The sequence below is a fragment of the Mesocryomonas lacus genome, assembly GCF_055730135.2.
Genome location: NZ_JBUZWE020000007.1, coordinates 167,219 through 223,751, shown reverse-complemented (window position 1 = coordinate 223,751; position 56,533 = coordinate 167,219). Strand labels below are relative to the sequence as shown.

Sequence of the window (56,533 nt, the reverse complement as noted above, 5' to 3'; positions counted from 1 at the left end):
CGGCACGCTCTACGTCCTCATGCCCATGCGGGTGTGACGGGCACCGCCCTCCCGATCCCGATCGCGGAGACCTCGGTCGCGGTCGCGAAGACCGGTGTCCCAGCTGTGGAGACCGCTATCCCGATCGTCCGCCACGACAATGCCCGCGCGGATGACGACGGCGTCTCGGGGCCGGCCCATGCTCCGCCCGTCCCCACCGGCAAGACCATGTCGCATCTCTCGGCGCTCCGCCTCGTCGACTTCCGCAACTATTCTGCGCTGCAGGTCGATCTCGCCGCGCGCTTCGTGGTGCTGGCCGGCGACAACGGCGCCGGCAAGACCAATCTCATGGAAGCGGTCTCGCTGCTGACCCCCGGTCGCGGCCTTCGCCGGGCGGCCTATGCCGACATGATCCGCGCCGGCGGCAGCGGCGGTTTTTCGGTCCGCGCCGATTTGACCGCCGGCGACGACACGCTGCAGCTCGCCACCCTCGTCCGCCCCGAGGCGGGCAACGGCCTCGCCCGCACCGTGCGCATCGACGAGACGCAGGCGAAATCGGCCGACGAGCTGCTCGACCATCTCCGCATCCTCTGGCTGACGCCGGCCATGGACGGCCTCTTCACCGGTCCCTCCGGCGACCGGCGCCGCTTCCTCGACCGTCTCGTGCTGACCGTCGATCCCGCGCATGGCCGCAGAGCCTTGGACTACGAGCGGGCGATGCGCCAGCGCAACCGTCTGCTCGCGGACGGGCGACAGGATGATGCCTGGCTCGCCGGCCTCGAGGCGCAGCTTGCCGAGCTCGGCATCGCCATCGCCATCGCCCGGCACGAGCTGGTCGGCCTGCTGAGAACGATGATCGGCGCCTCGACGGACGACAGCCCGTTTCCGAAGGCGGACCTGGCGCTGACCAGCGGCTACGGCTTCGACGATCTCGCCCGGCCCGCCGTCGACCTCGAGGACGAGGCCGCCGAGCGGCTCGCCCGGCAACGGCCGCTCGACCGCGCGGCGGGGCGCACGCTCGAGGGCCCGCACCGCGCCGATCTCCTCATCACCCACCGCGCCAAGGCGATGCCGGCGGCCCTTTCCTCCACCGGCGAGCAGAAGGCGCTGCTGATCGGCCTCGTGCTCGCCCATGCCGGCCTCGTCCGGGCGATGAGCGGCATCGGACCCGTGCTGCTCCTTGACGAGGTCGCCGCCCACCTCGATCCCGGCCGCCGCGCCGGCCTCTTCGACATCATCGAGCGCCTCGACGTGCAGGCCTTCATGACCGGCACCGATGCCGCGTTGTTCGACGCGCTCGGCGACCGCGCGCAGCACCTGACGGTCGACCAGGGGACGATCTCATGAGCCAGCGAAATCCTCCGCTTGGGTTCGCCGGCCCAGCTGACCCCGCCGGCCCCGCCGTCCGAGCTAAGACTATCCCCGTCGCCGAGGCCCCGCTGGTTCCGATATCCGGACAACCCTCCGCAGATCCGCCTGCGCCTCTGTCTGCCGACGAACTCTCCCGCTACGCCCGCCACATCGTGCTGCCGGAGGTCGGCGGCCCCGGCCAGCAGCGGCTGAAGCGGGCGAAGATGCTGGTGATCGGCGCCGGCGGGCTCGGCTCGCCGGTGGTGCTGTATCTCGCCGCCGCCGGCGTCGGCACGATCGGCATCGCCGACGACGACACGGTCTCGCTCTCCAACCTGCAGCGCCAGGTGCTGCACGGCACCGCCGACATCGGCCGCTCGAAACTCGACAGCGCCACCACAGCGGTCGCCGCGATCAACCCGCACGTCACCATCGTGCCGCACAAGCTGCGCCTCGACGCCGCCAACGGCGCTGATATCGTCGCCGCCTACGACCTCGTCATCGACGGCTCCGACAATTTTTCCACCCGCTACGCCCTCGCCGACCTCTGCGAAGACGCCGAACGGCCGCTGGTGACGGCGGCGGTCAACCGCTTCTCCGGCTCGCTGACGGTGCTCATGCCCTATGCGACGTCGCTAGCCGGCGTGCGCCATCCCGGCTACCGCGACCTCTTCCCCGAAGCGCCCCCGGCGGGCCTCGTCCCCTCCTGCGCCGAGGCCGGCATCCTCGGCGTCGTCACCGGCATCCTCGGGACCCTTGCCGCCACCGAAGCCATCAAGCTCGCCTGCGGCATCGGCGATCCGCTGGTCGGCCGCCTGCTGATGGTCGACACGCTGGAGATGCGCTTCGAGACGGTGCGGTACCGGCGAAGGGTGGCGAAGGGGTGAGCGTCGTAGGAGAGGGTGCCAAGGTCGAAACTTCGTCATCCCGGACTTGATCTCTGCGAAACCGAGGTTTCGCTGGGATCCATTCCTCCGCGGTTCCGTCATGGTCCGCTTCAGAAGTGAATGTCGCCCCTTTCCCCGTTCGTTCAACGGTTTGGAATGGATCCCGGATCAAGTCCGGGATGACGAGGGAAAGGTGGGTATGCCCTGGCAAACGCTGGAGGCAGGGCAGCTGCTGATGGTCGACGCGCTGGAGATGCGGTTCGAGACAGTGCGGTACCGGCGTCGGGTGGCGAAGGGGTGAGCGTCGTAGGAGAAGGTGCCAAGTTTGAAGTTCGTCATCCCGGACTTGATCCCAGCGAAACCTCGGTTTCGCAGAGATCAAGTCCGGGATGACGAGGGGAAAGCTGGGCATACATTGAAGGAATGGCAGATGCCGCCGGTAGCTTGGGATGGTGAGGGAAGGCAGGTACGCGCCGCATCGGCCGGCGGGTACCATAGCCTGCGCTACATGCCACCCCCCTCACCCCTTATGATGAACCTCCTGCAGCCCGTACACCGGCGTCGCGATCCCCGCCGCCCTCGCCTTCAGCTGCAGCGCCAGGAACTGCGAGTAATGCCGGGACTGGTGCAGATTGCCGCCGTGGAACCAGAGGCCTTCCACTTGCGTCGGCTTCCACATGTTGCGCTGCTCGCCCTCCCAGGGGCCGGGATCCTTCGGCGTGTTCGAGCCGTGGCCCCAGCACTTGCCGACCCGGTCGGCGGTCTCGCGGTCGACGAGGTCGGCGACCCAGCCGTTCATCGAGCCGTAGCCGGTGGCGTAGACGATGAGGTCGGCGGGAAGCTCCGAGCCGTCGGCGAACTTGACGCCGGTCTCGGTGATCTCCTCGACCTCGACGCCGCTCTTCAGCTTGATCTTGCCGTCGATGATCAGCTGGCTGGCGCCGACGTCGATGTAGTAGCCGGAGCCGCGGCGGAGGTACTTCATGAACAGGCCGGACCCGTCGGCGCCGAAGTCGAGCATGAAGCCGGCCTTCTCGAGCGCCGCATAAAACTCGGCGTCGACTTCGCGCATGCGGTTGGCGACCGGGATCTGGAACTCGTGCATGATCCGGTAGGGAAGCGAGGCGAAGATCAGGTCGGCCTTGGCGGTGGTGACGCCGTTGGCGAGCGCCTGCTCGGAGTAGAGCGGGCCGAGGCTCTCGGTCATCAGCGTCTCGGAGCGGGCGATGTGGGTGGTCGAGCGCTGCACCATGGTGACGTCGGCGCCGGCCTCCCAGAGGGCAGCGCAGATGTCGTGCGCGGAATTGTTGGAGCCGATCACCACGGCCTTCTTGCCGGCCCATGCGTCCGGGCCCGGATGCACCGAGGAATGGTGCTGCTCGCCCTTGAAGCGCTCCATGCCCTTGAAGGTCGGCAGGTTCGGTTTCGCCGACATGCCGGTGGCGAAGACCAGCTGCTTCGGGCGAAGCGTGATCTCCTCGCCGCCGCGGACGACGGTGACGTTCCATTCTTTGCTCGCCTCGTCCCAGTGCGCCGTCTTCGCCTCGGTGGAGTTCCAGACGTTGAGCTCCATCACCTTGGCGTACATTTCCAGCCAGTCGCCGATCTTGTCCTTCGGGGCGAAGACCGGCCAGTTCTTCGGGAAATCGATGTAGGGCAGGTGGTCGTACCAGATGGGGTCGTGCAGGCAGAGCGACTTGTAGCGCTTGCGCCAGGCGTCGCCGGGCCGCGGATGCTTGTCGACGATGATGGTGGATACGCCGAGCTGGCGCAGCCGCGCGCCGAGCGCGAGGCCGCCCTGGCCGCCACCGATCACCACCACCTCCGGCTGGGTGGTGCGGCCGAGCGCCTCGGCCTCCGCCTGCCGCTGCTCCAGCCAGGATGTGCGCCCCTTTGCCGATCCGTGCTCGGCGCCCATCGGGCGGCGCTCGCCCATCCTCTCCTCGTGCCCCTTCAGCTCGGTCATGGTCGTGAGGAGGGTCCAGGCCTTGCCGTCCTTCAGCCGGAGATGGCCGCGGCCCCGGGCCACCGCCGTCTCGAAGGTGATCCAGCTCTCGGTGACGCCGCCGGCCTCCGAAGGCTCCTCCTCGATCCGGAAGTGCCGCGGCTTCACGTCGGCAAGGACCGCCGACAGCATGTCCTCGACCCCTTCGGGACCTTCGACGGTCTTGATGTTCCAGGTGAAGCTGACGAGGTCGCGCCAGTAGCTCTCGGCGTTGAACAAAGCAGCGGCCGCCTTCGCGTCCCCCGCAACCAACGCCGCCTCGAACGCCGCCAGCCAAGCCTCGACCGCCCCGCGCGCCGGGCTCGATACCACCGCCGGCCGTTCCATGGTCTCGCTCATGCCGTTCCTCCCCGAATGCTTTTCGGCAAGGATCGACCGTGCGGGCCCGGCTTGTCCATCTTGCGGGTGCGAAGAGCGGGCGGAAAAATGCTGATGCGTTGCAGCAAGTGTCGGAGGATGAGCCGATCTCCCCCCTCGAGGGGGAGATTGCCGGCAGGCCAGAGGGGGGCGCCGTAGGGCGCTGGGGGTCCATCGACGGCGGCAAGTGAAGACGTCGGGCGTGGGCAGCGGTTCACCCCCCTCTGCCTGCCGGCATCTCCCCCTCAAGGGGGGAGATCGGCGCGTCGGGCGGCAGCGCCAGTTTCTAGGCCGTCGCTTGCGCGAAATCTGCCGGCGCTAAATCCGGCCCGGCAGGATCCGGTCGGGCGGGCGGTGGCCGTCCATCATCGCACGGATGTTGATCATCACCTTCTCGCCCATGTCGATGCGGGCCTCGATCGTCGCCGAGCCCATGTGCGGCAGCAGCACCACGCGGTGGTCCTCGGCGAGCCGCATCAGCCGCCGGTCGACCGCCGGCTCGCCCTCGAACACGTCGAGCCCGGCGCCGGCGATGCGGCCCTCCTCGATCAGGCCGATCAGCGCCGGCTGGTCGATGATGTCGCCGCGGGCGATGTTGACGATGAAGGCGTGCGACGGGATCAGCGCCAGCCGCCGCGCCGAGAGAAGATGGAAGGTCGCCGGCGTCGACGGGCAGTTGACGGAGACGATGTCCATCCGCGCCAGCATCTGGTCGAGGCTCGCCCAATAGGTGGCGCCGAGCGCCTCCTCGGTCTTCGGGCTGACGCGGTGGCGGTTGTGGTAGTGAATCTCGAGCCCGAAGGCCTTTGCCCGCCGCGCGACGGCGGTGCCGACGCGGCCCATGCCGACGATGCCGAGCTTCTTGCCGCCGAGGCGGCGGCCGAGCATGGCGGTCGGCGACCAGCCGGCCCAGGGCTCGCCGCTGATGAGGCGCATGCCGCCCTCGACCAGCCGCCGCGGCACCGCCAGGATCAGCGCCATCGTCATGTCGGCGGTGTCCTCGTTGAGAACGTTCGGCGTGTTGGTGACGAAGATGCCGCGCGCATGCGCCGCCTCGACGTCGATATTGTCGACGCCATTGCCGTAATTGGCGATCAGCTTCAGCCGCTCGCCCGCCTGCTCAATCATGGCGCGGTCGATGCGGTCGGTCACCGTCGGCACCAGCACGTCGACGCGGCGGAGCGCAGCGACGAGATCGGGCTGGCTCATCGGCTTGTCGCTGGCGTTGAAGGAGACGTCGAACAGCTCGCCCATGCGGGCCTCGATCGGCTCGGGCAGCCGGCGCGTGATCGCGACGACCGGTCTAGGGCGCTCCGTCATCGTGCCTCCTCCGCTCGCCGCTTCAAGGGCTTGTTAACCTCAACGCGCGATAATCGGACCAGTCGAGAAGTCCCGTCCATAGCAAGCCGTCCTCCCGAAAACAAAGCTTTCCGGCAGAGGTTCGGTGCCCTCGCGATGCTGCATTGCAGCATTCCGGGCGCGTTGGGGATGGTCCTGTCTCGGCAGGCCCTGTCTGGAGTGTTTCCGTTGCGTCTTCGTTCCTTCGTCCTGGCACTGGCCGGCACGGCCGCCCTCCTCGCCTCCGCCGCCATGCCGGCCCCCGCGCTCGCGCAGGAAACCGGCTCGATCACCGGCGCCTATTCCAAGCTCGCCTTGCCGCGCTTCGTCTCGCTGAAATCGGGCCGGGTGAACCTGCGCGTCGGCCCGGGCCGCGACTACGCCGTCTCCTGGCTCTACCTGAAGCCCGGCCTGCCGGTCGAAGTGGTGCAGGAATACGAGCTGTGGCGCCGGGTGCGCGACAGCGAGGGCACCGAGGGCTGGGTCTACCATTCGCTGCTGTCGGGCGAGCGCACCGCCATCGCCGCCCCCTGGCTGAAGGGCAAGAGCACGACCATCGACATGCACAACAGCGCCGGCGAGAGCGCGACGCTCGTCGCCAAGCTCGAGCCCGGCGTCATCACCAGCGTGCGCGAATGCGGCCTCGGCTGGTGCGAGGTCGAGGTCTCCGGCCGCAAGGGCTACGTCCACCAGCACGAGATCTGGGGTGTCTATCCCGACGAGCGGTTCTAGGCCATCAACGATCGGGAACCGGTCCGCACGTAGGGCCGAATGCTGAGAGAATGCTGGAGCCACATCAGCGCGGGATAGGCCGGTTACATCCGAACCCGGACGACGAAGCCCTCCTTCGCCCACTCTGATCAGCGTCCACCAAAAGCCGGAATGTCGTCATCCTCGCGCGAAGCGCGGGGACCCATGCCTCTCCGCGAACTCTGCTATTCGGCGCAGAGTTGAACGCGCTCGACCGCTCTTGGCATCATCCGGCATGACGGCATGGGTCCCCGGGGCTACGGCCCCGAGGATGACGAGGTTCGAACGCTGAGCCTCGCATCCCGTCGATCCGGCACATCACATCACGCAGGCCAACAAAAATCCCGGCTCTCTCGCGAGGACCGGGCTTTCAAAACGTCTTTGCCGCCGCGCCGAAGCGCGGCCAACTTCCAGTCTCAAGACAAGGCGTCGGCCGGACGCGCCACCTTGCGGCGCAGGCGCACGACGACGTCGACATTGACGATCTCCATGCCTTCCGGCGGCTCCGGCAGTTCCGAGAGCTTGATGCCGCCGTTCGGGATGTCGATCATCTCGTTCGCCTCTTCGAGGAAGAAGTGATGGTGATCGGAGGTGTTGGTGTCGAAATAGGTGCGCTGGCCCTCGCCGGTGAGCGGGCGGATGATGCCCACATCAGTGAACTGGTGCAGCGTGTTGTAGACGGTGGCAAGCGAGACCGGCTCGCCGGCGCGGTGCGCCTCCTCGTGCAGTTCCTCGGCCGAGAGGTGCCGGTCGCCCGATCCGAAGATCAGGTTGCACAGCGCCACGCGTTGGCGGGTCGGGCGCAGGCCCGCAGCCCGCAGCCGCTCGAACACACAGAAGAACTGTCCACGGCCCCGATTTTCCATCGTCTTGCCCACCATCTTCACGTCCATCATGCCGCGCGCCCCACCGGAGAGCGCTGATAACACCGAAGATATAGACAATTCGTGGCGAGATCACAAACGCTGCGTCGCGGCAAGATGGAGAGGCCGCCGGGAAAACGCGGTTCTTCGAGACGAGGGTCGCGGTCTGTCGTCCTATCCCCTGCAGCCCGCCTCCAGCGCCGCCAGCGCCTTGCCCGAACCGGTCAGCGGCAAGGTAACCCGGCCGGCTGGCGCCGAGACCTCGACCTTGCGGCCCTTCTTCAGGGCATCGATCATCGGCTGCAGCTCGCCGAGCGAGGCCGTGCGGGCGAGATCATGGCCTCCGTCGCCGCGCGCCACCGGGCGTGTCTCCTGCAGGAAGGCGATGTCGTTCGCCGAGACCACCACGGTATAGCTGCCATCTGTCGGCAGGCCGGCTGCAAAGCCTGAGAATCGCAGCGCGAGGCGCCCCGGCGGCAGGCCGGCGCAGCTCATCCAGATCGTCGTGAAGCCGCGGCCGGCGCCATAGCCGGCCGTCCGCGCACTCGCCCCGGCCGGCTCGGCGTGCCAGCCGCCGGCAGCCGCGGCGGGCGATGCCATGCCGGCGAGGAGAAGGCCGCAGAGGGCCGACAGGCGCAAGGTTTCAACGGGCATTGCCGCCTTTCCAGACAAGAGAAACGCCAAGGAGACTTTCATTCGCCATCCGGTGACCCTAGCTTTGCCAGCAGACATGCACGCCGGCGGCGCTGCCGGGTTTGTGTCCGGACGCACCCGTGCTAAAGGCGACGCCGAAACCGGCGTGGGGCAGCGTCCGGACGGATATGGAAGATCATGGCACCCGGCAAGACGCATTACGATTACGATGAGCTGATCACCTGCGGCCACGGCCAGCTGTTCGGACCCGGCAACGCGCAGCTGCCGCTGCCGCCGATGCTGATGTTCGACCGGATCACCGAGGTGACCACCGATGGTGGCCAGTTCGGCAAGGGTTCGATCAAGGCCGAGTTCGACGTCAATCCCGACCTCTGGTTCTTTAAATGCCATTTCGAGGGCGACCCGGTGATGCCGGGCTGCCTCGGCGTCGATGCGCTCTGGCAGCTGACCGGCTTCTATCTCGGCTGGCTCGGCGAAGAGGGCCGCGGCCGGGCGCTCGGCGTCGGCGAGGTCAAATTCTCGGGCCAGGTGACGCCGAAGGTGAAGCTCGTCGAGTACGGCGTCGAGTTCAAGCGCGTCATGCGCTCGCGTCTGAAGCTTGGCATCGCCGAAGGCTGGGTCAAGGCCGATGGCGTGCTGATCTACAAGGCGAGTGACCTGCGCGTCGGTCTGTTCAAGGACGAAGAGCCCGCCGCGGCCTGACCCCTGCGCCAGCCGCGGCCGACCGGCAAGACCGGCGGCCCGCGGCCCTGCACCACTGGAGGAATATGCGATGAAACGTGTCGTTGTGACCGGAATGGGCATCGTCTCGTCGATCGGCAACGATGTCGAGGCGGTGCTGGACTCCTTGAAGAACGCCCGCTCGGGCGTCAGCTTCGCCGAGGACTATGCGAGCCACGGCTTCCGCTGCCATGTCCAGGGCGAGCCGAACCTCGACCCGTTCGCCGTGCTCGACCGGCGCACCGCGCGCTTCATGAGCAAGGGCACCGCCTGGAACTACATCGCCATGCAGCAGGCGATCGAGGATTCCGGCCTGACGGAAGACGACATCGTCAACCCGCGCACCGGCATCATCATGGGCTCCGGCGGGCCCTCGACGCGCATCATCGTCGAGGCCGCCGAGATCACCGAGACCAAGGGCGGCCCGAAGCGCATCGGCCCGACCGCGGTGCCGAAGGCAATGAGCTCGACGGCGTCCGCCGTGCTCGCCACCCAGTTCAAGATCAAGGGCGTCAACTATTCCATCTCGTCGGCCTGCGCGACGTCCAACCATTGCATCGGCAATGCCTATGAGACGATCCAGGTCGGCAAGCAGGACGTGATCTTCGCCGGCGGCTCGGAAGACCTCGACTGGACCATGTCGAACCTCTTCGACGCGATGGGCGCGATGTCCTCCGACTTCAACGATCGGCCGACGGTGGCATCCCGTGCCTATGACAAGGACCGCGACGGCTTCGTCATCGCCGGCGGCGCGGGTGTGCTGGTGCTGGAAGAATACGAGCACGCGAAAGCGCGCGGCGCGAAGATCATCGCCGAGATCGTCGGCTACGGCGCGACGTCCGACGGACACGACATGGTCGCTCCGTCCGGCGAGGGCGCGGCGCGCTGCATGAAGATGGCGCTGGAGACGGTCGACACGGAGATCGACTATATCAACCCGCACGCCACCTCGACGCCGGTCGGCGACAAGATGGAGATCCAGGCGATCCGGGAAGTCTTCGGCAACAAGATCCCGCCGATCTCGGCGACGAAGTCGCTGACCGGCCATTCGCTGGGTGCGACGGGCGTGCAGGAGGCGATCTACTCGCTCTTGATGCTGCAGAACGACTTCATCGTGCAGTCGGCTCATATCGACGAAATCGATCCGGAGTTTGCCGACCTTCCGATCGTTCGCGAGCGGATGGACAATGTGAAGCTGAACACCGTGCTGTCGAACTCCTTCGGCTTCGGCGGCACCAATGCGACGCTGGTGTTCCGCCGCGTCGCGGACTGAAGCTCTCGCCAAACGATGTGTTGCGGGCGGACATACGACGTGCGCCCGCAACAGTCGGTGGTGTGCTATCGCTCGCGCCAAGAAGTGACCGCGGTTTTCGCGATGCGTAGAATAAGAAGGGGCCGTCCATGGGCGATCTGATGAAGGGCAAGCGCGGCCTCGTGATGGGCGTCGCCAACCACAATTCCATCGCTTGGGGCGCGGCCAAGGCGCTCGCTGCCCAAGGCGCGGAAGTGGCGCTGACCTACCAGGGCGACGCCTTTGGCAAGCGGGTGAAGCCGCTCGCCGCCGAGATCGGCTCGACGCTGCTGCTCGACTGCGACGTTGAGGACATCGCCTCGGTCGACCGGGTGTTCGAGACGCTGAAGGCCGAATGGGGCCAGATCGACTTCCTGGTGCACGCCCTCGCCTTCTCCGACAAGAACGAGCTGAAGGGCCTCTACGCCGACACCACGCGCGACAACTTCACGCGCACCATGCTGATCTCCTGCTTCTCCTTCACCGAGATCACCCGGCGCGCGACCGACATCATGGCACCCGGCGGCTCGCTGCTGACGCTGACCTATGGCGGCGCCACCCGCGTGATGCCGAACTACAACGTCATGGGCGTCGCCAAGGCCGCGCTGGAGGCCTCGGTGCGCTATCTCGCCGCCGATTACGGCCCGCGCAACATCCGCGTCAACGCCGTCTCGGCGGGCCCGGTGCGCACGCTCGCCGGCGCCGGCGTCTCGGATGCGCGGCTGATGTTCAGCTACCAGCGCAAGAACGCACCGCTCCGCCGCAACGTCAGCATCGACGAGGTCGGCGGCGCTATCCTCTACTTGCTTTCGGACCTGGCCGCCGGCGTCACCGGCGAGATCCACTACGTCGATTCCGGCTACAACATCATGTCGATGCCGGCGCTGGACGAGCTGAAGGCGCAGGAGCGCCGTGCCGTCATCGCCGAGGACGTCGACGTCGCCCAGGCCGCGAAGTAAGCATCCGCCACTGGCCTGCCCTCGGCGCCATGCGCCGGGGAGCTTTAAACGTCGGCGCTAAGCCAGCCGCGAACCGCCGGTATTGGGCGCTGCGGCCCGTCGGGCGCGTCGGCGTTTGCGGATGCCGTGGACACCGGCCGCCCCTGCCCCAAGACCCCAGCCACCGGCAAAGCCTGCCACCGCGAGAAACAGCCCGTCGGCGGTAATTGGCAGCGCCGGACGAAAATCGTCGAAGGTGCGAGCAAGGATCGTCCCGTCGGGATCGGCGAGCGCCTCGAAGGGGCGGAGCAGCGGCGCGGTGCCGGTCAGCTTCTGATAGCGCCGCTCCACCTCGTCCTGACGGGCGACCAGGCTGGCCGCATCCTCGCCCTGACGCGCCACGAAGCCATCATCAGCCGAGCGCAGCCGCGCGATCGCCGCATCGCGCTGCAGCCCCTCTAGCCGCGCACTGTCGTCGAAGCGCCGGACGATGGTGCGCAGCTCGTCGGCGGCACCGCCGAGGCGCTGCATGTACTGCTGGGTGAACTCGCTCGCCTGACTGAACAGGAAGCCGCCGAGGAGCGCGCCGACCGCGCGCACGAAAAGCGCGCTCATCGGCTCCTCCCCGCCGAAGCCTCGACAGGGCCGGCGGTCCCGGAGCCTCCGGACAAGATGGAAAGCGGCGTCATCGGACCTCGACGCGATCGGGGAAGATGATCTCGAGCTGCGTCGTCGTGCGGTGCGGAGCCGAGGCCGCGCGCCAAGCGAGGACATGCGGCATCGTGCCGTGGCGGGCGAGCGCCGCCTCGTCCTCCCAGGCCTCGATGAAGGTCAGCAGATCAGGGTCGGTGACGCTTTCGAAGAGGTCGTAGCGCAAGCATCCCGGCTCCTTCCGAGTCGCCTCGATGCAGGGCCGCGCCGCCGCCACCACCGCCGCGCGCTCGCCAGCCACCGTCTTCAGCGTCGCCACCAGATAGAGCATGCCCGTTCCCCCTCGCCTGCAGCAACCGGGCCGCGCCCGGCGCCGCCCTCGCCTCTTCATTTGGCGAAAGGCCAAGCCTTGTCCAGCGACAAAACAAAAGGCGCGCCCGTTTCCGGGCGCGCCTTTCGTCGATTCCAACGGGTGAGGAAGAGGCTTACGCCGCCTCTTCGCCGCCCTTGATCTCTTCGCCGGTCGCCTGGTCGACGACCTTCATCGACAGGCGGACCTTGCCGCGCTCGTCGAAGCCCATCAGCTTGACCCAGACCTTCTGGCCTTCCTTGACGACGTCGCTCGTCTTGGAGACGCGCTCGGCGCCGAGCTGGCTGATGTGGACGAGGCCGTCGCGGGCACCGAAGAAGTTCACGAAGGCGCCGAACTCAACGCACTTCACGACCGTACCCTCGTAGATCGCGCCGACTTCAGGCTCGGCGACGATCGAGTGGATCCACTTCTTGGCGGCCTCGATCTCCTTGGCCGAGGAGGACGCGATCTTCACCGTGCCGTCGTCCTCGATGTTGATCTTGGCGCCGGTCTTCTCGACGATCTCGCGAATCACCTTGCCGCCCGAACCGATGACGTCGCGGATCTTGTCCGTCGGCACCATCATGACCTCGATGCGCGGCGCGAACTCGCCGAGCTCGGCGCGGTTGGTCGAGAGCGCCTTGGCCATCTCGTCGAGGATGGTCAGACGACCACCCTTCGCCTGGTCGAGGGCGATCTTCATGATGTCCTCGGTGATGCCCTGGATCTTGATGTCCATCTGCAGCGAGGTGATGCCCTCGGAGGTGCCAGCCACCTTGAAGTCCATGTCGCCGAGGTGATCCTCGTCACCCAGGATGTCGGAGAGGACCGCGAAGCGCTCGTTCTCCTTGATCAGGCCCATGGCGATGCCGGCCACTGGACGGCCGAGCGGAACGCCGGCGTCCATTAGGGCGAGCGAGGTGCCGCAGACGGTCGCCATCGAGGACGAGCCGTTCGACTCGGTGATCTCGGAGACGGCGCGGATCGTGTAGGGGAAGGCTTCCTTGCCCGGCAGCATCGGACGAATGGCGCGCCAGGCGAGCTTGCCGTGGCCGATTTCGCGACGGCCCGGGGAACCCATGCGGCCGGTCTCGCCGACCGAATAGGGAGGGAAGTTGTAGTGAAGGAGGAAGGTCTCCTTGTAGGTGCCGGTCAGCGCGTCGACGAACTGCTCGTCCTCGCCGGTGCCGAGCGTGGCGACGACCAAAGCCTGGGTCTCGCCGCGGGTGAACAGCGCCGAGCCGTGGGTGCGCGGCAGGATGCCGGCCTGGGCGACGATCTGGCGGACCGTCGACAGGTCACGGCCGTCGATGCGGCTGCCGGTGTCGAGGATGTTCCAGCGGACGATCTTGGCCTGCAGCTCCTTGAAGACGGCGCCGACGACTTCCTTGGACGCCTTCGGCTCCTGGCCCTCGGGCAGGAAGTGGGCCATGACCTTCGCCTTCACCGCGTCGACGGCGGTGTAGCGGGCCATCTTGTCGGTGTTCTTGTAGGCGTCGCGCAGCTCGCCTTCGACCATTCCGAGCATCTCGGCCTCGAGGGCGGAGTTGTCGGCGACGACGTGGGTGCGGGGCTCCTTGGCGGCGAGCTCGGCCAGCTTGATGATCGCGTCGATCACCGGCTGGAAGCCGCGGTGGCCGAACATGACGGCCGAGAGCATGATCTCTTCCGACAGCTCGTGCGCCTCGGATTCCACCATCAGCACGGCCGAGTCGGTGCCGGCGACAACGAGGTCGAGTTCCGACTCCGGCATCTCGTCGACATGCGGGTTCAGCTTGAACTCGCCGTTGATGTAGCCGACGCGGGCGCCGCCGATCGGGCCCATGAAAGGCACGCCCGAGAGCGTGAGCGCAGCGGAGGCGCCGACCATGGCCAGCACGTCCGGATCGTTCTCGAGGTCATGCTGCAGGACGGTGACGACGACCTGGGTGTCGTTCTTGTAGCCTTCGGCGAAGAGCGGGCGGATCGGACGGTCGATCAGGCGGGAGACCAGCGTCTCCTTCTCGGACGGACGGCCCTCGCGCTTGAAGAAGCCACCGGGGATCTTGCCCGCGGCGAAGGTCTTCTCCTGGTAGTTGACGGTCAGCGGGAAGAAGTCGAAGCCGGGCTTCGGCTGCTTCTGCGACACGACGGTCGCGAGCACGACGGTCTCGCCATAGGTGGCGAGGACGGCGCCGTCAGCCTGGCGGGCGATGGTGCCGGTCTCGAGGGTGAGCGTGCGGCCCGCCCATTCGATTTGCACTTTGTGGGCATTGAACATGAAAATTGCCTTTGTGCTGCGACCTGCCGGCCTGGATGGGCGGCACGCTATCGCGGGGCTCTTTTAGAAGAAGCGGGTCATGGGCAAGACGGCGGGAGGCTTCGGGAAGGGCAAAACCCTTCGGCACGATCTCGTCCGGGCGACAATGCCGCGGAGCGTGCCGGGAAGCCCCCGGCAATCCTGCCCCATGACCGTTTCGGTTCGGTCGGTGCCGGCGCCCCTAAGAGGCGGCCGGGGCAGTGGGCGGCGCCCTGTGGCGAAGCCCGGAGGGCACCGCCTTGCGGCGGGGCCCGAATGCAAAACCGGCGGGCTCATCCAGAGGATGCCCGCCGATCCAAGTGCTAGCGGCGCAGGCCGAGCTTTGCGACGATGGCGGTGTAACGCGCCTCTTCCTTGCGCTTGAGGTAGTCAAGCAGGCTGCGGCGGGTAGCGACCATGCGCAGAAGGCCACGACGCGAGTGGTTGTCCTTCTTGTGCGACTTGAAGTGTTCGGTCAGGTTGTTGATGCGCTCGGAAAGCAGCGCGACCTGGACTTCCGGCGAACCGCTGTCGCCTTCGGAGGTGGCGTATTCCTTGATGACTTCGGTCTTGCGCTCAGGCGTGATCGACATCGGGATGCCCTTTCTGATCGGGAGGGTATGGGTCGCCCAGGGCAGGGATGTCGTCCAGCCCGGGCCATGAAAACGCGGGCACCTCACTGCGAGGCGCCGGGCGCTGGCCGCGGTATAGGCCAAATGCCAGGGAAATACCAGAGCCCGGCAAAGGGCAAGGCGGCGGCGCGCGGAAACGGCGCTGCCCGCGAGGCGCTAGCTTAATCCCGATCGACCAATCCCGACGAACTGCAGCAGACCCCTCACGGGTTCTTTAGAGCTTAGCTGCATAACAAGGGCGAGATTTCGAAGCGAGCGACATGGCAGCCCTTCACCGACAGCTTCTTCTACGACTGACCATTCCGGTCGCCGCGCTGGTGTCGCTGTTGCTGGGGGCCATGCTGACGACCATCCTCTGGGTCGCCTCCTACCAGACGGAGGTCGCGCGCGAGATGCAGGTGAAACTTGCCGGCGGAGCAATCTCGGTCCGGGGCCAGCAGCTCGGCAAGTCGGTGCTGGATTACGGCACCTGGAACAGCGTCGTGGACCACGTTATCGACGCGGACGACAAGGCCTGGGCCGACGAGAACATCGGCGAGGTGACGTTCCAGAATTTCGGCTTCGATGTGAGTGCCGTCTACGACGCTTCGGGACGCACGCGGTATGCGGCGATCGGCGGAAAGCGGACGGATCACGCCATCGACACCGTCCTGACCGGCGGCTTCCGGGAACTCGTTGCCCGGCAGCGTGCGGGCAGCCCCATGGCGTCCACGACGGGTCTTGTCCTCGCCGACGGCTTGCCGGCGATCGTGGCCGTCAGCGCCATCCGGCGCTTCGAGACCGCGGTCGTCGAAGGCGGGCCGCAGGATCTCTTGGTCTTCGTCGACCTGATCGATCCGGTGCTGCTGGAAGAACTCAGCCAGATCTACCTTCTGCCGCACCTCCGGCTCGTCCCCGCCGGAGAAAGCATCGACGCAAGCACTCCGCTGCAGACGGCGGACGGCAGGATCGCCGCTCATCTCACATGGGACGAAGCGCGACCGGGCGATACCTTGCTGCGGACGGCCCTGCCGGTCTGGGGAATTCTGGCGCTTTGCTTCGGCGCCCTCACCACCATCGTGCTGCGGCAGACAAAGCGGGCTGCCCGGATGATCGCCGACGGCGAAAGACGGGCGACTCACGATACGCTGACGGGGCTGCCCAACCGCGTGCTGTTCTTCGATCACCTCGACCGGGCGCTGCGGATCGCCATGGCGGGCGGCGCAAGGTTCGCCGTGCTCTACCTCGACCTCGATGGCTTCAAGGCGATCAACGAGGGGCATGGGCACGACGCAGGTGATGCGGTGCTGTGCGCGGTCGCGGCCCGGATCAAAAGCGAGATCGCCGGGCATGATCTCGTCGCCCGGCTGGGCGGCGACGAGTTCGCGCTGATTCTCACGCTCGGCGGTCGGTCCGGCGAGATCGTCGACATCGGCGAGAACATCATCCTGGCGATCTCCGCGCCCGTCGTTCTGCCAACCGGCGAGGCCGTGCGGGTGGCCGCAACGATCGGCGCCACCTTGGCGCCGGAGGATGCGGCCGACCCTCTTCTGCTGCTTCGCTATGCCGACCAGGCCTTGCTGCTTGGCAAGCGAAACGGCAAGGGCCATGTCCGGCTTCACGCCAACTGGCCGTTGCAGCGCGCCAGCTAAGCCGGCGCGGCGGGTATCCCTAACCCCGGCCGCCGAAGACCCGGTGCGGCTTGAACGAGCCCTCTTCCACCGCGCCGAGCGCGATGAGCTTGCCATGGCCGGTGGCATAGGCCTCTTCGCAGAAGGCCGGCGCGTCGCGGCCGCGCAGGAGGACGGGGTTGCCAGAGAGGACGCGGCCGACCTGTTCGTCGGTCAGCGTCACCTCGTAGAGGTCCGTCAGCGCCAGCGCGGCGTCGAGGATGTATTCGTCGAGGCCGTCGAAGACCACGACTCGGGCACTGGCGCCGGCGGCGATTTCCTCCTCGCCGAGGGTCTCGCGGCCCTCGTCGGCGGCAAGCTCGAGATCGGCGAGCGTCACCATGTCCTCTTCGTTGAAGCCACCGACGGAGACGCGCCGTAGATCGGTGACGTGGCCGTAGCAGCCGAGGTCCTGGCCAAGATCGCGGGCGATCGAGCGGACATAGGTGCCTTTGCCGCATTCGGCCTCGAACACGGTCGCATCCGAGCCGATCATCTCGACCAGCTCGAGCCGGTGGACGGTGACGGTGCGCGCCGCGATCTCCACCACCTCGCCCTCGCGCGCGAGATCATAGGCGCGATTGCCGTCGATCTTGATCGCCGAGAACTGCGGCGGGATCTGCTGGATCTCGCCGGTATAGTCGGCCATCGCAGCGCGGATCGCCGCCTCGTCCGGCCGGGCGTCGGAGCTGTGCACTGCCGGCCCCTCGGTGTCGTCGGTCGTGGTCTGGGTGCCCCACTGCACGGTGAAGCGATAGACCTTGCGCCCGTCCATGACGTAGGGAACCGTCTTGGTGGCGTCGCCCAGCGCGATCGGCAGCATGCCGGACGCCAAGGGATCCAGCGTGCCAGCATGGCCGGCCTTCTGGGCGAAATACAGCCACTTGATCTTCGAAACCGCCTCGGTCGACCCCATGCCTTTCGGCTTGTCGAGGATCACCCAGCCGGAAACCGGCCGGCCCTTCGGCTTCTTGCCGCGTCGTGCCATGCTACTGCAGTACCTCTGGTGCCTTGGACATCAGGTCGGCGGTCTTGGCGCGGCACTCGGCCGGCAGCTTCTGCTTCTTGCCGAGCTTCTGGTAGCCGCGCTGCTGCATGCGCTCGGCCGACAGGCGGCCGGCGAAGGTGGTGGTCGCGTTGTGCGAGCCGTAGTCGTCGCCCAGCGCCTGGACCAGCATCGGGTCGAGCGCCGCCATCGGCGGGACGGAATTGCGGATCGCCTCTTCCATCGCCTTGGTGGCTTCGGCGGAGTAGACGATCTCGGCGATCTTCGTCGCGATCGGGTCGGGCGTGCGCAGCGAACGGTCTAGCGAATAGGGCAGGCCCGACTCCTCGATCATCGTCACTAGGGCGCGGGCATCGTCCGAATCCATCGACCGGGCATTCATGTAGAGCTGGTGGCGTTCGCCCGGCGATTTCGCGCCCAGCTTGTCTTCGGTCCATTTCATCAGATCATTCCTTCTCTTCGTCGTCTTCAAGGTCCCTGGCAACTTCCGGCGAGCGGAGCAGCGCATCGATGCGCGCATAGTTGTCGAAGGACGTGTCGGGCCGGAAGCGGACTTCCGGCATGTGTTTCATCTGCCGGAGCGCCGGGCCGAGCTTGCCGCGAAAAAACTTCGCCTGGCGGTTCAGCGCGTCGACATAGGCGTCGATCTCGGTCTGGCCGAGAATGGTGACAAAAGCGGTGCCGAGCTTCAGGTCGGTCGACATGCGGACCTCCGACACCGAGACCAGAACGTTCTTCAGCACCGGGTCGTTCAGCTCCTCGCGGGCGAGGATCTCGGTCAGCGCCTTGCGCACCATCTCACCGATGCTGAGCGCGCGCTGCGTCGGACCTTGGTCCTTCCTGCCTGCCATCAAAACTCTCCTGTTCGGGTCGTGCGACGTCCGGCGGCGGACGCTTATGCCCGCTGGCCAAATACCCGCGCTCGCCCGTCATTGATCCAGCTGCCCGGCGATCTCACCGCGTCGCGCCGGACGGACTGGCATGCCGACCCATCGCCGGCCACCGCACAAAGGGGTTCGGATGAGCGCCCGAACCTTTAAATTCTGCTTTTCAAACAACTGGCAAGGGGCCCGGATCGCGAGATCCCGGCCCCTTTTCCTGTTCGATCGGTGACGGCGCTAGAGCGTGCGCGCGACGTGTTCGACGCGGAAGCACTCGATGACGTCGCCCTGGCGCATGTCTTCGTACTTCTCGAAGGCCATGCCGCACTCCTGGCCCGACGGCACTTCGGACACTTCGTCCTTGAAGCGCTTGAGCGTCGAGAGCTTGCCCTCGTGGATGACGACGCCGTCGCGGATGAGGCGGACGCCCGCACCGCGCTCGACCTTGCCCTCGGTGATCCGGCAACCCGCGACCTTGCCGACCTTGGTGATGTGGAAGACCTCGAGGATCTCCGCATTGCCGAGGAAGGTCTCGCGGCGCTCCGGCGAGAGAAGGCCCGACATCGCCTGCTTCACGTCATCCACGAGGTCGTAGATGATGTTGTAGTAGCGGATCTCGATGCCCTCGCGCTCGGAAGCCGTCCGCGCCTGGGCGTTCGCCCGGACGTTGAAGCCGATGATCGCGGCATTGGAGGCCGAGGCCAGCGTGATGTCGGACTCGGTGATCGCGCCGGCGCCCGAATGGACGATCCGGGCCCGGACCTCGTCGGTGCCGAGACGGTCGAGGGCGGTGATGATCGCCTCGACCGAACCCTGCACGTCGCCCTTGATCAAGAGCGGGAACTCCTTGAGCCCCGTATCCTGCAGCTGCGACATCATCTGCTCGAGCGAGCCGCGCTGGCCGGCGGACTTCGCCACCTGCTTCTCGCGCGTCAGGCGCTGGCGGTACTCGGCGATCTCGCGGGCACGGGCCTCGTCGGCCACCACTGCGAAGCGGTCGCCGGCCTGCGGCGTGCCTTGCATGCCGAGCACCTCGACCGGGGTCGAGGGACCCGCGGCCTTCAGCTGCGCGCTCTTGTCGTCGACAATCGCGCGGACCTTGCCCCAGACGTCGCCGGCGACGACGATGTCGCCGATCTTCAGGGTACCGGACTGGACGAGAACAGTCGCAACCGGGCCACGGCCCTTGTCGAGCTGCGCCTCGATGACCACGCCCTCGGCGGTGCGGTCGGGATCAGCCTTCAGCTCGAGCAGCTCGGACTGCAGCTGGATGGCCTCCAGCAGCTTGTCGAGGTTGAGCCCGGTCTTTGCGGAGACCTCGACGTCGAGGACCTCGCCGCCCATGGATTCGACGAACACCTCGTGCTGAAGGAGCTGCGTGCGAACCTTCTGGGCGTCGGCCGAGGACTTGTCGATCTTGTTGATCGCCACGATGATCGGAACGCCGGCAGCCTTGGCATGGCTGATCGACTCGATCGTCTGCGGCATCACGCTGTCGTCGGCGGCCACCACCAGGATGGCGATATCGGTCGCCTGCGCACCACGGGCGCGCATCTGGGTAAAGGCGGCATGGCCCGGCGTGTCGATGAACGAGATCTTGTAGCCGTCGTGCTCGACCTGGTAGGCGCCGATGTGCTGGGTGATGCCACCGGCCTCGCCCGACACGACGTTGGTCTTGCGAATCGCATCGAGCAGCGAGGTCTTGCCGTGGTCGACATGGCCCATGATGGTCACGACCGGCGGCCGCGGCACGAGGTTCTCGACATTGTCGGCGACGTTGAAGATGCCTTCCTCGATGTCGGCGGCGGCGACGCGCTTGGCGACGTGGCCGAATTCGGCGGCGATGAGCTCAGCAAGATCGGCGTCGATCACGTCGCTCGGCTTCATCATCTGGCCCTGCGCCATCAAGAACTTGATGACGTCGACGGCCCGCTCCGACATGCGGTTGGCGAGTTCCTGGATGGTGATGGTTTCTGGGATGGTAACCTCTCGCGCGATCTTCTCGCGCTGTTGATTCATCTGCGAGCGCTTAAGCTTGTCCTGGCGACGGCGCATCGACGAGAGCGAACGCCCTCGGGCGCCCTCCTCGGACGTCAGCGCCTTGTCGAGGGTCAGCTTGCCCTTGCGGCGATCTTCCTCGGTACGGGCCCGGGTCGGCTTGGCCACCTCGACCTTGACGGGACGGCGCGCGCCGGCCGGACCGCCGCGCGAACGTGAGGCGACCTCTTCCAGCTCGCCATCGGCGCGGCGGGTTCCCTTGACGACTTCGCCACGGGCCGGCCGGACGGCCGGATCCTCGCCGGGAACGTTCGACACCGGCGGCTGCGCGATGTTCGACGGCCGGCGGGCGGCCTCGTCCTCGGCCTTGCGGCGGGCGGCCTGCTCGGCCTCGAGGCGGGCTGCCTCCTCGGCCTGGCGGCGCTCGCTCTCTTCGCGCTCGGCACGGCGACGCTCGTCGTCGGCGATGCGGCGGGCTTCATCGGCCAGGAAAAGGCGACGCTCTTCGGCCTCGCGCTGCTTGGCGAGCTCGAGCGCCCGGCGACGGGCGTCCATCTCACGCGACGACAGATCGTTCAGCACGGCGCCGCGCGGCTGGCGGGCGGCCGGCGCTCCGGAAGCGCCGGGACGCTGCGCCGGAGCACCCGGACGACCCGACTGGGCCGGCTGGCCCGGACGGTTCTGCTGGGGCGACTGACCGGGACGCGACGGCTGCGGCGACGCCGAGCGGTTCGAGGCGGGGTAGCTGCCGGACGGGCGCGGCTGGTTGGCCACGGGCACGGCCGGACGCTGCGGCTCGGTCCGCGCAGTCGGAGCAGGCGTCGGTGCGACCGGCGCCGGGGCAGCAGGCGCTGCCGCGACGGGCGCTGCCGGTGCGACGGCAACTGGGGCAACCGGCGCTGCGGCGGTCGGCGCAGGTGCCGCTTCGGCGACGGGCTCGGCGGGGGCCGGTGCCTTGGCCTCGGGCGCGGCGACGGGCGCCTCGGCCTTCACCGGCTCCGGTGCCTTGGCCTCGGGGGCCTCGACCGGCGCCTTGGCGACGACGGCTTCCGCCGGCGCTGCCGCCACGGGCTCTGCCGCAGCGGGCTGCGGCGCTGCGGGCGCCTCGGCCTTGGCTTCGACGGGCGTCGGCTCGGCTGCCGGCGGCGCCTTGGCGGCCTCCTTCAGCGAAGCGGCCAGCGCGGCGGCGCGGTCCGGCGACAAGGCCGGAACGGGCGCATCCTGGGGACCAAGGATCCGACGCTTCTTCGTCTCGACCACGACGTTGTTCGTCCGGCCGTGCGAGAAGTTCTGGCGCACGGTCGACTGCTGAACACCACTGGGCTTCAGCGTCAGGGTCTTCTTCGGTGTCACGCTCAGCGTCTTGTCGTCGCCGGATTTCGTGTCGTTCATTTACGCTTCCGCTTCCTGCGCGGGATCGATCCCGCACCCACCATCCATGCCGGAGGCCGCCTGCAAAGGTCGCCCCGAATTCGTCTTAGCCGCGACATCCGAGCTTTCCGGCCCATCGGCCTCGCTGGATATCGCCTGGGGGCCGTGACCCCGATATTTCGACAACGCTTCCAAACGTTTCAGAAGCGCCGTACCCGCATCACCGGCAAGGACGGCTGCATGTATCACATTACCCCCGCCAAAGGCCAAACCCATTTCATCCGCCGTGAAGGCATTGAAAACGGGGATGTCTTTCGCGGCACCACTGGCGACCGACGCAAGCCGCGCGCCGGTCAGTTTTCGTATGCCGTCGGCCGCAGCATCATCGGCATGCAACACCGCCAAGGCTTGGCCCGAACGGATCGCGATGTCGACCTTGGTCGCCCCGGTCACCAGCTGCCCTGCCTTGCGGGCGAGGCCCATGAAGCCCAGCGCCGAACGGCGAAACATCTCGTCGACCTCGGCGCCGAGGCTCTCCTTGCTTTTCACTTCACTCTTCAGAGCCCGGCGGAAAAGCTTGCGCTTCACCGCCAGGTCCACCGCCGTCCGGCTCGCCGCGACATGTGCGCCGCGCCCAGGAAGCCGGCGCTTGAAATCGGCAACGACCGAACCGTCGGGCGCTGCCACGAAGCGAATGAGATCGCCGGCCGCATAAGTTTGGCGGGTGACGATGCACATGCGCGGATTCACGGGACCCTCCAGGGTGTCGTCGGGATGACGCCCTTCCAAGGCATCATCGGGATCCACGGCATGCACAGGCACCTCGCTCGGCTGATCGGTCATCGCGCTACGCCCGAAGTTCGTTCGAACCGCCGTCTCAGACCGCCTCGGCCGCCTCTTCCTCTTCCTCGTCGACCACCGGTCCGGCCATGTCGGCCTCGGTGATCCAGCCCGCCTTGAGGCGCGCCTTCATGATCATGCCCTCGGCGTCGACGCGGCTGATCTCGAAGGGCGTGAGCGCCCCCGGGAACCGCTTGGTCTCGCCGTCCTTGCGTTCGGTCCAGCCGACAAGGTCATCAGCGGCGCAGCCGGCGAAATCCTCGATCGTCTTCACGCCGTCTTCGCCCAGCGCCACCAGCATCGGCGTCGTCAGGCCCTCGATCTCGCGCAGCTCGTCCTCGACGCCGAGCGCCTTGCGTTTGTCGTCGAACTCGGTCTCGCGCCGCTCGAGGTATTCCTGGGCGCGGGCCTGGATCTCTTCGGCAGTCTCGGAGTCGAAGCCCTCGATCGCCGCGACTTCCGCGGGGTCGACATAGGCGACTTCCTCGACGGTCGCGAAACCCTCGGAGGCCAGCAGCTGTCCGACGACTTCGTCGACGTTCAGCGCGTTCATGAACAGGTCGGAGCGCTCGGCGAATTCCTTCTGGCGGCGCTCGGATTCTTCCTGCTCGGTCAGGATATCGATGTCCCAGCCGGTCAGCTGCGAGGCGAGGCGGACGTTCTGTCCGCGACGACCGATCGCAAGGGATAGCTGGTCATCCGGGACCACGACTTCAATGCGCTCGGCATCTTCGTCGAGCACGACCTTCGACACTTCCGCCGGCTGAAGGGCGTTGACGAGGAAGGACGCGGCATCCGGCGACCAGGGAATGATGTCGATCTTTTCGCCCTGCAGCTCGGCGACGACCGCCTGAACGCGGGAGCCACGCATGCCGACGCAGGCGCCGACCGGATCGACCGAGGAATCGCGGCTGACCACGGCGATCTTGGCGCGCGAGCCGGGGTCGCGGGCGACCGACTTGATCTCGATGATGCCGTCGTAGATTTCCGGCACTTCCATGGTGAAGAGCTTCGCCATGAACTGCGGATGGGTGCGCGACAGGAAAATCTGCGGGCCGCGCTGCTCGCGGCGGACGTCGTAGACGAAGGCGCGGACGCGGTCGCCATAGCGGAACAGCTCGCGCGGGATCTGCTCGTCGCGGCGGATGATGCCCTCGCCCTTGCCGAGGTCGACGATGACGTTGCCGTATTCGACGCGCTTGACGGTGCCGTTGACGATCTCGCCGATGCGGTCCTTGTATTCCTCGAACTGCTTGTCGCGCTCGGCGTCGCGGACCTTCTGGACGATGACCTGCTTGGCGGACTGGGCGGCGATGCGGCCGAAATCCATCGGCGGCAGCTGCTCGGCGATGAAATCGCCCGGCTCGGCATCGGGGTTCTTGTCGCGGGCGAGATCGAGATAGATCTGCGTCGCGGGATCCTCGACCTCCTCGACCACTTCCAGGAGCCGCTGCAACTTCATCTCACCGGTCTTGGTGTTGATGTCGACGCGGATATTGGTCTCCTGGCCGTACTTCGAGCGCGCGGCCTTCTGGATCGCGTCGGCCATCGCCTCGATCACGATCTCGCGGTCGATCGACTTTTCGCGCGCGACGGCGTCCGCGATCTGCAGAAGCTCGAGCCTGTTCGCACTGACTGCCATCAAATCTCTCCTCAACCAAAGCCGCGATCGGCGACGCCAGCAGCCCATGCGGCCCCGCGCCCTCGCAGTTCGTCACTCCCGCCGCTGGCGGGAGCCTGCCATGCTAGTCGCCCGCGGCCTCGCCGTCGGGGTCGTTATCATTTCCGGCCCGCGCCTTGCGGGCGATCTTGTCGGCCTTCAGCGCTGCGGCGATCAACTCGTCGGTCAGCATCAGCCGCGCGTCGCCGATGGCGTCCATCGGCACCTCGACGATCGTCTCTTCGCCCGCCGGCGTCTCGTCGCGCTCCAGCCGGATCGCGTCGCCGACCACCTCGACGATCTTGCCGCGGAACCGCTTGCGGTTGGCGACGATGCGGGTGGTCTCGAGCTTCAGCGTATGGTGCATCCAGGCCTCGAAGTCGGCGCGGCGGACCAGCGGCCGGTCGATACCGGGGGACGAGACCTCGAGATGATACTCCCGGTCTATCGGATCTTCCAGATCCAGCACCGGCGAGATCGCCCGCGAGATCGCCTCACAATCCTCGACCGAGATTGTACCGTCCGGCCTTTCGGCCATGATCTGCAGCGTCTGCCCGTTCATTTGCGACAACCGCACGCGGACCAGCCGATAGCCGAGCTGCTCGATCACCGGCTCGACGATCGCGGCGACGGTGCCCTCGATCCCGTCTTCGACGATGAGGCGCTTCTCAAGGGCTGGTGCTGGGGTATCGCTCGTCACTCGTGCTCCGGTATTCTTTGACAGGCGTCAATGCCCGCTCAGCCTGCGCTGGCCCTCCGGGGATAGATGGCCTCCGGCGGGCGAACGTCGATCCCGTTCGAAGCGATGGCGGCCAGCCGCGACCGGGAGGCTTCTGCCACCGGACCCCGGTAACAAAAAAGAGCGGGACCGGCAGGACCCACTCTCACGATCGCATCGAAGAGAATTTCTATGCCGTATAGGCCAAATTGCCGGCAGTATCAACCCGACTGGCCGGAAGCTGCGCTCGGATCGGCTCAGCGGCGGCGAAACGTCAGATAGGCAGGCCGGCGACCTTCGCGAAACGCCTTGGCCTCGTAGCGGGTCCCGGGCCAGTTCTCGTAGGGCGTTCCGCGGGCCTCGTCGGCGGTTTCGAGGCTGAACTCGGGATGCTGGGCGCAATGGCGCACGGTCCAGCCGACATAGCCCGGAATATCCGACGCGAAGCGGAAGTGCGCGCCCGGCTGCAGCACGCGGGCGAAGCGGTCGAGGTTGGCGGCGCTGACGAAGCGGCGCTTCCAGTGCTTCGGCTTCTGCCAGGGGTCGGGGTAGAACAGGTCGACGCCGGCGAGCGAGGCGGGCGGCAGCCAGTCCAGCAGCCGCGTCGCATCGTCGTCGTAGAGCCGCAGCGTATCCGGCGAGGTGTCACCGAGGCCGACGAGGAGCTTCGCCATGCCGTTGACGAAGGGCTCGACGCCGATAAAGCCAGTGCCGGGCAGGCGCCGGACCATCGAGAGCAGGTGCTCGCCGCCGCCGAAGCCGATCTCCAGCCGGACGGCGCCGACCTCGACCGGGAACAGCGCGCGCAGGTCCTCCGGCGCGGGCGCGCCGAGGTCGAGCAGCAGGCGCGGCAACAGGCCGTCCAGCAGTTCCTCCTGCCGGGGCTTCAGTGGCTTGCCCTTGACCCGGCCGTAGAAGGCCTCGCGCAGCCGTGTCGGTCTCGTCCCGTCGGCCTCGGCCGTCACGTTGGTTTCCTGCTCCACTGGCGGCCGCTCCTGCCGGTGCCGCCCTCAGGCGGCGACCGCGGCCTTCAGCTGCGCGACAAGGTCCGTCTTCTCCCAGGAGAAGCTGCCGTCGCGGCCCGGCTTGCGGCCGAAATGGCCATAGGCCGAGGTCTGGGCATAGATCGGCCGCGAGAGGTTCAGGTGCTCGCGGATGCCGCGCGGCGTCAGGCTGACGACGGTGCGCAGGATCTTCTCGAGCTTGGCCTCGTCGACCTTTCCGGTGTCGTGCAGGTCGACATAGACCGACAGCGGCTCGGCGACGCCAATGGCATAGGAGAGCTGGATGGTGCAGCGGTCGGCAAGGCCGGCGGCGACGACGTTCTTGGCGAGGTAGCGCGCGGCATAGGCGGCCGAGCGGTCGACCTTGGTCGGATCCTTGCCGGAGAAGGCACCACCGCCGTGCGGCGCGGCACCACCATAGGTGTCGACGATGATCTTGCGGCCAGTGAGGCCGGCATCGCCGTCGGGACCGCCGATGACGAACTTGCCGGTTGGGTTGACGTGCCAGACGCAGTCCTCGGCGATCTTCAGCGTCGACAGCTGCTCGCGGATGAAGGGCTCGACGATGGCGCGCACGTCGGCCGAGCTCAGGCTCTCGTCGAGATGCTGGGTCGACAGAACGATCGACACGACCTCGGTCGGCACGCCATTCTCGTAGCGCACGGTGACCTGGCTCTTGGCGTCGGGGCCGAGCTTGCCGGCATCGCCCTCACCGAGCTTGCGGGCGACCGCGAGGCGCTCGAGGATCTTGTGCGCGTAGTAGATCGGGGCCGGCATCAGGTCGGGCGTCTCGCGGCAGGCATAGCCGAACATGATGCCCTGGTCGCCCGCGCCCTCGTCCTTGTTGCCGCCGGCATCGACGCCCTGGGCAATGTCGGCCGACTGGTTGTGCAGGAGGACGTCGATCTTGGCGTGCTTCCAGTGGAAGCCGTCCTGCTCGTAGCCGATCGCCTTCACCGCCTTGCGCGCGGCGGATTTGACCTTGGCGCGCATCTTCTTCTCGTCGAGCGAGCAGCGAACTTCGCCGGCGATGATGATCCGGTTGGTGGTCGCCAGCGTCTCGCAGGCGACGCGCACCAGCGCCGGATCCATGCCGCTCTTCCTGGCTTCCTTATAGAGGAGGTCGACGATCTCGTCGGAGATGCGGTCGCAGACCTTGTCGGGGTGCCCCTCGGAGACGCTCTCGCTCGTAAAAAGATATGCGCTGCGTGCCATGTTCAACCCCGGTCTGTGTCGCGCTCCCTACCGGACGCAGGGAAGCTGCCGCCGTCAACGCAACTGCCCGAGAAGAACGATAGGCAACTACGCATCCAGCAAACGCCTCGGCCCGGCCGTTGGCAGGGACGCTGCGGTTTGCAGATGCGAGGGGGAAAGGTCAAGGCAAAACTGTCCGGCGCCCTTTCGGATCCCTTACCGGGACGGCTTCAGGCCGGGTCGGGCTCGGGGCTGTCGCCGAGCGAGCGAACGAGATCGATGATGCGGCGGCGGACCTTGGGATCGCCAATCTTGACGAAGGCCCGGTTCAACTGGAGGCCCTCGGACGTCGAGAGGAAGTCGACGACGTAGTCCGGGCCGCTCGGCTCAGACAGGCCGGCCGCGGCCGCGCCGCCCGGCAGGTCCTCGAAGAAGAAGGAGATGGCGACGTTGAGGACCTCGGAGATCCGCTGCAGGCGGCTCGCGCCGATACGGTTCGAGCCCTTCTCGTATTTCTGGATCTGCTGGAAGGTGATGCCGAGCGCCTCGCCCAGCTTCTCCTGGCTCATGCCGAGCATGGTGCGACGAAGCCGAACGCGCGAACCGACATGGGTATCGACCGGGTTGGGCTTCTTCTTGTTCTCCATCATGACGCGACCTTTACATCACTACCGACCTTGCCCCGCACCGTCAGTGATCACTGTGGCAACAACGATACCGGAATGTCGCAAGGGGCAAAAAAACATATGCTGGCATCGGCGTATGCGTTGCATGTCGAGAGTGTCAATCAATCCTCACGGGCATTCCTCACCGCACATGCCCACCCCAGCGCCCATGTCGTTGCAAACAAATACCAAAACAGAACATTGCCTTGACGCGAAAAGATCGTCGGCGGGAGGGCCTGCGGGAGGCCCGAGGCCACCACGCCAGCGGAGCCGAGAGCGAGGCCCTCCACCACCCGGCCATAGCCGTCACTGACCACGGAGATGCCGGTATTGGCGCTGCGCACCAGCGGCAGGCCGAATGCAACGGCGCTGATCTCGGCCTGCCGCAGGTGCTGATAGGGGCCGGGCGTCGCGCCGTACCAGGCATCATTGGTAACGTTGACGATGAACCCCGCGCCGTCGGTCGCCTTGATCTCGTCCTGGAAGATGATCTCGTAGCAGATCAGCGGCAGAAAGGACGGCAGGCCCTCCAGCGGCACGGGATGGCGCTCGGGCCCGGCCGAGAAGCCGCCCGGCAGCTTCGCCAACTGGCGGAAGCCGAGGCCCTCGAGAAAGGCCTGGAACGGCAGGTACTCGCCGAAAGGCACGAGATGCACCTTGTCGCGGGCGTCCCGGATCTCCCCGTTGTCGTCGATGACGTAGACCGAGTTGTAGACCAGCGGCCGACCTGAGGCGACATATTCCACTCGGGCCGCGCCGGCGATCAGCGTCTCGCCGGGCTGCAGCACGTCGGCAAGGCGGGCGATGGCGTCGGGGCGATCGGTGAGGAGGAAAGGGAAGGCCGATTCCGGCCAGATCACCAGCGTGCGCGGCGGCGTTTCGGGCAGCGCCGGGGCAGCGCCAGTCGCGGGCGCCCCCTCGCCTTCCCCGGATGGCTGCTCGACGGCCGGAGTGCCTTCCGCCAGCGTCCCCTCGCCGGCCGCCGGCGCCTCGCCCCGCATTTCGGTCAGCGTGATCAACCGGTCGAAGATGCGGTCGGCCTCGGCCTCGTCCCATTTCTCGGTCTGCGGGATGTTGGGCTGCACGACGCGCAGGCGGACATTGTCGACGAACCGCGTCTCCGCGGTCTGCAGCCGCCAGGCGCCGTAGCCGACATGCGCGGCGACGAGCACCAGGGCCAGGCCGAGCGCCAGCCTGCCGCGGCCGCCGAGCACCAGCAGCACCGGGGCGGAGAAGACGATGACGGCGCCGAGCGTCAGGCCGTGCAGGCCGACCACCGATACCGACTGCATCAAGAGCGGCACCGGCGCGGCGAGCATGCCGATCTCGTTCCAGGGAAAGCCGGTGAAAAGCATGCCGCGCAACACCTCGACCGCCGACAGGCTGCCGGCAAGGACGAGGATGCGGGCCGAGCCGTCGCTCCAGAAGGCACGGGCGAGCATGGCCCCGAGGCCAAAATAGAGCGCGAGGATCGCCGGCAGCACCAGGACGGCCAGCGGGATCGCCCAGAGGAAGGCGTCGCCGTCGTTCAGCATGGCGGCGCCAAGCCACCAGAGCCCCGCGACGAAATAGCCGAAGCCGAACAGCCAGCCGATGCGGAAGGCCGGCAGAAGGCGGCGCAGCCAGCCCCGGCCGGGATCGCCGGCGGCGCCGTCGAGCAGGAGAACGAGCAGCGGAAAGGCCAGGAAGCCGGCAGCAATGAGGTTGACTGGCGCCAGCCCGAGAGCCGCGACGGCACCGGCGAACACGGCCAGCAAAGCCCGGCGCCAGCCGTCGAGCAGGACAATCCGTTCGGCCAGTCTGCGCATGTCAAAGCATCCCGAATAGCCCCAGACCGCAACGGCGGGCGGGTCGTTCAAGCACGCCTGCCGCCGTCCGCCAAGCGCCGACGCGCTGCTGCGTCAGCGCCGGGTCAGCTGTTCAGGCCGGGAAGCGGGTGGGCATGGCTGCCTGTCAGCGGCTTGCGCAGGATGAGGACGCTCAGCACCCGGCGCGGATCGGCCTCGAGCACCTGGAACTCGAAGCCCGACATCGCCTGCACCACCTCGCCGCGGGTCGGCACGCGGCCGAGCGCGTAGAACAGCAGGCCGCCGATCGTATCGGCCTCCTCCTCGAAGGCGGTCACGTCGAAGTCGCTGCCGACGAGCTTGCGCACGTCCTGCAGGTCGGCGCGCGCATCGGCGAAGTAGACGCCGTCGCCGCGCGCGGTAATCAGCACCTCCTCGGTGTCGTGCTCGTCCTCAATGTTGCCGACCACCATCTCGATGACGTCTTCGAGCGAGACGAGGCCGTCGGTGCCGCCATACTCGTCGATCACCAGCGCCATCTGCGTGCGCGTCGCCTGCATCCGCGCCATCAGGTTGGAGGCCAGCATCGACGGCGGCACGAACAGCACTTCGCGGATGATGCCGAGGGTCCCGATCTCGAGCGCGAGGTCGACCCGCTGGAGGTCGAGGCCGCCGGTCGGATCGCTTGCGGCTTCCGCCGCCTCCGCCGAGCTGCCGAGCCCGGCCGTTCCGGTGATGTGGGCGAGCACGTCGCGGATGTGGACCATGCCGCGGAGATCGTCGAGATCGTCGCCGTAGACAGGCATGCGCGAATGGCCGCTGGACTCAAAAGACCGCATCAGTTCACCGAGCGTCGCGGTGATCTCCACCGCCTCGATCTCGGCGCGCGGCACCATCACGTCCTCGACCCGGACTTCCCGCAGGCGAAGAATATTTTTCAGCATCGCCCGCTCGTCGGACGAAAAGGCGCCGTCGCCGGACTCGTCCAGCAAGGCCTCGGCGAGGTCGGTGCGCAGCATGGCCGGCACGCGCGGCTTCAGCATCGCAAGGACGCCGGCGATGAAACTCGGCCGCGCCGGTTCCCGTCGCTCGGCGGGACTTCGGTCGTCGGTCTGCGGCTCGCCGCCGGTCTCTGGCCGGTTGGCGTCGATGCCGCCGGCGGTGTCGGTGTTGCTCTGGCTCATCGTCGGTCTGCCGTTCTCTCCGTTTCATCGATCGGCGCACCCGCCGCAGCATAGGGATCTGCAATGCCGAGATCGGACAGGATGTCGATCTCAAGACCTTCCATCTCTTCGGCATCCTCGGGATCGACGTGATCGAAACCGAGACAATGCAGGAAGCCGTGCACGACGAGATGACAGAAATGATCGTTGAGCGATTTTTCCTCGTTTCTCGCCTCGGCCATCACCGTCTCGCGGGCGAGGACGATGTCGCCGAGCATCGCGCCGGGCCGGTCGCCGGGGACGAGGTCGAGCATGGGAAAGGAGAGGACGTTGGTCGGCTTGTCCTTGCCGCGCCATTCGGCGTTGAGCAGCTTCACCGCAGCATCGTCGGTGAAGGTCGCGCTGAACTCGGTCACCACGTCTGACGGCACCTCCGCGACGCGGGCGGCGGCAACCACGCATTTCCGCACCAGCGCCGGCAAATCGCCGAGGCCCTGCGCCAGCCAGGCATCATCCTCGACGGTGACGAGGATCGACAGACCGGCGAAGTCGCCGTCTTCTGCGGCAGAGACACCGTCCGCGGACGCGGACGCGCCGGCATTGCCGGCGAGGTCGCCGTCAGAGCCGGCGAGGTCGCCGTCAGAGATCTCGGCCCCGTCGGACGGGGCGCGGGGTTGCGGGACCGGGCTCACGACCGGTCGCCCGCCAGCACCGGGGGACGGCCCCGCGTGGCATCCGACTCGTAGGCCTCGACGATCGCCTGCACCAGGTGATGGCGCACGACGTCCTTCGATTCGAAGCGAACGGTGACGACGTTCGGAATGTCGGCGAGCACCCGCATCGCCTCGACGAGGCCGGACTTCTGGCCGGGCGGCAAGTCGATCTGCGAGGGATCGCCGGTGACGACCATGCGGGCGTTCTCGCCGAGCCGCGTCAGGAACATCTTCATCTGCATCGACGTGGTGTTCTGCGCCTCGTCGAGGATGACGCAGCAGTTGGACAAGGTCCGGCCGCGCATGAAGGCGAGCGGGGCGACCTCGATCGCGCCGGCGGCCAGCGCCCGCTCGACCTTCTCGGCCGGGATCATGTCGTAGAGCGCGTCGTAGAGCGGGCGCAGATAGGGATCGACCTTGTCCTTCATGTCGCCGGGCAGGAAGCCGAGCCGCTCGCCGGCCTCCACCGCCGGGCGCGATAGGACGATGCGGTCGACCTGGCCGCGCTCGAGCAGCATCGCGGCATGGGCGACGGCAAGATAGGTCTTGCCGGTACCGGCCGGGCCGACGCCGAGCACCAGTTCCGCCCGGTCGAGGGCGCGCATGTAGGCGTCCTGCGTCGCGGTGCGGGCGTGGATGGTCTTCTTGCGGGTGGCGATCGAGGCAAGCGACAGCCGGCCCTTCTTCTCCAGCGTCGGCAGGATGAGCTGGTCGTCCTGGGCGATCGCCATGCGGATGGCGCCCTCGACGTCGGAGCCTTGCACTTCGCCGCCGGACTGGAGCCGCGCATAGAGCGTATCGAGCGCCCGGCGCGCCTGCTCGCTGGCGTTGCGCTCGCCGCGCAGCTCGACGGTGTTGCCGCGGGTCCGCGCGTCGACGCCAAGCTTCTGTTCGATCAAGGCAAGGTTCTGGTCGAACTGGCCGAAGAGGGAGCTCGCCAGACGGTTGTCCTCGTAGGTGAGGACGATGTGCGCCATGTCGGAGGCACCGGACGGCGAGGACGCTCCACGGACAGCCTTCATGCGCTCTTCCTCAAGGGACGGGTTTCGGTCTCGGCGGGGCTCGCCCCTGCGGCCATCAACGAGTTGGCCAGCAGTCCCTCGATCCGCACCGTCACGACGTCGCCGATCGCGCCCGCCGACACAGGAAGGACGACGGGCTGCAGATAGGGCGAGCGTCCGACCAGCTGGTGCGGGTAGCGGCCGGGCTTCTCGATGAGAACCTCGATCTCCTGCCCGACCAGCGAGGCCATGAAGGCAAGGTTCTGGTCGCGCAGCAGCGCCTGCAGGCGCTCCAGCCGTTCCGACATCACCGCCTCCGGCACGTGATCGGGCAGCAGCGCGCCTGGCGTTCCCGGCCGCGGCGAGTATTTGAACGAGAAGGCCGAGGCGTAGTTGACGGCCCGCACCAGATCGAGCGTCGCCTGAAAATCTTCCTCGGTCTCGCCGGGGAAGCCGACGATGAAGTCGCCGGAGATGGCGATGCCCGGCCGCGTCGCCCGGATCCGCTCGATCAGCGCCAGATAATCGGCCGCCTTATGGCGCCGGTTCATCGCCTTGAGGATGCGGTCGGAGCCGGACTGCACCGGCAGGTGCAGATAGGGCATCAGCGTCCGGAGATCGCGGTGGGCGTCGATCAGATCGTCGGCCATGTCGCGGGGATGCGAGGTCGTATAACGCAGCCGGGCGATGCCGGGGATGGTGGACAGCGTCCGCAGGAGCTCGCCGAGACCGATCTCGGCGCCGTCGTGCTCGCCATACCAGGCATTGACGTTCTGCCCGAGCAGCGTGATCTCGCGCACGCCCGCTGCCGCAAGGCTCCGCGCTTCCTCGACGATCTGCGCGGTCGGCCGCGACACCTCGGCGCCCCGCGTATAGGGCACGACGCAGAAGGTGCAGAACTTGTCGCAGCCCTCCTGCACCGTCAGGAAGGCCGTGACGCCGCGCGTGCGGGTCTGCCTGGCAGTGGAGGCCGGCAGGTGCTCGAACTTGTCCTCGACGGCATATTCGGTCTCGACCACGCGCTCGCCCTTGGCGACGCGGGCGAGCGCCTGCGGCAGGCGGTGATAGGTCTGCGGGCCGATGACGAGGTCGACGACCGGCGAGCGCCCGAGGATCTCGCGTCCCTCCGCCTGCGCCACGCAGCCGGCGACGACGACGTTGAGCTTGCGCCCGACGCTCGCATGCTCGGCCTTCATCTGGCGGATGCGGCCAAGCTCCGAATAGATCTTCTCGGCGGCGCGCTCGCGGATATGGCAGGTGTTGAGGAGGACGAGGTCGGCATCCTCGATCACCTCGGTCGGCGTATAGCCGTCGCTCGCCAGGGCATCGCCCATCCGCTGCGAATCATAGACGTTCATCTGGCAGCCATAGGTCTTGATGAAGACCTTGCGGGCGGGCGGAGCCCCGACGGTCAAACCGCCGATCACCGGCGTCAGGGCGTCGTCGCCGGCCGGGGCCGGGAAAGCATCGTCGAGTCTTGAGGTCATGCGCCCTTCTGGAAGACCTGTCAGCAGGCTTTCTATATCGGCTCAGCCGGGGCCCGACGCAAGCGCCGATTGCGGCGTTGGCGCCACAAGGCGGCGATCCGCCCGCTCCGCGTGCCCGGCGAGGCTCTCGGCCATCATGTGCCGCACCGCGCTCTCGGCCACCCGCGCCACCGCCTTGCGGTCGCTGTCGCCGGTGAAGACGATCGGCTCCGCGAAACTGATCTCGACGTCGATAGCACCTTCCTGAAGGAAGCGCAGCAGATGGGGCGCAAGGCTCACATCGCCCGGCCAGGCGGCGAGCGGGCGGAAGAACCGGCCAAGCGGCAGGCCGTGCGCACGGACATAGGCGATCGCCACCGGCTGGATCGCCACGGCACCGGCGTCCGAGCGGCGCAGCGCCGCTTGCGCGGCCCCGAACAGCGCTGTCTTGAACGGCAGCACCTCGTTGCCGTCCGAGGTCGTGCCTTCCGCAAAGAGCACCATGGCGTCCCCCGCGGTCAGCCGGTCGGCGATGGCATGCGCCTGGTCGGCCGTGCGGTGACGGGCGTCGCGCTCGACGAAGATCGTCCGCTGCAGCCGGGCCAGCAGGCCGAAAGCCGGCCAGTCCCGCACTTCCGACTTGGCGATGAAGGACAGCGGCATGACATGGCCGAGGGCGATGATGTCGGCCCAGGACTGGTGATTGGCGACGAGCATCAGCGGTCGTGCCGATGCCGGCGTGCCGCGGACGATGACGCGCAGTCCGGCGAGCGGACAGGCGATGCGGTGCCACAGCCAAGGCAGGAAGCGCGCGATCGACCAGTCGAAACGAATCGCCAGCGCCTGCAACGGCAGGCTGACCAGCGTCAGCACTGTCAGCACCACCACCATCAAGGCGATCCGCAACCGAGCCATCAAACGGCTCCTGCCGCGGGCAAGCCACGAGCGTTGCCGAGCACTCTGTGGACCAGGCTGGGCACGTCACACGCCATGCCGGGCACACCGGTATCGGTGCCGATCAGGACCGGGCCGCGCCCGCCGTCGCTCGCCGGATCAAGGATCTGCATCGCCATGCCGCGCGGTCGCCCTCTCTCGGGCCGGGTTCGCCCCTGTTTCGCCCTTGCTTCAGAAGGCGTTTAGCGAAGCGCCCGCTTGAGGACAAGCGCGCTGGTCTTGCGGCCGCTCGCATCGACGTAATAGGCGGGACGGCGGCCGACCTCGGCAAAGCGCAGGCGGCGGTAGAGCGCCAGAGCACCGGTGTTTTCCTCGTCGACTTCCAGGAACAGCGCCTCGGTGCGATCGGCGTGCAGTCGCTGCAGGACGGCATCCATCAGCACCCGTCCCACGCCTTGGCGGCGGCTCTTCTTCGACACGACGATGGTGAGGATTTCGGCCTCGCCTGCCACGGTCCGGGCGAGGACGACGCCCACCGGCGGGTGGCGGGTATCGCCGACACGGCGGACGACGAAGCCGAAGGTTCCCGCCTGCGACAGGAGCGCGGCAAACTCGTCGCCGGACCAAGGCCGTGCAAAGGCCTCGCTGTGCAGTTCGGCAGCGAAATCGATGTCGTCGAGCTCGAGTGGCATGGCGACCAGCGGGCCTTGATGAACCAAGCCATCCCAGAACGAGACCGTCCACACCCACGGCAGATACCAATACATGGCCGCGCCTTTCCTATCGATCCCCCGCGGTCCTGCCGCGGGAAATGCCGTCATGCCCACCCTAAGAGGATCGTACAGCCGAGGCGTTACGGCAAGCTTGCCGCGGCCGGCACATGCGAGATCCCCGTCGCCGCCGCCGGCTTGGCGTCGGCACCGCGAAGGTACAACGGCCGGACCGGGGCGCCGGCAGGCCGCTGACGGCCAAGCCGGGCGACGGCGGTGACGTCGGTGTCGCCTTCAGGGTTGACGGTCTCGGTTGGCAGACCCGGCAAGGCCGCGGCGGCGATGGCCGCGCCGCTGCCTGCGATCAGGAGGCCGCCGTCTCCGGCGCCAGCCATTTCGACAAAGGCGGGGAGATCCTGCGGATCGAGCGCCCTAGGCTCCGCCAGCACCCGGCCATCCGCCGCAAAGAGCGCGGCATAGACCTCGTTGCGCTTGGCGTCGATGACCGCCAGCACGGATCTGCCGGCGCCACGGTGCGGCTCGGCGAAGGCTTCGAGGCTGGAAATGCCGAGGGCGGGAACGCCCAGCGCCAGCGCGAGCCCCTTGGCCGCCGCGACGCCGACGCGCAGGCCCGTAAAGGAACCAGGGCCGACCACGACGGCGATCTTGCCGATGTCGGCATAGACGACCCCGGCGGTCGCGAGACACTGATCGACGAGGCCGATCAACACCTCGGCATGGCCGCGCCCGATGTCCGGCTCGGCGGACGCCAAAACCGCGCCGGTTTCCATGTCGCAGAGCGCCACGGCGCAGCGCGTGCCCGCCGTGTCGATAGAGAGGAGGATCGCCGGCATGGGCGCCGCGTTCGGCGCTGGGCTCACATCGCCTCGACGGATTCGACCTCGGGGATGAAGTGGCGCAGGAGGTTCTGGATGCCGTGCTTCAGCGTCGCGGTCGAGGACGGGCAGCCGGCGCAGGAGCCGCGCATGTTGAGGAACACCGTACCGTCGCGGAAGCCGCGGAAGGTGATGTCGCCGCCATCCTGCGCCACGGCCGGACGGACGCGGGTCTCCAGCAGTTCCTTGATGGTCGAGACGATGCCGGCGCTTTCCGGCTCAAAGAACTCCTCGCCGCTGTCGGACTCGGCGGCTGCGCCATTCTCGGCCATCACCGGCGCATTCGACATGAAATGCTCCATGAGGCCCGCGAGGATCGCCGGCTTCAGGTGCTGCCATTCCGGCCCGTCCTTCGAGACGGTGACGAAATCATAGCCGAAGAAGACGCCGGTGACGCCGTCCACCGCCATCAAGCGGGCGGCAAGCGGCGAACGGACCTCGGCATCCTCGTGCGACAGGAATTCCGCCGTGCCCTCGTCGAGCACGACGCGGCCGGGCAGAAATTTCAACGTCGCCGGGTTCGGCGTGACTTCGGTCTGAATGAACATGTTTCGTCCTTTCGAGGATGCCTGCATCCTGCGGGAAGAGTGCTTGGCCGGCCAGTATGACTTCGCAGCCAAGGCCCGGTCGGTCAGGCAAATGCCTAGAGCTAACCTAGTGATCTTCGCGCTGAAGCAAAAGGGCGACGTGGCGTTCACCGGCATGCACCGGCTGGGCCGGGGTCAGCAGAGGCTTTCGATGTCCTCGTCGGTCAGCGTCGCCGGGACGATGGTCACCGGGATTGGGAAGGCGGCGGCCTTGCCGGCGATCGATGAGACGAGCGGCCCCGGGCCATCCGAGCTGTCGCCGGCGGCGAGCACCAGAATGGCGATCTCGCGGTCGGCCTCAATCACCGCGGTGATCTCCTCGACCGTCTTGCCCTCGCGCACCACGAGCTCGGGCTCGATGCCGACCGATTCGCGGATTTCCTCGGCGACCTTCGAGAGCCGCGAGTTCGCCTCGGCCTCGGCCTCGGCGCGCATGATCTTCTCGACGCCGAGCCAGTGCTGAAAATCCTCGGCCTCGATGATGTAGAGGAGCACGGCCCCGCCACCGCTCGCCTTGGCGCGGCGCGCGGCATAGGAGGCGGCGCGGCCGCATTCGGGCGTCGCGTCGACGATCGCCAGGAATTTTCGTTTGCCGCCTGCGTCGCGGCCAATGCGCTTGGAAACCATGGCGGGAACATGGCAGGCGGGCCCGTGGAGAGCAAGCCGTCAGGCCTGCGGCCAGTCGTCCGCTGGCCAGTCGCGGCGCTGGTGGATGATGCGAAGAACGCTCAACGATGCATCCGAAATCCCGTAGACCAGTGTATAAAACGTGCCGGTGATTGGTTTTTCAAAGCTCCGGGTGGCACGACCGGGACGGCCGATCGAATGATGGGCCAACAACTTCAACATTGCATGCAGCTTTTGTTCGAAGGCATCAGCAGCTGACGGGTTCCTCTCGGCGAGATAGTCGAGGATGCTATTGAAGTCGTCGAGAGCCCGAGGCTGCCAGACAACCTCCCGGCTCATTCCGCAGCGGGCCGCCTGGCGCGGTCGATCGTCGCTCGAAATCGACGCCGAGCTTCCTCGTGCGGAATTCCCTCGCCGCGGTCGATGCTGGCTTGTGCCTCCCGGATCTCGCCAATCAGCCGCAGCTCGCGCGCCGCGTATTCCTCGATCATGTAGGCAATATAAAAATCCGCGCTGCGGCCGGAGGCGGCCGTCAGTTCGGCGAGGCGCTCGGCCGCCTTGCCCTCGATCGTCACCGTGGTCTTCGCCTTCGCCATGATGGGCCCCCGTCGCTCGCCGAATGATACCAAAAGGCGGGCTACGGCGCGAGTCAGTCAGCGAGGAGGCCGACGATCTTCTTCACGTCGGCCATGGTCACCGCGGCGATCTCACGGGCGCGGGCGGCGCCCTTCGACAGGACGCGGTCGATCTCGCCGGGATCGGCGAGGACGCGGCGCATCTCCGAGGTGATCGGCCCGAGCTTGGCGACGGCAAGGTCCGCGAGTTCCGGCTTGAAGGCCGAGAACTGTTTGCCGCCGAACTCCGACAGCACGTCCGCCTTGGTCCGCTCCGACAGCGCGGCGAAGATGCCGACGAGGTTGTCGGCCTCGGCCCGGCCGGCAAGGCCCTCGACCGCCGACGGCAGCGCGTCGGGATCGGTCTTGGCCTTGCGGATTTTCCGCGCGATGGTCTCGGCGTCGTCGGTGAGGTTGATGCGTGAAAGGTCCGATGGGTCGGACTTCGACATCTTCTTCGCCCCGTCCTTGAGGCTCATCACCCGCGTCGCCGGGCCCTCGATCAGCGGTTCGGTCATCGGGAAGAAGCCGGTCGAGGGCGCGTCGTTCAGCGTCATCGGCACGCCGAGCCCAAGCGCCTCGATGCGGCCGGCAAAATCGTGGTTGAACTTGGCGGCGATGTCGCGGGTGAGCTCCAGGTGCTGCTTCTGGTCCTCGCCGACCGGCACGTGGGTGGCGCGGTAGAGCAGGATGTCGGCGGCCATCAGCGCGGGATAGACGAAGAGGCCGGCGGAGGCGTTCTCGCGGTCCTTGCCGGCCTTGTCCTTGAACTGCGTCATGCGGCTGAGCCAGCCCATGCGCGCGGTGCAGTTGAAGATCCAGGCGAGCTCGGCATGCTCGGGCACACGGCTCTGGTTGAAGACGATGTGCTTCTCGGCGTCGATGCCCGACGCGATGAAGGCGGCGGTCACCTCGCGGATCGAGCGCTCGAGCTGGGCCGGGTCCTGCCAGACGGTGATGGCATGCAGGTCGACGACGCAGAACATGCAAGGATGCGTCGCCTGCAGCGCCACCCAGCGGCGGATGGCGCCGAGATAGTTGCCGAGATGGAGATTGCCCGTGGGCTGCACGCCGGAAAAGACGCGCGGCGCAAAACCGTTCGAAGCCGCATCCGACATCAGATCGTCCCTTATCGCGCCCCGGCGGAAAGGGCCGGGGACCGGCGGGCTATATGCACGGCACCCGGGACGCGATCAAGGCGGACAAGCCGATGCGGCGCCGCGATGGACCCGCCTCAGCCCCGACGGCGCCTGACGACCTTCAGCACGAGGTTGCGGTCGACGGCGCCGGTGGCGAGCGTCAGCGCGAAATAGACCGCCATCGCCGCACCGACGAGGATGGCGATGCCGGAGGCCTGGGAGAGGACGCTGGCGCTGGGAACGAGCCAGGGGCGCGTCAGGCTCTCGAGGCCGATGACCGCGACGCCCATCAGCCCGGCCGAGACGAAGACGAGGAGGCTGCGCTTCAGAAGGGCGCCGTCGAGATGCCAGAGCCCCTTGCGGCGCAGGCCCTCGAAGAGGAGCAGCGCGTTCATCCAGCCGGCGAGGGTCGTGGCCAGCGCAATGCCCTTTTCGGCGAAGTAGTAGAAGAGGATCAGCGACAGCACGATGTTGCCGACCGCCGAGGCAGAGGTGACGATCATCGGCGTGCGCGTGTCCTCGCGGGCGAAATAGCCGGGGGAGAACACCTTGATCAGCACGAAGGCCGGCAGGCCGAGGGCGTAGAGGCCGAGCACGTCGGCAACGGCCTTGGTCGTCGCGGCATCGAAGGCGCCGCGCTCGTAGATCAGGCGGATGATCGGCTCGGGGATCAGGAACAACGCCACCGCCGCCGGGACGGTCAGGAACAGCGCAAATTCCAGGCTCCGGTTCTGGGTGTGCTGGGCCTCGGCGAGACGCCCGGCCTTCAGCGCGCGGGCAAGCTCGGGTAGGAGCACGACGCCGATGGCGACGCCGACCATGCCGAGCGGCAGCTGGTAGGGCCGGTCGGCGTAGGTCAGGATCGACACGGCGCCCGGCTTGTAGGAGGCGATCGCCTGGCCGACGAAGAGGTTGATCTGGGTGATGCCACCGATCAAAGCGGCGGGGCCGGCAAGGATCAGGAGGCGCCTCAGGCCCTTGGTCCAGCGCGGACGCTGCAGCGAGACGCCGAAGCCCGCCATCCGCATGGCGAAGGTGACGACGGCGAGCTGCGCGACGCCGGCGACGAGCACGCCCCAGCTCATCAGGAAGCCGATGGTGCGGGTGTCGGCGCCGGTCCAGTGGCACCAGGCGAGCACGCCGATCAGGATGAAGTTGAGGAGGCTCGGCGCGATCGCCGCGGCGAAGAAGCGGCGGAAGGCGTTGAGGATGCCCGAAACCATCGCCATCAGCGACATCGAGGCGAGGTAAGGGAACATGATGCGCGAGAAGGCGACGGTGATCTCGAAGCGGTCGTCGCAGGAGATCGCTTGCGCGGCATTGGCGGGATCGTCGACGCAGGCGGCAAGCCCCGGCGCGATCACCGTCTGCACCAAGAAGGGCATGAACACCATGGCCACCGCGGTGAGGCCGGCGAGGACGACGAAGAGCGTCGAGAAGATCTCGGTCGCGAAGGCGCGCGCGCCCTCCTCGCCGTCTTCCTCGAGCGAGCGGGCGAAGAGCGGGATGAAGGCGGCGTTGAACGCGCCTTCGGCAAACAGCCGGCGGAAGAGGTTGGGGAAGCGGAAGGCGAGGTTGAACGCGTCGGCGACCGGGCCGATGCCGAGCGCCGAGGCCATCATCATCTCGCGGCCGAAGCCGAAGACGCGGGAGAACAGCGTCGCGCCACCGACGGTGGCGAATTTGGAGATCAGGCTCATTTGGCGGCGAAACCGAAAGCTTTGGTGGAGGGCATGGCGGTGCGCGAGGACAACTCGCCCTCCGGGCTCTCGAACACCGAGGTGAGGCGCTGCTCGATCCGCTCGACACGGCTGGGGCTCGCGATCTTCATGCCGATGAGGTCGGTCACGTAGAACACGTCGACCACCTTCTCGCCATAGGTGGAGATGTGCGCCGAGCGGATGTCGAGGCTGAGATCGGAGAGCGCGCTGGTGAGATCGGACAGGAGGCCCGGGCGGTCGATGCCGTCGACCTCGACCACCGTGAACTGGTTCGACAAGGCGTTGTCAACGGTGACGCGCGGCTTCAGCGAGAACAGCTTCATGCCGCGGCCGTTCTTGCGCTGGGCGATGAGGTCCGGCATGCCCTGCTTGCCTTGCAGCACCTCGCGGATGTAGCGGCCGATGCGCTCGGCGCGGCGCAGCTCGTCCTCGTCATCGGCAAATTCCCGGTTGATGGTGATGACGTCGAGCGCCCGTCCGTCGGTCATGGTGAAGATCTGCGCGTCGGCGATGTTGCCGCCGGCCGCCGCGCAGCCGCCGGTGATGATCGACAGGAGGCGCGGATGGTCGGGCGCGAGAACCGTGATCTCGGTGATCGCCTGATAGGCGTCGGTGCGCACCATGGTGGCCAGCTGCTCGTCGCCCTCCCCCGTCTGGCGGATGAAGTCGGCATGCCGGCGCTGCTCCTCGAGCGGCGTCGTCAGAAAGTAGTTCTGGTAATGCAGCTCGACATAGGCCTCGGCCTCCGCCGCCGGCCAGTCGGCGAGGCGCTCGGCGAGCCTCTCCTTGGCGTGGGCGAAGCGCTGCTTGCGCGAGGACTGCGAGAAGCCGCCGGTCAGCATCAGCTCGGTCTCGTAGTAGAGCGTGCGCAGGAGCTGCCCCTTCCAGCCGTTCCAGACGCCGGGGCCGACGGCGCGGATATCGCAGACGGTCAGCACGGTGAGCAGCTTCAGCCGGTCGAGGGTCTGGGCCCGCTCGGCAAAGTCGATGATCGTCTTGCGGTCGTTGAGGTCGCGCTGCTGGGCGGTCATCGACATCACCAGATGCTCCTCGATCAGCCAGGCGACGAGCTCGGTCTCGCGCTCGTCGAGGCCGAGCCGCGGGCAGAGTTCGCGGGCGATCTGTGCCCCGGCGACCGAATGGTCCTGCGGCCGCCCCTTGGCGACGTCGTGCAATAGCAGCGCCACGTAGAGCGGCACGCGGTCCTTCAGCGGGGTGACGATCTCGCTCGCCATCGGATGATCGGCGACGAGCTCGCCCTTCTCGATGCGCGAAAGAATGGCGACCGAGCGCAAGAGGTGCTCGTCGACGGTATAGTGGTGGTACATGTTGAACTGCATCATCGAGACGATGCGGCCGAAATCGGGGATGAAGCGGCCGAGCACGCCGGCCTCGTTCATCCGCCGCAAATGCAGCTCGGGGTCGGTCGCGTCGGTGAGGACGTCGAGGAACAGGCTGTTGGCGTCCGGATCCTCCCTGAGCGAAGGCCCGATCAGCCGCAGCGAGCGGCGGATCAGCTTCAGCGCATCCGGGTGGTATTCGAGCTTCAGCGCGGCGGCGAGCGCGAAGATCCGGATGAGGTTGACCGGGTCCTTCTCGAAGATGTCCTTGCCGCTGATGTTGATGCGGTTGTTGTCGATGTGGAAGTCGAGCGTTCCCGGGATTTTCCGCGCACGGTTGCGCAGCGAGCGCACGAAGCCTTTGAGGCCTGGCAGGTCCTTCGCCTGCTCCTCCTCCAGCGCCGCGCAGAAGATGCCGGTGAGGTCGCCGACCTCCTTGGCGATCAGGAAGTAGTGCTTCATGAACCGCTCGACGTCGCGCATGCCGGGATGGGCGTTGTAGCCGAGGCGGCGGGCGATCTCTGGCTGGATGTCGAAGGACAGGCGCTCCTCGGCCTTGCCGGTCAGGAAATGCATGTGGCAGCGCACCGCCCAGAGGAAATCCTCGGCCTTGCGGAAGAGGCGCGCCTCGCGCCGCGAGAACACGCCGGCGGCGACGAGTTCCTCTGACGTCTCGACGCGGTAGTAGTCCTTGGCGATCCAGAACAGCGTGTTGAGGTCGCGCAGACCGCCCTTGCCCTCCTTGACGTTGGGCTCGACGAGATAACGGGTGTCGCCGCTCTTGGTGTGGCGGGCATCGCGCTCGGCCAGCTTGGCGGCGACGAACTCCTGCGCGGTGCCTTGCACCACTTCCTTGTCGAACCGCTCGGAGAGTTCTTCGAGGAGCATGCGGTCGCCGACCACCAGCCGGCGCTCCAAAAGCGCGGTGCGGATGGTGAAGTCGGTCTTGGCGAGCTTGATGCACTCCTCCACGGACCGCGTGGCATGGCCGACCTTGAAGCCGAGATCCCAGAGCAGATAGAGCAGGAATTCCAGCACCTGCTCGCCGAGCGCCGTCTGCTTGTAGGGCAGCAGGAACAGGAGATCGATGTCCGACCCCGGCGCCAGCGTGCCCCGGCCATAGCCACCGACGGCCACCACGGCGACGCGCTCGCCGGATGAGAGGTTGGAGGCGACGAAGACGCGCTCGAGCGCGAAATCGTAGACCGCGCGGATGATCTCGTCCTGCAGGGCCGACAGCCGGGCGGCGCAGAACAGCCCGCTGCCATCCTCGAACAGCATGGCCTCCGCCGCTGTCCGTCCGGCGGTGATGCGGTCCTTGAGAAGGGCGAGCACGTCGGCGCGCATCTTCGACGGCGCGACGCTGCCGGGCTCGGCGCCCGCCGACGCGGCGAGGTCCTGCACCAGCGTGGGCACGTCGATGATCTCGCCCATGCGTAGGCCGGCCGCGCCCTCGACGGGGGCGTTTTCCTTCAGCGAGATCTTACGGGTTTCCAGCGGCATGTCATCGGTCCTGCCGCAGCCCCGTCGTCACAGCGACGGACCTCGGATCAATAGCGTCGGACCGGGCGTATAGGCCATTTCGGTTAACGTCGCCATGCGAACCGTCGCGGCCCGTCCCAGACCGAGCCCCACAGCCGGACACTCGGTCCGGCGCGCAGGGCCTTGGCGACGCGCGGAGCGCGGTTGAAGCGAAGCAGCTTTGCGTCAGGCGAGCGACTTCAGGCGGTAGAGCGCCTCCAACGCCTCGCGCGGGCTCATCTCGTCGGGATTGATGCCGGCGAGGGCCGCCAGCGCCGCCGGTGGCTCGGCAACCTTGTCGGGCTCGCGCCGGGCGACGGCGGCAAACAGCGGGAGATCGTCGATGAAGGCGGTGCGCTTCTCGCCTTGCTCGCCCTTCTCCAGCTCGTGCAGCACCTGCCGCGCGCGGTCGATGACGCTCGGCGGCAGGCCGGCGAGCTTGGCCACCTGGACGCCGTAGGACCGGTCGGCGACGCCGGGCTTCACCTCGTGCAGGAAGATCACCTCGCCCTCCCACTCCTTGACGCGCATGGTGGCGTTCTTCAGCCGCTTGAGGCGGGAAGAGAGCGCCGTCATCTCGTGGAAGTGGGTGGCGAACAGCGCTCGGCAGCGGTTCGCCTCGTGCAAGTGCTCGACCGCGGCAAAGGCGATCGACAGGCCATCATAGGTCGCGGTGCCCCGGCCGATCTCGTCGAGGATCACCAGCGTGCGCACGTCGGCCTGGTTGAGGATCGCGGCGGTCTCGACCATTTCGACCATGAAGGTCGAGCGCCCCTCCGCCAGATCGTCGGACGCGCCGACGCGCGAGAACAGCCGCTCGACGACGCCGATATGCGCGGAGGTCGCCGGCACATAGGCGCCGGCCTGGGCGAGCACGGCGATCAGCGCGTTCTGGCGCAGGAAGGTCGACTTGCCGCCCATGTTCGGGCCGGTCAGCAGCCAGATCGCGCCGGCCTTGGAGTCCTTGCCCGTCGCCGACGGCGGCGAGAGGTCGCAGTCATTGGCGATGAAGGGATCGCCCGACCCCGCCTTTAGCGCCGCCTCGACCACCGGATGCCGGCCGCCCTCGATGGCGAAGGCGAGGCTGTCGTCGACCTCTGGCCGGGTCCAGGCCTCCGACAGCGCGAGTTCCGCAAGCGCTGCGGAAACGTCGAGCACGGCGAGCGCCTCGGCCGCCTGCTGCAGCGGCGCGGAGGCCGCGACGATCATCGCCGACAGTGTCTCGAACGACGCGAGCTCCAGCGCGAGCGCTTCGGCGGCGGCACCGGCGATGCGGCTTTCAAGGTCGGAGAGTTCGACGGTCGAGAAGCGCAGACAGTTCGCCATGGTCTGGCGGTGGAAGAAGCGCGCCTTCAAGGCATCGGTTCCGTTCAGCGAGGGTGCATGCGCCTCGGAGACCTCGACGAAATAGCCGAGCACGTTGTTGTGCTTGATCTTCAGCGAGCGGACGCCGGTCTCCTCGGCATAGCGGCCCTGCAGCTCGGCGATCACCCGGCGCGAGCGGTCGCGCAGCGCGCGCGCCTCGTCGAGCCCGGCAATGGCGCCCTCGCGGATGAAGCCGCCGTCGCGCTTCTGCAGCGGCACGGCTTCCGCCAGCATGCCGGCGAGCTCGGCCTCGATACCCGCCGGCAGCGCGGCAAGGCCCGCGACGGCAGCAGTGAGCTCGTCCGGCAGCGCTGCGCCGGCGAGCAGCGCGGCGATCTCGCGGGCGACGGCGAGCCCATCGCGGACAGCGGCGAGATCGCGCGGGCCGCCGCGGTCGAGCGACAGGCGCGACAGCGCGCGCTCGGTATCGGGCAGCGTCTTCAGAAGTGCGCGCAGGCCGGCGCGAAAGGTGGGATCCTCGGCGAAGAAGCCGACCGCATCGAGCCGCCGCCGGATCGCGGCCGGCGCCGTCAGCGGGCCGGCGAGGCGCTGCGCGAGGAGGCGCGAGCCGCCGCCGGTGGCGGTGCGGTCGATGGTGGCGAGGAGGCTGCCCTGGCGCTTGCCATCGGTCGAGCGGGTCAGCTCGAGGCTCGCCCGGGTCGCCGGGTCGATCAGCATCACCGCATTGCTGCCGAGGCGTTCCGGCCGCGCCAGCGCGGGCTTGGCGGCAAACTGCGTCTTCGAGAGATAGGCGAGAAGCGCGGCGGCGGCCGCAATCTCCGCCCGGCCGAACTCGCCGAAGCCGTCGAGCGTCGCGACATCGTAGAAGCGGCAGAGCCGCGCGGCGGCCGTTGCCGCATCGAAGAGGACGGCAGGCTCCGGCCGGGCGAGCTGGCGCAGCTGGTGGAACAGCGGCTTCAGCGCCGCATCGTGGAACACCGTGTCGGCGACGATGATCTCCGACGGGTCGACCGCCAGCATGTCGGTCGAGAGGCGCTCCGCGGTGCTCGCCTTGACGGTGAACTGCCCAGTCGAGAGATCGGCCCAGGCCAGCGCATACTCGGCCTGCGGCCCCGAGCCGCCGAGGCGGGCAAGACTCATCAAATAGTTCGGCTTGCCGGGATCGAGCAGCCGGTCCTCGGTGATCGTGCCGGGCGTCACCAGCCGGACGACGTCGCGCTTCACCGGCGACTTGCCGCCGCGCTTGCGCGCCTCGGCCGGATCCTCGAGCTGCTCGCAGACGGCGACGCGGTGTCCGAGACCGATCAGCCGCTGCAGGTAGTCGTCGGAGGAGACCACCGGCACGCCGCACATCGGGATGTCTTCGCCCTGGTGCTTGCCGCGGCGCGTCAGCGCGATGCCGAGCGCGCGCGACGCGATCGCGGCGTCGTCGAAGAACAGCTCGTAGAAATCGCCCATCCGGTAGAACAGCAGGCAATCGGGATTGGCCGCCTTGATCTCGATGTACTGCGCCATCATCGGCGTCGGGGCGTTCTCCTCTTTCATCGCGGCGATCGATCGTCTCCTAGAAATTCTGCCCCGATAGGCTGCCTCGAAGGGCGCCCCCAAAGCGGACCGCCGTGCTGCCGGCCTTCCGGCGGGCCGCGGGCAGCTTGGCACCTTTGGCATAGCGGCGGGGCGCGGCGGCGGAAAGGCCCCGGTCCCGCTGTCCACCGTTGTGGCCCCCCAGGAGAGGCGAGAGCAACACTGCAAGAGAATTGCGTGCGCCGCACACGCGGCCATTATCAAGCGGCGGGGGCCGTTCTATATTGGGGGAGTGCGGGTGGCCATCTGGTCCGCCTGCCATTCCCCGAGGAACGCATGACCCACCGCCCGTCGCTGACCACCCTCCTGACAATGCTCGCCTTTACCGGCATCGCGCATGGACAGGCGGCGGAGCCCGCCAAGGCAGCGGTGCGGGTGAACGTCTATGATTTCGCGGTCGAGAACCCGGTCGACGATTCCAGCCTTCGCTTCGCGCCGACGCTCGGCGAGACCGTGCCGGAAGTGATCCACCTGGTGCCGCTCGAGGGCGAGGCGAGCTACGCCTATTTCTACTATAACGGCCTGCCGGTGATCGTCGATCTCACCACGCGCAGCGTCGTTCGCGTCGGACAGTAGAACGCCGGCGAAGGCCCGTCTGGACTGATTGAGCAGGCAGGACGTGGCCGTCATCAACTGATGGTGCATTCCGGAGACTGGCTTGCCGGGCGCCACGCTGCCGACCGCAGCGCTGCGAGCCCGCAGCCTGCTGTTGCTCAGGCGGCGAAGCGCGAGTCCGGCCCGTAATATTCGATGTAGCGCGGATCGATGTTGGCGACCGGGACCACCACCAGCACGTCGGTGGTGCCGAACTGCGTATCGACCACGGCATCGCCGCCGATATAGCCGCCGATCCGCAGGTACCCCTTCAGCAGCGGCGGCAGCGAGGCGAGCGCCCGGCGCGGGTCAGCGCAGACGACGTCCCCATTCACCGGCAGGCCGCGGTGCGGCTGCGCCGAGACCCGCCATTCGGCCGGCGCCGAGGCGTTGGATCGCAGGAAGGACAGCGGCAACGCCAGCCTTTCGGGATCGGTGCCAGACAGCGAGGCGCAGCCGAACAGCACGTCGATGCGGTGCTGGCGGACATAGGCCATGATGCCCTGCCAGAGCAGCTCGACCGTGCGCTTGCCGCGATAAGGCTTCAGCACGCAGGAGCGGCCGAGCTCCATGAAGCGCTTGCCGGGATGGCGGGCGATCAGCGGCGCGATCTGGAATTCCTGTTCCGTGTAGTAGCCTCCGGCCATCGCCGCCGCTTCCGGCAGCATCAGCCGGTAGGTGCCGACGATCTGCTCGGCGAGGCGGCCGCCGCGGGCGGTATCGACCACGAGAAGATGATCGCAATAGCGGTCGAAGGTATCCTTGTCGCGCCGGGTGAGCTTCTGCAGCACCGAGGGCTTGGCCGACATTTCCTCGTAGAAGACGTGGTAGCGCAGCTGCTGCGCCGCCTTCACCTCGTCGCGCGATCGGGCAAGGCGCACTTCGAGGGTTCCGAGGCGGCCGAGAATGCGGCCGTTCGGATCGAAGCGGCCTTTCATCCGGCGCACCGGCGCCGGAACGAAAGCGCGCACCACGGCGCCCAGCGGATAGTGCCCCAGGTCGCCGGAGCCCGGCGTGGCGTCGGCCGTCCTCAATAGGTTCATGTGACCCTCCACCTCAGACACCTGCGGTTCCACCGCCTGTTCTAACGAATTATATTCGTTCCGCGAAGCTTTCGTGACCGAAACGCGCCCGCCTGCCGTTCGTGGCAGTCCTGCGCCCTTTATCGGCCTATGGCGCTTCACGATACGGCGACCGCGAGGCGACCGCGGATACCGCCGTCGACGATCCGCTGCGCCGCGCCGATGATGTCGTCGAAGCCGATCTCGGTGGTGATGTCGGCGAGCCGTGCCGGATCGAGATCGGACGCCAGCCGGCGCCAGGCCTCGAGCCGCTCCGCTTTCGGCGCCATGACGGAGTCGACGCCGAGAAGCGAGACCCCGCGGAGGATGAACGGCGCCACCGATGCCGGCAGATCCATGCCTTGAGCCAACCCGCAGCAAGCGACAACACCCTTGTAATGGGTTTGCGCCAGGACATTGGCAAGGGTATGGCTGCCGACGGAATCGATCGCGGCGGCCCAGCGCGGCGCGGCCAGCGGCTTGCCGGGGGCGGAGAGCTCGGCCCGGTCGATGACCTCGGTCGCGCCGAGGCCCGTGAGATATTCCGCCTCCGCCGGCCGGCCGGTCGAGGCAACGACCTGCCAGCCGAGGCTGGCAAGCAGCGCGACGGCAATCGAGCCGACGCCGCCGGCAGCGCCCGTCACCAGCACCGGGCCATCGCTTGGCTTGCGGCCGGCGGCCTCGAGCGCCATGACGCAGAGCATCGCGGTATAGCCGGCGGTGCCGATGCCCATCGCCTGCATCGGCGTGAAGGCCGGGGGCAGCGGCACCAGCCACTCGCCCCTCAGCCGGGCGCGCCCGGCATAGGCGCCGTAGTGCGTCTCGCCGACGCCCCAGCCATTGAGCACCACGCGGTCGCCCGCCACCCAGTCGGGGTTGGCGGACGAGATCACCGTGCCCGCAAGGTCGACGCCGGGGATCATCGGCCAGCGGCGCACCACCGGCGAGCGGCCGGTGATGGCGAGGCCGTCCTTGTAGTTCACCGTCGTGGCGTCGACCGCGATGTCGACGTCGCCGTCCATCAGCTGGTCCGGCGTCATCTCGACGATCTCGACCGATTGCACCTTATCGTCGCCGCGCGAGACGAGGATCGCCCTGAAACTGTCGCTCATCCGCCGTCTCCTTGCCTTTTCTGCGCGGTGCCCATACCCCGCTTTGGCCTCAGTCGCCGCGCGGTTCGGCAGCCGTCTGCTTCCTGCGGCCTGCCAACAGGAACTCGTCGAGAACGATGATCGCTGCACCGACGGAGATGAAGGCGTCGGCGAGGTTGAACACCGCGAACGACCAGACCGGCGTGTGGAACAGCACGTAGTCGGTGACATAGCCGAGCCGCACGCGGTCGATCAGGTTGCCGATCGCGCCACCGACGATGATGGCGAAGGCGAAATGCGTCAACTTCCGGTCGGCCGGCGTCTTCCACCAGAGCCAGGCGACGAAACCGAGCACGGCGGTCGCCATCAGCACGAGGCCAATGTCGTCGAAGCCGGCGAACATCGAGAAGGCGATGCCCTCGTTGCGGGCGTGGTAGAGCGCAAGGAACGGCAGGAGCTCGATCGCGCTGCCGAGCGGCATCTCTGCCACCACGATGGCCTTGATCACCTGGTCGGCGACGACCGCGAGCGCGACGATCACCGCATTGATCCAGAGCATCGGCCTCACAGCACGAGCGCCTTGCGCCGGACCTCGAACAGCATGACGCCGGTGGCGATGGCAAGGTTCAGGCTGTCGGCGCGGCCGGCCTGGGGGATGCGCAGAAGGACGTCACAGGATTTGGCCAGTGGCTCCGACAGGCCCGCCTGCTCGTTGCCCATCAGCAGCAGCGTCGCCTTCGCGGCATAGTCGGGCGTGCGGTAGTCGGTGGTGCCGGCCATGTGGGTGCCGGCGACAAGGCCGCGGAATTTCGTGCGCCAACCGAGGAACTGGCCCTCGCTCGCCCGGACGATCGGCACGGCGAAGATCGAGCCCATGGTGGCACGCACGGTCTCCAGCGAGAACGGGTCGACGCAGTCGCCGATCAGCACCACGCCCTTCGCCCCGACCGCATCCGCCGTGCGCAGGATGGTGCCGAGATTGCCGGGATCGCGCACGCGGTCGAGCGCCACGACGACGCCGTCGCGGCCGATGTCGAGCGCGTCGAGGCCGACGGTCTTCTGCTTGAAGACGCCGATGGCGCTCTGCGGGTTGTCGCGCCTTGTGATGACGCCCAGCACCTTTTCCGAGGCCTCCACCACGTCGGCGCCGAGCGCCACGGTCCGGGCGGCGGTCTTGGTCAAGAGCGGGTTGTGCAGTTGGGATTTCGCCACCACCAGCGTCTCGATCTTCCAGCCGGCGTCGAGCGCGTCGATGACGAGCTTCAGCCCCTCCGCGATGAACAGGCCGGTCTCCTCGCGGTGCTTCTTCAGCCCGAGCGCGCGGATGTCCTTGATGATCGGGTTGGAGACGCTGGAAAGGTCTTTGACCCGGCCGGGCGCCGAGAGGTCGGGCCGGCGCGGCGCGCGTTCGGGCGTGTCGTCATTATGGTCGGACATCAGGGGATCCAGCGCGAAAAGAGCGAGGTGGAGAGGCTGCGCGGCTCGTCGCCGGCCTCGCGGATGATCAGCTCGCCGGATTCGATCGTGCCGCCCTTGCCGCGCAGCGTCTGCGCCATCAGCGCCGAGAGCGAGTAGAAGGACGAGCGGATGGAATAGGCGGTGAGGATCAGGCCGAGCGGGCGCTCGGACAGGAGATCGCGCGACAGGTCGAGGAGATAGGGCAGGTCGTCGAAGATCTGCCAGACCTCGCCTTTCGGCCCGCGGCCGAACTTCGGCGGGTCGAGGAGCACGATGTCGTAGCGGCTGCCGCGCTTCACTTCGCGCTCGGCATAGCGCACGGCATCCTCGCAGATCCAGCGGATCGGCTTGTCGGAGAGGCCGGCGAGTTCCTGGTTCTCGCGCGCCCAGAGGATCGCCTTCTTGGAGGCGTCGACATGCGTCACCTCGGCGCCGGCCCGGGCGGCGAGCAGCGAGGCAAGGCCGGTATAGCCGAACATGTTGAGCACCCGCACCGGGCGCCTGGCCGCCTCGATCGCCGCCGTGACATAGGCCCAGTGGCCGGCCTGCTCAGGAAACACGCCGGTGTGGCGGAACGAGGTGAAGCGGCCGAGATAGGACAGACTCTTGTGCTGCAGCGGCCAGGTCTCACCGAGCGGCGTCTTCGGGAAGCGCCAGCGGCCAATGCCTTCCTCGTCGGTATCGCCGGTGAAGACGGCGTCGGCCGCCTCCCATTCGGCATCCGGAAGCCGGCGCTGCCAGATCGCCTGGTTCTCCGGCCGGCGGACGACGACGGGGCCGTAGCGCTCGAGCTTCTCGCCGGCCCCGGAGTCGAGGAGGGCGTAGTCGCCGTCCGGCTCGACGGTGAGGATCACCGGCAGCCGCTCGGCAGGACGTGGCCCGGCATGCTGGCGCAGCGGCGGCCGGTCGGCATTGGCGACGCGCGCGACCGCTGGCTCTGGCGCCGGCTCGGCAGGCGCCGAGACGGCTGCGGGCGTTTCGCGCCGGCGGGTTTCACGCGGCCGGAACGGCGGCGGTTCTTTGCGGGGACGGCGCGGTCCGCTCAACGGGGCATTTCCTTGCGGCTGACAATCGGCATGGGCTCCTCTATCTCTTTGGCTGCCGCTTGGCAAAACGCCGGCGTGCGGCAGGGCAAGCCGAACCGGGGTCGACCGACCCCATGACGGACAGATGCCCTCGCCTCTCAAAGATGAAACGGCCTTCCTGCATCCTCTTGGATGCCGGGCGCTCTGGCCGGCAGCAGTCCTTTTTCCGCAGCGAGGAAGGCGGCAGAAGGGACGAGGATATGGATCTCACCGGCGAATTTCGCCTGCCCGCCCCGCGGGATGCCGTCTGGACGGCGCTGAACGACCCTTTGGTGCTCGGCGCCTGCATTCCCGGCTGCGAGCGGCTGGAAATGACCTCGCCCGGCCGGATGGAGACGACGGTCTCGTTCCGGATCGGGCCGATCCGGCTGCGGCTGAACGGCGTCATCCGGCTCGAAAACGTCGAGGCGCCCTCGCGCTACACGATCATCGGCGAGGGCAAGGGCGGCATGGCGGGGTTCGCCAAGGGCAGCGCCGACGTCCGGCTCGAGGCGGACGGGCATGAGACCGTCGTGCACTATGCCGTGCTCGACACCGAAATTTCCGGACGGATCGCCCAGTTCGGCGGCCGGCTGATCGAATCGACCATCAACAAGCTCGCCACGCGCTTCTTCGACGCCTTCGCCGCCCACCTCGCGGCAGGCGCGCAGTCGACACCAGGGGTCTCGAAGCCAGCAGGCTCGTAGGTCAGGGACGGATGAGGAGCGGCAAGTCGCCAAGCGGTTGGCCGCGAGCGCAGCACCTCCTCAGCATTCAACCAAACAAGATCACCAGCAGACCTCCCGCGCGTCAGCGCCCATATGAGCGCTGTCGCAAAAGCCGGACTGCGTCAGATCAGGCGGCGCGGGGCGCGACGAGGGCAGTCGACGTCGGAACCGAGTCTTCGCGCAGCAGGCGCAGGCGCTCGTTGGCGTCATCCGCCTCGCGGCGAAGCCGTGCGACCTCCGCTTTGCGGACGGCCGCGTTGCGGCGATAGTGCGCCTGGGTCAGCCAGGTGCCGATGCCGCCAAGGATAACCCCGACGATCACCGCGCCCATCAGGATGATGAACAGCGGCAGACCGAAAGTGAACTGCGGCATGGTGCCGAGCGGATCGAGCGAGATGGTGACCACCTCGCGGTTCGACACGCAGAACACGACCAGGAGGATCGCCAGCGGCACCAGGATCACGAAGGACAGAATTCTGGAGATCATCATGCATCCCTGCGCTTGTCGTCCTGGGTTCACCGGACGTGGTCTTGCCAGAGCATCGATATGGCAGTCCGGCGCGCATGGTCAATCGCGCCGTGTCGATGGCGGCTTGCGGCGCTCGTCCGGCGGACCGGTCCGAGAGCCGCCGGGGCGGGTCAGCCGCCGTCGTTCAGGCGCTCGCGCAGCTCCTTGCCGGCCTTGAAGAACGGCACCCATTTCTCCTCGACGTCGACCGACTCGCCGGTGCGCGGGTTGCGGCCGGAGCGCGGCGGGCGGTTCTTCACCGAGAAGGCGCCGAAGCCGCGCAGCTCGACGCGGTTGCTCTCGCAGAGCGCGTCGGTGATCTCGTCAAAGATGGCGTTGACGATGGTCTCGACGTCACGCTGGTAGAGATGCGGGTTTCGGCTCGCGATGATCTGCACGAGTTCGGACTTGATCACGGACTGCTCCAGTGTCTTTGGGTCGAAAGGGGCGGATCGTCCGCCGACGGGAATTTCCAGAAATACCCATGCTGCCCGAGAAAGGGCCTGACGTCGGCGGCTCCGGCAAATGCCGGCCTGCGGTGCGTGACCTCTAACCCGACCTTAACGGCAGCGGGATGGCGAGATCAATATGCCAGATCGCTCTTCGGCTGCGGAACGGCCGGCTTACCGCCCGCCGAAGCCGGCGCCGGGCGCCCAGAGCGAGACAAGGCCGCTGATCTGGCCGGTGCCCCGCGCCAGCGCCTGCGGCAAGGTCTCGGCCGCCGGATCGAGGCCGAGGGTGGCAAAGGCGAAGGCGCGCGCCTGCGCAAAGGGCGACCAGCCGAAGCCCTCGTCCTTGGCCGGCTCGCGGTCGACGATGTCGAGGCCCTTGGCGACTTTCCGGTCGTTCTCCAGCCAGGAACGCACTTCGTCCTCGCCGCCCAGCGCGTCGACGAGGTGGTTGGCGAGCCCTTGCCGGCCGGTGAACACCGACCCGTCGGCCAGCCGCAGCGCTTCGGCCGCGTCGATCGGGCGGCGCTCGCCGACCAAAGTGACGAACCACTGATAGGTGTCCATCACCAAACGGCGGATCATCTCCTGCGATTCGGGGCTCGCCGGCGCGAAAGGCGATGGCTCGGCCTTCATCGGCGAGGACTTGATCGCCCGGACGTCGACGCCGACGTTTCCAAGGAGGACCGAGGCGTCGACATACTGGAACAGGACGCCAATCGAGCCGACGATCGAGGTGTCGTGTGCGACGATGTGGTCGGAGGCCGCGGCGACCATGTAGCCGGCGGAGGCGGCCAGCGTCCCGACCTCGGCGGCGAGCGGCTTGACCTCGGCGATCGCGCGGGCGGCGCGGTAGAGCGTCTCGCCGCCGACCGTCGTGCCGCCGGGGCTGTCGATCTGCAGGATCACCGCCTTGACCGAGGCGTCGTCCTTCAGATCCTTCAGGAGGTCGAGCAGCTTCTCGTCCTCGGTGATCAGGCCCTCGATCTTCACCCGTGCGATCTGGTCGCCGACGCCGAGCGGGCCATCGGCGGACCGCAGCGCCAGCGGGATGCCGACCACCGCCGCGGCGAGGAAGAGCACCGCCAGCACGCGCCAGAAGCCGAGCTTGCGCCGTAGGCGTCGCCGGTCGATCAGGTCCTGTGCAGAGGCCAAGTCACGTCCACCATCATGATTTGCTAACCCTTGTTCGATAGACTTTCGCTGGGGACTTGCCAAGCGCGACAAAAACGCGGGCGGGGCCCCCTCTCTTTAACGGGACGCAAAAATCCCATATTGCTGACATACCGGCTGGCTCTTTCGGGAGCGGTCACGAAGACCTTCGTTCGCCGCCCGCCCCGGCGCCTGGCCTGGCGATCGGGCCCCATCGTGATGCAGCATCAGGCAGAAAGCGCAGGACAAGCGGTTTGACGGCGAGCACAGGACACATGGATCGGGCCGTGCCGACGGCTGCCTTCGGCGGCCAGCACGACCATGTCCGCTCGGAGCGCGAGTTTGCCCGTGCCCGGCGTCACTCGCGCCTCGTCCGGCTGCTGAAAATCGGCTTGCCGATGCTTGCCGTGATCATCGTGGTCGGCGGCGGTCTCGTCACCTTCTTCGCGCGCAGCCTGCCGGACGACGTCTCGATCTCCTCCGCCAGCCTCGACAACGGCCGCATCGTCATGGAGGACCCGCGGATGACGGGCTTCGACAAGGCCGGCCGGCCCTATTCGATGGTCGCCCAGCGCGCCATCCAGTCGCTCGACGGCGGCGGCGTCGATCTCGAGACGATCAAGGCGAATGTCGGCGTGCGCGCCGATACCACGGCCGACATCGTCGCCACGCGCGGCCATTTCGATCAGAAGGCGCAGAAGCTGAACCTCTTCGACGCCATCACCGTCGACACCACCGATGGCATGTCGATCCGGCTGAAGGATGCCGAGATCGACCTCGCCGCGGGCAACATGGTCGGCAAGGGTCCCGTGGCGATCGACATGCCCAACCAGACGATCAACGCCGGCTCCCTCACCGTCAAGAACGGCGGCAAGCTCCTGAGCTTTGGCGACGGCGTGAAGATGACCATGCTGCCCTCCGCCGCAGACGCTCCGACCGACGCGAGTGCTGCGTCCGACACCGCCCGCCCCGCCCCATCCGAAAGCTCCGCGCCATGACACGCCCGCTTCTTCCCTTCGCCCGCCATCTCGTCCTGGCCGGCCTGTTCTGCGCAGCCGCACCGGCTTTCGCCCAGGCGCCCGGCACCTTCAACGGCCTCAACGTTCAAGGCGACCAGCCGATCGCGATCGAGTCCGACCAGCTCGACGTCGACGACGCCAAGGCGCTTGCGACCTTCAGTGGCAACGTCTCGGTGTCGCAGGGCGAGACGCTGATCAAGACGGCGAAGCTCCTGGTCTACTACATCAAGGCGCCGGCGGCCGATGCGAAGGCCCCCGCGGACGCGCCGAAGCCGAAGCTTGCGGCCTC

54 protein-coding genes and 1 pseudogene (2 of these 55 cut by a window edge) are annotated in these 56,533 nt (G+C 67.7%); 12 read left to right on the top strand and 43 right to left on the bottom strand.

Going from position 1 to position 56,533, the window contains the following annotated elements; genetic code table 11:
• The 3 genes from dnaN to moeB all read left to right on the top strand — a co-directional run.
• Positions 1-37, top strand: partial view of a DNA polymerase III subunit beta gene (dnaN, locus tag ACZLZY_RS13380; RefSeq protein WP_472934408.1) — the 3' portion only. It extends 1,082 nt beyond the left edge of the window; the window shows 37 of its 1,119 coding nt (coding positions 1,083-1,119); its start codon lies beyond the left edge, outside the window; it ends in the stop codon at positions 35-37.
• A gap of 170 nt (positions 38-207) precedes the next feature.
• Positions 208-1,326, top strand: a complete 1,119-nt coding sequence (gene recF / locus ACZLZY_RS13375) for a DNA replication/repair protein RecF (RefSeq protein ID WP_472934468.1) — start codon at positions 208-210, stop codon at positions 1,324-1,326.
• Positions 1,323-2,216, top strand: a complete 894-nt coding sequence (gene moeB / locus ACZLZY_RS13370; protein ID WP_472934407.1) for a molybdopterin-synthase adenylyltransferase MoeB — start codon at positions 1,323-1,325, stop codon at positions 2,214-2,216. Before recF ends, moeB begins: the two co-directional genes overlap by 4 nt.
• 520 nt (positions 2,217-2,736) lie before the next feature.
• On the opposite strand, the gene ACZLZY_RS13365 is transcribed toward moeB, so the two are convergent.
• Both ACZLZY_RS13365 and ACZLZY_RS13360 read right to left on the bottom strand, forming a co-directional pair.
• The gene (locus ACZLZY_RS13365) at positions 2,737-4,548 is read right to left on the bottom strand and encodes a flavin-containing monooxygenase (protein WP_472934467.1); all 1,812 of its coding nucleotides are present in this window, start codon (positions 4,546-4,548) and stop codon (positions 2,737-2,739) included.
• 348 nt (positions 4,549-4,896) lie between these two features.
• On the bottom strand, positions 4,897-5,898 hold the full coding sequence (locus ACZLZY_RS13360) for a 2-hydroxyacid dehydrogenase (protein ID WP_472934406.1): 1,002 nt from the start codon (positions 5,896-5,898) through the stop codon (positions 4,897-4,899).
• Positions 5,899-6,096: 198 nt separating this feature from the next.
• On the opposite strand from ACZLZY_RS13360, the gene ACZLZY_RS13355 reads away from it, so the two are divergent.
• Positions 6,097-6,648, top strand: a complete 552-nt coding sequence (locus ACZLZY_RS13355; protein WP_472934405.1) for an SH3 domain-containing protein — start codon at positions 6,097-6,099, stop codon at positions 6,646-6,648.
• 434 nt (positions 6,649-7,082) lie between these two features.
• Here the strand turns inward: ACZLZY_RS13355 and irrA are convergent, their stop codons facing one another.
• A complete protein-coding gene (gene irrA / locus ACZLZY_RS13350; protein WP_472934466.1) occupies positions 7,083-7,532 on the bottom strand; it encodes an iron response transcriptional regulator IrrA in 450 nt (149 codons plus the stop codon).
• Between the two features lie 171 nt (positions 7,533-7,703).
• Positions 7,704-8,183, bottom strand: coding sequence for a hypothetical protein (locus tag ACZLZY_RS13345; protein ID WP_472934404.1), 480 nt, complete (start codon positions 8,181-8,183; stop codon positions 7,704-7,706).
• A gap of 177 nt (positions 8,184-8,360) precedes the next feature.
• Here ACZLZY_RS13345 and fabA point away from each other — a divergent pair, with 177 nt between their 5' ends.
• From fabA to fabI, 3 genes are all read left to right on the top strand, one after another.
• On the top strand, positions 8,361-8,885 hold the full coding sequence (fabA, locus tag ACZLZY_RS13340; protein ID WP_472934403.1) for a 3-hydroxyacyl-[acyl-carrier-protein] dehydratase FabA: 525 nt from the start codon (positions 8,361-8,363) through the stop codon (positions 8,883-8,885).
• 70 nt (positions 8,886-8,955) lie between these two features.
• Positions 8,956-10,176, top strand: coding sequence for a beta-ketoacyl-ACP synthase I (fabB, locus tag ACZLZY_RS13335; RefSeq protein ID WP_472934402.1), 1,221 nt, complete (start codon positions 8,956-8,958; stop codon positions 10,174-10,176).
• Positions 10,177-10,304: 128 nt separating this feature from the next.
• On the top strand, positions 10,305-11,153 hold the full coding sequence (fabI, locus tag ACZLZY_RS13330) for an enoyl-ACP reductase FabI (RefSeq protein WP_472934401.1): 849 nt from the start codon (positions 10,305-10,307) through the stop codon (positions 11,151-11,153).
• Positions 11,154-11,210: 57 nt separating this feature from the next.
• Here the strand turns inward: fabI and ACZLZY_RS13325 are convergent, their stop codons facing one another.
• The 4 genes from ACZLZY_RS13325 to rpsO form a co-directional block, all read right to left on the bottom strand.
• On the bottom strand, positions 11,211-11,747 hold the full coding sequence (locus tag ACZLZY_RS13325; RefSeq protein WP_472934400.1) for a DUF2937 family protein: 537 nt from the start codon (positions 11,745-11,747) through the stop codon (positions 11,211-11,213).
• A gap of 70 nt (positions 11,748-11,817) precedes the next feature.
• Positions 11,818-12,114 carry a putative quinol monooxygenase gene (locus tag ACZLZY_RS13320; RefSeq protein ID WP_472934399.1) on the bottom strand — a complete coding sequence of 99 codons (297 nt, stop codon included), beginning with the start codon at positions 12,112-12,114 and terminating at the stop codon, positions 11,818-11,820.
• A gap of 154 nt (positions 12,115-12,268) precedes the next feature.
• A complete protein-coding gene (gene pnp / locus ACZLZY_RS13315; protein WP_472934398.1) occupies positions 12,269-14,395 on the bottom strand; it encodes a polyribonucleotide nucleotidyltransferase in 2,127 nt (708 codons plus the stop codon).
• Positions 14,396-14,736: 341 nt separating this feature from the next.
• Positions 14,737-15,006, bottom strand: a complete 270-nt coding sequence (gene rpsO / locus ACZLZY_RS13310) for a 30S ribosomal protein S15 (RefSeq protein WP_472934397.1) — start codon at positions 15,004-15,006, stop codon at positions 14,737-14,739.
• A gap of 299 nt (positions 15,007-15,305) precedes the next feature.
• Here rpsO and ACZLZY_RS13305 point away from each other — a divergent pair, with 299 nt between their 5' ends.
• Entirely contained in the window at positions 15,306-16,676 is a 1,371-nt protein-coding gene (locus ACZLZY_RS13305) for a diguanylate cyclase (RefSeq protein WP_472934396.1), read from the top strand.
• 19 nt (positions 16,677-16,695) lie between these two features.
• Here the strand turns inward: ACZLZY_RS13305 and truB are convergent, their stop codons facing one another.
• From truB to mutS, 27 genes and pseudogenes are all read right to left on the bottom strand, one after another.
• Positions 16,696-17,682, bottom strand: coding sequence for a tRNA pseudouridine(55) synthase TruB (gene truB, locus ACZLZY_RS13300; RefSeq protein ID WP_472934395.1), 987 nt, complete (start codon positions 17,680-17,682; stop codon positions 16,696-16,698).
• A 1-nt stretch (position 17,683) separates the two neighbouring features.
• Positions 17,684-18,142, bottom strand: coding sequence for a hypothetical protein (locus ACZLZY_RS13295; RefSeq protein ID WP_472934394.1), 459 nt, complete (start codon positions 18,140-18,142; stop codon positions 17,684-17,686).
• A 4-nt stretch (positions 18,143-18,146) separates the two neighbouring features.
• On the bottom strand, positions 18,147-18,551 hold the full coding sequence (gene rbfA, locus ACZLZY_RS13290) for a 30S ribosome-binding factor RbfA (protein ID WP_472934393.1): 405 nt from the start codon (positions 18,549-18,551) through the stop codon (positions 18,147-18,149).
• Positions 18,552-18,818: 267 nt separating this feature from the next.
• On the bottom strand, positions 18,819-21,971 hold the full coding sequence (gene infB, locus ACZLZY_RS13285; RefSeq protein ID WP_472934392.1) for a translation initiation factor IF-2: 3,153 nt from the start codon (positions 21,969-21,971) through the stop codon (positions 18,819-18,821).
• A 111-nt stretch (positions 21,972-22,082) separates the two neighbouring features.
• Positions 22,083-22,700 (bottom strand): annotated as a pseudogene (locus ACZLZY_RS13280) (RNA-binding protein); the annotation flags it as partial.
• Positions 22,701-22,827: 127 nt separating this feature from the next.
• On the bottom strand, positions 22,828-24,432 hold the full coding sequence (gene nusA, locus ACZLZY_RS13275; RefSeq protein ID WP_472934391.1) for a transcription termination factor NusA: 1,605 nt from the start codon (positions 24,430-24,432) through the stop codon (positions 22,828-22,830).
• A 103-nt stretch (positions 24,433-24,535) separates the two neighbouring features.
• On the bottom strand, positions 24,536-25,150 hold the full coding sequence (gene rimP, locus ACZLZY_RS13270; protein ID WP_472934390.1) for a ribosome maturation factor RimP: 615 nt from the start codon (positions 25,148-25,150) through the stop codon (positions 24,536-24,538).
• Between the two features lie 275 nt (positions 25,151-25,425).
• A complete protein-coding gene (gene trmB, locus ACZLZY_RS13265) occupies positions 25,426-26,133 on the bottom strand; it encodes a tRNA (guanine(46)-N(7))-methyltransferase TrmB (RefSeq protein WP_472934389.1) in 708 nt (235 codons plus the stop codon).
• A gap of 45 nt (positions 26,134-26,178) precedes the next feature.
• Positions 26,179-27,387: a methionine adenosyltransferase gene (metK, locus tag ACZLZY_RS13260; protein ID WP_472934388.1), complete on the bottom strand. Its 1,209-nt coding sequence runs from the start codon at positions 27,385-27,387 to the stop codon at positions 26,179-26,181.
• 209 nt (positions 27,388-27,596) lie between these two features.
• A complete protein-coding gene (locus ACZLZY_RS13255; RefSeq protein ID WP_472934387.1) occupies positions 27,597-28,016 on the bottom strand; it encodes a helix-turn-helix domain-containing protein in 420 nt (139 codons plus the stop codon).
• A 137-nt stretch (positions 28,017-28,153) separates the two neighbouring features.
• Entirely contained in the window at positions 28,154-29,839 is a 1,686-nt protein-coding gene (lnt, locus tag ACZLZY_RS13250) for an apolipoprotein N-acyltransferase (protein WP_472934386.1), read from the bottom strand.
• Between the two features lie 104 nt (positions 29,840-29,943).
• A complete protein-coding gene (locus ACZLZY_RS13245; RefSeq protein WP_472934385.1) occupies positions 29,944-31,002 on the bottom strand; it encodes a hemolysin family protein in 1,059 nt (352 codons plus the stop codon).
• Entirely contained in the window at positions 30,999-31,520 is a 522-nt protein-coding gene (gene ybeY / locus ACZLZY_RS13240; protein WP_472934465.1) for an rRNA maturation RNase YbeY, read from the bottom strand. Before ybeY ends, ACZLZY_RS13245 begins: the two co-directional genes overlap by 4 nt.
• Before the next feature lie 149 nt (positions 31,521-31,669).
• Positions 31,670-32,716, bottom strand: a complete 1,047-nt coding sequence (locus ACZLZY_RS13235) for a PhoH family protein (protein WP_472934384.1) — start codon at positions 32,714-32,716, stop codon at positions 31,670-31,672.
• Entirely contained in the window at positions 32,713-34,182 is a 1,470-nt protein-coding gene (gene miaB / locus ACZLZY_RS13230; RefSeq protein WP_472934383.1) for a tRNA (N6-isopentenyl adenosine(37)-C2)-methylthiotransferase MiaB, read from the bottom strand. Before miaB ends, ACZLZY_RS13235 begins: the two co-directional genes overlap by 4 nt.
• Positions 34,183-34,224: 42 nt before the next feature.
• Positions 34,225-35,079 (bottom strand): lyso-ornithine lipid O-acyltransferase, encoded by an 855-nt coding sequence (gene olsA, locus ACZLZY_RS13225; RefSeq protein ID WP_472934382.1) that lies wholly within the window; start codon positions 35,077-35,079, stop codon positions 34,225-34,227.
• Entirely contained in the window at positions 35,076-35,234 is a 159-nt protein-coding gene (locus tag ACZLZY_RS13220) for a hypothetical protein (protein ID WP_472934381.1), read from the bottom strand. Before ACZLZY_RS13220 ends, olsA begins: the two co-directional genes overlap by 4 nt.
• Positions 35,235-35,297: 63 nt before the next feature.
• Positions 35,298-35,747: a GNAT family N-acetyltransferase gene (locus tag ACZLZY_RS13215; RefSeq protein ID WP_472934464.1), complete on the bottom strand. Its 450-nt coding sequence runs from the start codon at positions 35,745-35,747 to the stop codon at positions 35,298-35,300.
• A gap of 161 nt (positions 35,748-35,908) precedes the next feature.
• Positions 35,909-36,646 (bottom strand): tRNA (adenosine(37)-N6)-threonylcarbamoyltransferase complex dimerization subunit type 1 TsaB, encoded by a 738-nt coding sequence (gene tsaB, locus ACZLZY_RS13210; protein WP_496253581.1) that lies wholly within the window; start codon positions 36,644-36,646, stop codon positions 35,909-35,911.
• On the bottom strand, positions 36,643-37,209 hold the full coding sequence (locus ACZLZY_RS13205; RefSeq protein ID WP_472934379.1) for a NifU family protein: 567 nt from the start codon (positions 37,207-37,209) through the stop codon (positions 36,643-36,645). The genes tsaB and ACZLZY_RS13205 overlap by 4 nt, the downstream gene beginning before the upstream one ends.
• Before the next feature lie 174 nt (positions 37,210-37,383).
• Positions 37,384-37,875, bottom strand: a complete 492-nt coding sequence (locus ACZLZY_RS13200) for a universal stress protein (RefSeq protein WP_472934378.1) — start codon at positions 37,873-37,875, stop codon at positions 37,384-37,386.
• A gap of 39 nt (positions 37,876-37,914) precedes the next feature.
• Positions 37,915-38,214, bottom strand: a complete 300-nt coding sequence (locus ACZLZY_RS13195) for a type II toxin-antitoxin system RelE/ParE family toxin (protein WP_472934377.1) — start codon at positions 38,212-38,214, stop codon at positions 37,915-37,917.
• Positions 38,211-38,471 carry a CopG family ribbon-helix-helix protein gene (locus ACZLZY_RS13190; RefSeq protein WP_472934376.1) on the bottom strand — a complete coding sequence of 87 codons (261 nt, stop codon included), beginning with the start codon at positions 38,469-38,471 and terminating at the stop codon, positions 38,211-38,213. Before ACZLZY_RS13190 ends, ACZLZY_RS13195 begins: the two co-directional genes overlap by 4 nt.
• A gap of 53 nt (positions 38,472-38,524) precedes the next feature.
• A complete protein-coding gene (gene trpS, locus ACZLZY_RS13185; protein WP_472934375.1) occupies positions 38,525-39,607 on the bottom strand; it encodes a tryptophan--tRNA ligase in 1,083 nt (360 codons plus the stop codon).
• 116 nt (positions 39,608-39,723) lie between these two features.
• On the bottom strand, positions 39,724-41,328 hold the full coding sequence (gene murJ, locus ACZLZY_RS13180; RefSeq protein ID WP_472934374.1) for a murein biosynthesis integral membrane protein MurJ: 1,605 nt from the start codon (positions 41,326-41,328) through the stop codon (positions 39,724-39,726).
• On the bottom strand, positions 41,325-44,123 hold the full coding sequence (locus ACZLZY_RS13175) for a [protein-PII] uridylyltransferase (RefSeq protein WP_472934463.1): 2,799 nt from the start codon (positions 44,121-44,123) through the stop codon (positions 41,325-41,327). Before ACZLZY_RS13175 ends, murJ begins: the two co-directional genes overlap by 4 nt.
• 273 nt (positions 44,124-44,396) lie before the next feature.
• Positions 44,397-47,081 (bottom strand): DNA mismatch repair protein MutS, encoded by a 2,685-nt coding sequence (gene mutS, locus ACZLZY_RS13170; RefSeq protein WP_472934373.1) that lies wholly within the window; start codon positions 47,079-47,081, stop codon positions 44,397-44,399.
• A 315-nt stretch (positions 47,082-47,396) separates the two neighbouring features.
• On the opposite strand from mutS, the gene ACZLZY_RS13165 reads away from it, so the two are divergent.
• Positions 47,397-47,696, top strand: a complete 300-nt coding sequence (locus ACZLZY_RS13165) for a DUF1236 domain-containing protein (protein ID WP_472934372.1) — start codon at positions 47,397-47,399, stop codon at positions 47,694-47,696.
• 137 nt (positions 47,697-47,833) lie between these two features.
• Here ACZLZY_RS13165 and olsB read toward each other — a convergent pair whose 3' ends face one another.
• The 5 genes from olsB to ACZLZY_RS13140 all read right to left on the bottom strand — a co-directional run bounded on the left by olsB (position 47,834) and on the right by ACZLZY_RS13140 (position 52,370).
• Positions 47,834-48,757, bottom strand: coding sequence for a l-ornithine N(alpha)-acyltransferase (olsB, locus tag ACZLZY_RS13160; RefSeq protein WP_472934371.1), 924 nt, complete (start codon positions 48,755-48,757; stop codon positions 47,834-47,836).
• Positions 48,758-48,894: 137 nt separating this feature from the next.
• Positions 48,895-49,887 (bottom strand): acrylyl-CoA reductase (NADPH), encoded by a 993-nt coding sequence (gene acuI / locus ACZLZY_RS13155; protein WP_472934370.1) that lies wholly within the window; start codon positions 49,885-49,887, stop codon positions 48,895-48,897.
• A gap of 49 nt (positions 49,888-49,936) precedes the next feature.
• On the bottom strand, positions 49,937-50,425 hold the full coding sequence (lspA, locus tag ACZLZY_RS13150; RefSeq protein WP_472934369.1) for a signal peptidase II: 489 nt from the start codon (positions 50,423-50,425) through the stop codon (positions 49,937-49,939).
• Positions 50,426-50,430: 5 nt separating this feature from the next.
• Positions 50,431-51,303, bottom strand: a complete 873-nt coding sequence (locus tag ACZLZY_RS13145; protein WP_472934368.1) for a TrmH family RNA methyltransferase — start codon at positions 51,301-51,303, stop codon at positions 50,431-50,433.
• The gene (locus ACZLZY_RS13140) at positions 51,303-52,370 is read right to left on the bottom strand and encodes an RsmD family RNA methyltransferase (RefSeq protein ID WP_472934367.1); all 1,068 of its coding nucleotides are present in this window, start codon (positions 52,368-52,370) and stop codon (positions 51,303-51,305) included. The genes ACZLZY_RS13145 and ACZLZY_RS13140 overlap by 1 nt, the downstream gene beginning before the upstream one ends.
• A gap of 239 nt (positions 52,371-52,609) precedes the next feature.
• Between ACZLZY_RS13140 and ACZLZY_RS13135 the strand changes: the two genes are divergently transcribed.
• Positions 52,610-53,095 carry an SRPBCC family protein gene (locus tag ACZLZY_RS13135; protein WP_472934366.1) on the top strand — a complete coding sequence of 162 codons (486 nt, stop codon included), beginning with the start codon at positions 52,610-52,612 and terminating at the stop codon, positions 53,093-53,095.
• A gap of 148 nt (positions 53,096-53,243) precedes the next feature.
• Here ACZLZY_RS13135 and ACZLZY_RS13130 read toward each other — a convergent pair whose 3' ends face one another.
• The 3 genes from ACZLZY_RS13130 to sppA all read right to left on the bottom strand — a co-directional run bounded on the left by ACZLZY_RS13130 (position 53,244) and on the right by sppA (position 55,228).
• Entirely contained in the window at positions 53,244-53,603 is a 360-nt protein-coding gene (locus tag ACZLZY_RS13130) for a lipopolysaccharide assembly protein LapA domain-containing protein (protein ID WP_472934365.1), read from the bottom strand.
• A 152-nt stretch (positions 53,604-53,755) separates the two neighbouring features.
• Complete coding sequence (locus ACZLZY_RS13125) at positions 53,756-54,040, bottom strand: integration host factor subunit beta (protein ID WP_472934364.1); 285 nt, start codon at positions 54,038-54,040, stop codon at positions 53,756-53,758.
• A gap of 207 nt (positions 54,041-54,247) precedes the next feature.
• Positions 54,248-55,228, bottom strand: coding sequence for a signal peptide peptidase SppA (gene sppA, locus ACZLZY_RS13120; RefSeq protein WP_472934363.1), 981 nt, complete (start codon positions 55,226-55,228; stop codon positions 54,248-54,250).
• A 284-nt stretch (positions 55,229-55,512) separates the two neighbouring features.
• On the opposite strand from sppA, the gene lptC reads away from it, so the two are divergent.
• Both lptC and ACZLZY_RS13110 read left to right on the top strand, forming a co-directional pair.
• Positions 55,513-56,223, top strand: a complete 711-nt coding sequence (lptC, locus tag ACZLZY_RS13115; protein WP_472934362.1) for an LPS export ABC transporter periplasmic protein LptC — start codon at positions 55,513-55,515, stop codon at positions 56,221-56,223.
• A protein-coding gene (locus ACZLZY_RS13110; protein ID WP_472934361.1) for an LptA/OstA family protein crosses the window boundary here: on the top strand, positions 56,220-56,533 show its 5' portion. The gene runs 295 nt beyond the window's last position; 314 of the gene's 609 nt are visible here — the first part of the coding sequence; its start codon is at positions 56,220-56,222; the stop codon falls past the right edge of the window. Before lptC ends, ACZLZY_RS13110 begins: the two co-directional genes overlap by 4 nt.

Bases quoted from the DNA above. Each gene is read 5' to 3' on its own strand.
- recF (WP_472934468.1), top strand. From the start codon at position 208: ATGTCGCATCTCTCGGCGCTCCGCCTCGTCGACTTCCGCAACTATTCT.
- moeB (WP_472934407.1), top strand. From the start codon at position 1,323: ATGAGCCAGCGAAATCCTCCGCTTGGGTTCGCCGGCCCAGCTGACCCC.
- ACZLZY_RS13365 (WP_472934467.1), bottom strand. From the start codon at position 4,548: ATGGAACGGCCGGCGGTGGTATCGAGCCCGGCGCGCGGGGCGGTCGAG.
- ACZLZY_RS13360 (WP_472934406.1), bottom strand. From the start codon at position 5,898: ATGACGGAGCGCCCTAGACCGGTCGTCGCGATCACGCGCCGGCTGCCC.
- irrA (WP_472934466.1), bottom strand. From the start codon at position 7,532: ATGGAAAATCGGGGCCGTGGACAGTTCTTCTGTGTGTTCGAGCGGCTG.
- ACZLZY_RS13345 (WP_472934404.1), bottom strand. From the start codon at position 8,183: ATGCCCGTTGAAACCTTGCGCCTGTCGGCCCTCTGCGGCCTTCTCCTC.
- fabA (WP_472934403.1), top strand. From the start codon at position 8,361: ATGGCACCCGGCAAGACGCATTACGATTACGATGAGCTGATCACCTGC.
- fabB (WP_472934402.1), top strand. From the start codon at position 8,956: ATGAAACGTGTCGTTGTGACCGGAATGGGCATCGTCTCGTCGATCGGC.
- fabI (WP_472934401.1), top strand. From the start codon at position 10,305: ATGGGCGATCTGATGAAGGGCAAGCGCGGCCTCGTGATGGGCGTCGCC.
- ACZLZY_RS13325 (WP_472934400.1), bottom strand. From the start codon at position 11,747: ATGAGCGCGCTTTTCGTGCGCGCGGTCGGCGCGCTCCTCGGCGGCTTC.
- ACZLZY_RS13320 (WP_472934399.1), bottom strand. From the start codon at position 12,114: ATGCTCTATCTGGTGGCGACGCTGAAGACGGTGGCTGGCGAGCGCGCG.
- pnp (WP_472934398.1), bottom strand. From the start codon at position 14,395: ATGTTCAATGCCCACAAAGTGCAAATCGAATGGGCGGGCCGCACGCTC.
- rpsO (WP_472934397.1), bottom strand. From the start codon at position 15,006: ATGTCGATCACGCCTGAGCGCAAGACCGAAGTCATCAAGGAATACGCC.
- ACZLZY_RS13305 (WP_472934396.1), top strand. From the start codon at position 15,306: ATGGCAGCCCTTCACCGACAGCTTCTTCTACGACTGACCATTCCGGTC.
- truB (WP_472934395.1), bottom strand. From the start codon at position 17,682: ATGGCACGACGCGGCAAGAAGCCGAAGGGCCGGCCGGTTTCCGGCTGG.
- ACZLZY_RS13295 (WP_472934394.1), bottom strand. From the start codon at position 18,142: ATGAAATGGACCGAAGACAAGCTGGGCGCGAAATCGCCGGGCGAACGC.
- rbfA (WP_472934393.1), bottom strand. From the start codon at position 18,551: ATGGCAGGCAGGAAGGACCAAGGTCCGACGCAGCGCGCGCTCAGCATC.
- infB (WP_472934392.1), bottom strand. From the start codon at position 21,971: ATGAACGACACGAAATCCGGCGACGACAAGACGCTGAGCGTGACACCG.
- nusA (WP_472934391.1), bottom strand. From the start codon at position 24,432: ATGGCAGTCAGTGCGAACAGGCTCGAGCTTCTGCAGATCGCGGACGCC.
- metK (WP_472934388.1), bottom strand. From the start codon at position 27,387: ATGGCACGCAGCGCATATCTTTTTACGAGCGAGAGCGTCTCCGAGGGG.
- ACZLZY_RS13255 (WP_472934387.1), bottom strand. From the start codon at position 28,016: ATGATGGAGAACAAGAAGAAGCCCAACCCGGTCGATACCCATGTCGGT.
- lnt (WP_472934386.1), bottom strand. From the start codon at position 29,839: ATGCGCAGACTGGCCGAACGGATTGTCCTGCTCGACGGCTGGCGCCGG.
- ACZLZY_RS13245 (WP_472934385.1), bottom strand. From the start codon at position 31,002: ATGAGCCAGAGCAACACCGACACCGCCGGCGGCATCGACGCCAACCGG.
- ACZLZY_RS13235 (WP_472934384.1), bottom strand. From the start codon at position 32,716: ATGAAGGCTGTCCGTGGAGCGTCCTCGCCGTCCGGTGCCTCCGACATG.
- miaB (WP_472934383.1), bottom strand. From the start codon at position 34,182: ATGACCTCAAGACTCGACGATGCTTTCCCGGCCCCGGCCGGCGACGAC.
- ACZLZY_RS13220 (WP_472934381.1), bottom strand. From the start codon at position 35,234: ATGGCGATGCAGATCCTTGATCCGGCGAGCGACGGCGGGCGCGGCCCG.
- ACZLZY_RS13215 (WP_472934464.1), bottom strand. From the start codon at position 35,747: ATGCCACTCGAGCTCGACGACATCGATTTCGCTGCCGAACTGCACAGC.
- ACZLZY_RS13205 (WP_472934379.1), bottom strand. From the start codon at position 37,209: ATGTTCATTCAGACCGAAGTCACGCCGAACCCGGCGACGTTGAAATTT.
- ACZLZY_RS13200 (WP_472934378.1), bottom strand. From the start codon at position 37,875: ATGGTTTCCAAGCGCATTGGCCGCGACGCAGGCGGCAAACGAAAATTC.
- ACZLZY_RS13195 (WP_472934377.1), bottom strand. From the start codon at position 38,214: ATGAGCCGGGAGGTTGTCTGGCAGCCTCGGGCTCTCGACGACTTCAAT.
- ACZLZY_RS13190 (WP_472934376.1), bottom strand. From the start codon at position 38,471: ATGGCGAAGGCGAAGACCACGGTGACGATCGAGGGCAAGGCGGCCGAG.
- trpS (WP_472934375.1), bottom strand. From the start codon at position 39,607: ATGTCGGATGCGGCTTCGAACGGTTTTGCGCCGCGCGTCTTTTCCGGC.
- murJ (WP_472934374.1), bottom strand. From the start codon at position 41,328: ATGAGCCTGATCTCCAAATTCGCCACCGTCGGTGGCGCGACGCTGTTC.
- ACZLZY_RS13175 (WP_472934463.1), bottom strand. From the start codon at position 44,123: ATGGGCGAGATCATCGACGTGCCCACGCTGGTGCAGGACCTCGCCGCG.
- mutS (WP_472934373.1), bottom strand. From the start codon at position 47,081: ATGAAAGAGGAGAACGCCCCGACGCCGATGATGGCGCAGTACATCGAG.
- ACZLZY_RS13165 (WP_472934372.1), top strand. From the start codon at position 47,397: ATGACCCACCGCCCGTCGCTGACCACCCTCCTGACAATGCTCGCCTTT.
- olsB (WP_472934371.1), bottom strand. From the start codon at position 48,757: ATGAACCTATTGAGGACGGCCGACGCCACGCCGGGCTCCGGCGACCTG.
- acuI (WP_472934370.1), bottom strand. From the start codon at position 49,887: ATGAGCGACAGTTTCAGGGCGATCCTCGTCTCGCGCGGCGACGATAAG.
- lspA (WP_472934369.1), bottom strand. From the start codon at position 50,425: ATGCTCTGGATCAATGCGGTGATCGTCGCGCTCGCGGTCGTCGCCGAC.
- ACZLZY_RS13145 (WP_472934368.1), bottom strand. From the start codon at position 51,303: ATGTCCGACCATAATGACGACACGCCCGAACGCGCGCCGCGCCGGCCC.
- ACZLZY_RS13135 (WP_472934366.1), top strand. From the start codon at position 52,610: ATGGATCTCACCGGCGAATTTCGCCTGCCCGCCCCGCGGGATGCCGTC.
- ACZLZY_RS13130 (WP_472934365.1), bottom strand. From the start codon at position 53,603: ATGATCTCCAGAATTCTGTCCTTCGTGATCCTGGTGCCGCTGGCGATC.